General features: G+C 71.4%; 47 protein-coding genes (2 of these 47 cut by a window edge). 21 read left to right on the top strand and 26 right to left on the bottom strand.

The features are described 5' to 3' along the window. From ASF44_RS09025 to ASF44_RS30900, 3 genes are all read left to right on the top strand, one after another. Positions 1-580: the final stretch of an NAD(P)/FAD-dependent oxidoreductase gene (locus tag ASF44_RS09025; protein WP_056898884.1), read on the top strand. It extends 626 nt beyond the left edge of the window; 580 of the gene's 1,206 nt are visible here — the last part of the coding sequence; the start codon falls outside the window, past its left edge; it ends in the stop codon at positions 578-580. A 184-nt stretch (positions 581-764) separates the two neighbouring features. Then, positions 765-3,251, top strand: coding sequence for a TonB-dependent receptor (locus tag ASF44_RS09020; RefSeq protein ID WP_162243794.1), 2,487 nt, complete (start codon positions 765-767; stop codon positions 3,249-3,251). Positions 3,252-3,289: 38 nt separating this feature from the next. Continuing rightward, on the top strand, positions 3,290-4,237 hold the full coding sequence (locus ASF44_RS30900) for an alpha/beta fold hydrolase (RefSeq protein WP_162243793.1): 948 nt from the start codon (positions 3,290-3,292) through the stop codon (positions 4,235-4,237). A 54-nt stretch (positions 4,238-4,291) separates the two neighbouring features. On the opposite strand, the gene ASF44_RS09010 is transcribed toward ASF44_RS30900, so the two are convergent. The 3 genes from ASF44_RS09010 to ASF44_RS09000 all read right to left on the bottom strand — a co-directional run bounded on the left by ASF44_RS09010 (position 4,292) and on the right by ASF44_RS09000 (position 10,692). Continuing rightward, a complete protein-coding gene (locus ASF44_RS09010) occupies positions 4,292-5,989 on the bottom strand; it encodes a bifunctional diguanylate cyclase/phosphodiesterase (RefSeq protein WP_056898882.1) in 1,698 nt (565 codons plus the stop codon). 94 nt (positions 5,990-6,083) lie between these two features. Further along, entirely contained in the window at positions 6,084-10,439 is a 4,356-nt protein-coding gene (locus ASF44_RS09005) for a DEAD/DEAH box helicase (RefSeq protein WP_056898881.1), read from the bottom strand. 34 nt (positions 10,440-10,473) lie between these two features. Beyond that, positions 10,474-10,692, bottom strand: coding sequence for a hypothetical protein (locus ASF44_RS09000; protein ID WP_056898880.1), 219 nt, complete (start codon positions 10,690-10,692; stop codon positions 10,474-10,476). A gap of 156 nt (positions 10,693-10,848) precedes the next feature. Here ASF44_RS09000 and ASF44_RS08995 point away from each other — a divergent pair, with 156 nt between their 5' ends. Then, on the top strand, positions 10,849-12,930 hold the full coding sequence (locus tag ASF44_RS08995) for a spermidine synthase (protein ID WP_056898879.1): 2,082 nt from the start codon (positions 10,849-10,851) through the stop codon (positions 12,928-12,930). Between the two features lie 15 nt (positions 12,931-12,945). Here the strand turns inward: ASF44_RS08995 and ASF44_RS08990 are convergent, their stop codons facing one another. Together ASF44_RS08990 and ASF44_RS08985 are read right to left on the bottom strand one after the other, a co-directional pair. Continuing rightward, positions 12,946-14,460 carry a tripartite tricarboxylate transporter permease gene (locus ASF44_RS08990; protein ID WP_056898878.1) on the bottom strand — a complete coding sequence of 505 codons (1,515 nt, stop codon included), beginning with the start codon at positions 14,458-14,460 and terminating at the stop codon, positions 12,946-12,948. 11 nt (positions 14,461-14,471) lie between these two features. Then, the gene (locus tag ASF44_RS08985; RefSeq protein WP_056898877.1) at positions 14,472-14,960 is read right to left on the bottom strand and encodes a tripartite tricarboxylate transporter TctB family protein; all 489 of its coding nucleotides are present in this window, start codon (positions 14,958-14,960) and stop codon (positions 14,472-14,474) included. Between the two features lie 199 nt (positions 14,961-15,159). Between ASF44_RS08985 and ASF44_RS08980 the strand changes: the two genes are divergently transcribed. Genes ASF44_RS08980 through ASF44_RS08970 form a run of 3 tightly spaced genes read left to right on the top strand, consistent with a single transcriptional unit; the run spans position 15,160 to position 17,918 of the window. Continuing rightward, complete coding sequence (locus tag ASF44_RS08980; protein WP_056898876.1) at positions 15,160-15,576, top strand: MarR family winged helix-turn-helix transcriptional regulator; 417 nt, start codon at positions 15,160-15,162, stop codon at positions 15,574-15,576. 48 nt (positions 15,577-15,624) lie between these two features. Continuing rightward, on the top strand, positions 15,625-16,314 hold the full coding sequence (locus tag ASF44_RS08975) for a substrate-binding domain-containing protein (protein WP_082524620.1): 690 nt from the start codon (positions 15,625-15,627) through the stop codon (positions 16,312-16,314). After that, entirely contained in the window at positions 16,311-17,918 is a 1,608-nt protein-coding gene (locus ASF44_RS08970) for a serine hydrolase (protein WP_056898875.1), read from the top strand. Before ASF44_RS08975 ends, ASF44_RS08970 begins: the two co-directional genes overlap by 4 nt. Positions 17,919-18,158: 240 nt before the next feature. On the opposite strand, the gene ASF44_RS08965 is transcribed toward ASF44_RS08970, so the two are convergent. After that, entirely contained in the window at positions 18,159-19,106 is a 948-nt protein-coding gene (locus tag ASF44_RS08965) for a tripartite tricarboxylate transporter substrate binding protein (protein WP_056898874.1), read from the bottom strand. Further along, the gene (locus ASF44_RS08960) at positions 19,103-20,041 is read right to left on the bottom strand and encodes a LysR family transcriptional regulator (protein ID WP_056898873.1); all 939 of its coding nucleotides are present in this window, start codon (positions 20,039-20,041) and stop codon (positions 19,103-19,105) included. The genes ASF44_RS08965 and ASF44_RS08960 overlap by 4 nt, the downstream gene beginning before the upstream one ends. Positions 20,042-20,140: 99 nt before the next feature. Between ASF44_RS08960 and ASF44_RS08955 the strand changes: the two genes are divergently transcribed. Further along, positions 20,141-21,526 (top strand): hypothetical protein, encoded by a 1,386-nt coding sequence (locus ASF44_RS08955; protein ID WP_056898872.1) that lies wholly within the window; start codon positions 20,141-20,143, stop codon positions 21,524-21,526. A gap of 37 nt (positions 21,527-21,563) precedes the next feature. On the opposite strand, the gene ASF44_RS08950 is transcribed toward ASF44_RS08955, so the two are convergent. Beyond that, the gene (locus ASF44_RS08950) at positions 21,564-22,298 is read right to left on the bottom strand and encodes a response regulator (RefSeq protein ID WP_056898871.1); all 735 of its coding nucleotides are present in this window, start codon (positions 22,296-22,298) and stop codon (positions 21,564-21,566) included. 90 nt (positions 22,299-22,388) lie between these two features. Here ASF44_RS08950 and ASF44_RS08945 point away from each other — a divergent pair, with 90 nt between their 5' ends. The 3 genes from ASF44_RS08945 (at position 22,389) to ASF44_RS08935 (ending at position 28,628) form a co-directional block, all read left to right on the top strand. Then, positions 22,389-25,754: a PAS domain S-box protein gene (locus ASF44_RS08945; RefSeq protein WP_162243792.1), complete on the top strand. Its 3,366-nt coding sequence runs from the start codon at positions 22,389-22,391 to the stop codon at positions 25,752-25,754. After that, on the top strand, positions 25,751-26,146 hold the full coding sequence (locus ASF44_RS08940) for a response regulator (RefSeq protein WP_162243791.1): 396 nt from the start codon (positions 25,751-25,753) through the stop codon (positions 26,144-26,146). The genes ASF44_RS08945 and ASF44_RS08940 overlap by 4 nt, the downstream gene beginning before the upstream one ends. 334 nt (positions 26,147-26,480) lie before the next feature. After that, entirely contained in the window at positions 26,481-28,628 is a 2,148-nt protein-coding gene (locus tag ASF44_RS08935) for a CHASE2 domain-containing protein (RefSeq protein ID WP_056898868.1), read from the top strand. Between the two features lies 1 nt (position 28,629). Here the strand turns inward: ASF44_RS08935 and ASF44_RS08930 are convergent, their stop codons facing one another. The 3 genes from ASF44_RS08930 to ASF44_RS08920 form a co-directional block, all read right to left on the bottom strand. Then, a complete protein-coding gene (locus ASF44_RS08930) occupies positions 28,630-29,223 on the bottom strand; it encodes an OmpA family protein (RefSeq protein ID WP_156374411.1) in 594 nt (197 codons plus the stop codon). Beyond that, positions 29,223-29,660, bottom strand: a complete 438-nt coding sequence (locus ASF44_RS08925; RefSeq protein ID WP_056898866.1) for a FecR domain-containing protein — start codon at positions 29,658-29,660, stop codon at positions 29,223-29,225. The genes ASF44_RS08930 and ASF44_RS08925 overlap by 1 nt, the downstream gene beginning before the upstream one ends. 68 nt (positions 29,661-29,728) lie before the next feature. After that, entirely contained in the window at positions 29,729-30,469 is a 741-nt protein-coding gene (locus ASF44_RS08920) for a Crp/Fnr family transcriptional regulator (protein WP_082524617.1), read from the bottom strand. 101 nt (positions 30,470-30,570) lie between these two features. Between ASF44_RS08920 and ASF44_RS08915 the strand changes: the two genes are divergently transcribed. The 8 genes from ASF44_RS08915 to ASF44_RS08880 all read left to right on the top strand — a co-directional run bounded on the left by ASF44_RS08915 (position 30,571) and on the right by ASF44_RS08880 (position 40,065). Further along, positions 30,571-32,517 carry a long-chain fatty acid--CoA ligase gene (locus ASF44_RS08915; protein WP_056898865.1) on the top strand — a complete coding sequence of 649 codons (1,947 nt, stop codon included), beginning with the start codon at positions 30,571-30,573 and terminating at the stop codon, positions 32,515-32,517. Beyond that, positions 32,517-33,344 (top strand): ABC transporter ATP-binding protein, encoded by an 828-nt coding sequence (locus ASF44_RS08910; RefSeq protein ID WP_056898864.1) that lies wholly within the window; start codon positions 32,517-32,519, stop codon positions 33,342-33,344. The genes ASF44_RS08915 and ASF44_RS08910 overlap by 1 nt, the downstream gene beginning before the upstream one ends. A gap of 8 nt (positions 33,345-33,352) precedes the next feature. Continuing rightward, a complete protein-coding gene (locus tag ASF44_RS08905) occupies positions 33,353-34,282 on the top strand; it encodes a branched-chain amino acid ABC transporter permease (RefSeq protein WP_056898863.1) in 930 nt (309 codons plus the stop codon). A gap of 171 nt (positions 34,283-34,453) precedes the next feature. After that, a complete protein-coding gene (locus ASF44_RS08900; RefSeq protein ID WP_056898862.1) occupies positions 34,454-35,518 on the top strand; it encodes a branched-chain amino acid ABC transporter permease in 1,065 nt (354 codons plus the stop codon). Between the two features lie 40 nt (positions 35,519-35,558). Continuing rightward, a complete protein-coding gene (locus ASF44_RS08895) occupies positions 35,559-36,866 on the top strand; it encodes an ABC transporter substrate-binding protein (RefSeq protein WP_056898861.1) in 1,308 nt (435 codons plus the stop codon). A 4-nt stretch (positions 36,867-36,870) separates the two neighbouring features. After that, on the top strand, positions 36,871-37,710 hold the full coding sequence (locus ASF44_RS08890) for an ABC transporter ATP-binding protein (protein WP_056898860.1): 840 nt from the start codon (positions 36,871-36,873) through the stop codon (positions 37,708-37,710). A 24-nt stretch (positions 37,711-37,734) separates the two neighbouring features. After that, on the top strand, positions 37,735-38,994 hold the full coding sequence (locus ASF44_RS08885) for a phenylacetate--CoA ligase family protein (RefSeq protein ID WP_056898859.1): 1,260 nt from the start codon (positions 37,735-37,737) through the stop codon (positions 38,992-38,994). Positions 38,995-39,087: 93 nt separating this feature from the next. Further along, a complete protein-coding gene (locus ASF44_RS08880) occupies positions 39,088-40,065 on the top strand; it encodes a tripartite tricarboxylate transporter substrate-binding protein (RefSeq protein ID WP_056898858.1) in 978 nt (325 codons plus the stop codon). A 126-nt stretch (positions 40,066-40,191) separates the two neighbouring features. On the opposite strand, the gene ASF44_RS08875 is transcribed toward ASF44_RS08880, so the two are convergent. The 6 genes from ASF44_RS08875 to ASF44_RS08850 all read right to left on the bottom strand — a co-directional run bounded on the left by ASF44_RS08875 (position 40,192) and on the right by ASF44_RS08850 (position 48,490). Further along, positions 40,192-41,547 carry a DUF3526 domain-containing protein gene (locus ASF44_RS08875; RefSeq protein ID WP_056898857.1) on the bottom strand — a complete coding sequence of 452 codons (1,356 nt, stop codon included), beginning with the start codon at positions 41,545-41,547 and terminating at the stop codon, positions 40,192-40,194. Further along, positions 41,544-43,031 (bottom strand): DUF3526 domain-containing protein, encoded by a 1,488-nt coding sequence (locus ASF44_RS08870; protein ID WP_082524616.1) that lies wholly within the window; start codon positions 43,029-43,031, stop codon positions 41,544-41,546. The genes ASF44_RS08875 and ASF44_RS08870 overlap by 4 nt, the downstream gene beginning before the upstream one ends. Then, complete coding sequence (locus ASF44_RS08865; protein WP_056898856.1) at positions 43,028-43,753, bottom strand: ABC transporter ATP-binding protein; 726 nt, start codon at positions 43,751-43,753, stop codon at positions 43,028-43,030. The genes ASF44_RS08870 and ASF44_RS08865 overlap by 4 nt, the downstream gene beginning before the upstream one ends. Further along, positions 43,753-45,885 carry a TonB-dependent siderophore receptor gene (locus ASF44_RS08860; protein ID WP_056898855.1) on the bottom strand — a complete coding sequence of 711 codons (2,133 nt, stop codon included), beginning with the start codon at positions 45,883-45,885 and terminating at the stop codon, positions 43,753-43,755. The genes ASF44_RS08865 and ASF44_RS08860 overlap by 1 nt, the downstream gene beginning before the upstream one ends. Positions 45,886-45,989: 104 nt before the next feature. Continuing rightward, the gene (locus ASF44_RS08855; protein ID WP_056898854.1) at positions 45,990-46,328 is read right to left on the bottom strand and encodes a DUF2946 family protein; all 339 of its coding nucleotides are present in this window, start codon (positions 46,326-46,328) and stop codon (positions 45,990-45,992) included. Positions 46,329-46,399: 71 nt separating this feature from the next. Then, positions 46,400-48,490 carry a PQQ-dependent dehydrogenase, methanol/ethanol family gene (locus ASF44_RS08850; protein WP_056898853.1) on the bottom strand — a complete coding sequence of 697 codons (2,091 nt, stop codon included), beginning with the start codon at positions 48,488-48,490 and terminating at the stop codon, positions 46,400-46,402. A gap of 210 nt (positions 48,491-48,700) precedes the next feature. On the opposite strand from ASF44_RS08850, the gene ASF44_RS08845 reads away from it, so the two are divergent. Further along, the gene (locus ASF44_RS08845) at positions 48,701-49,711 is read left to right on the top strand and encodes a tripartite tricarboxylate transporter substrate binding protein (protein ID WP_056898852.1); all 1,011 of its coding nucleotides are present in this window, start codon (positions 48,701-48,703) and stop codon (positions 49,709-49,711) included. Positions 49,712-49,729: 18 nt separating this feature from the next. On the opposite strand, the gene ASF44_RS08840 is transcribed toward ASF44_RS08845, so the two are convergent. The 3 genes from ASF44_RS08840 to ASF44_RS08830 all read right to left on the bottom strand — a co-directional run bounded on the left by ASF44_RS08840 (position 49,730) and on the right by ASF44_RS08830 (position 52,946). After that, a complete protein-coding gene (locus tag ASF44_RS08840) occupies positions 49,730-50,056 on the bottom strand; it encodes a DUF1840 domain-containing protein (protein WP_056898851.1) in 327 nt (108 codons plus the stop codon). Positions 50,057-50,062: 6 nt separating this feature from the next. Further along, complete coding sequence (locus ASF44_RS08835) at positions 50,063-51,331, bottom strand: cyclopropane-fatty-acyl-phospholipid synthase family protein (protein ID WP_056898850.1); 1,269 nt, start codon at positions 51,329-51,331, stop codon at positions 50,063-50,065. Positions 51,332-51,407: 76 nt separating this feature from the next. Further along, positions 51,408-52,946 (bottom strand): gamma-glutamyltransferase family protein, encoded by a 1,539-nt coding sequence (locus ASF44_RS08830; protein ID WP_056898849.1) that lies wholly within the window; start codon positions 52,944-52,946, stop codon positions 51,408-51,410. Positions 52,947-53,085: 139 nt separating this feature from the next. On the opposite strand from ASF44_RS08830, the gene ASF44_RS08825 reads away from it, so the two are divergent. After that, complete coding sequence (locus tag ASF44_RS08825; RefSeq protein ID WP_235579172.1) at positions 53,086-54,144, top strand: aminopeptidase; 1,059 nt, start codon at positions 53,086-53,088, stop codon at positions 54,142-54,144. A gap of 4 nt (positions 54,145-54,148) precedes the next feature. Here ASF44_RS08825 and ASF44_RS08820 read toward each other — a convergent pair whose 3' ends face one another. From ASF44_RS08820 to ASF44_RS08795, 6 genes are all read right to left on the bottom strand, one after another. Then, positions 54,149-54,406, bottom strand: a complete 258-nt coding sequence (locus tag ASF44_RS08820; protein ID WP_056898847.1) for an acyl-CoA-binding protein — start codon at positions 54,404-54,406, stop codon at positions 54,149-54,151. Positions 54,407-54,462: 56 nt separating this feature from the next. Then, complete coding sequence (locus ASF44_RS08815; RefSeq protein ID WP_369820912.1) at positions 54,463-54,909, bottom strand: hemerythrin domain-containing protein; 447 nt, start codon at positions 54,907-54,909, stop codon at positions 54,463-54,465. A 104-nt stretch (positions 54,910-55,013) separates the two neighbouring features. Beyond that, complete coding sequence (locus tag ASF44_RS08810; RefSeq protein ID WP_056898846.1) at positions 55,014-55,787, bottom strand: hypothetical protein; 774 nt, start codon at positions 55,785-55,787, stop codon at positions 55,014-55,016. 40 nt (positions 55,788-55,827) lie between these two features. Beyond that, on the bottom strand, positions 55,828-56,505 hold the full coding sequence (locus ASF44_RS08805; protein ID WP_056898845.1) for a TetR/AcrR family transcriptional regulator: 678 nt from the start codon (positions 56,503-56,505) through the stop codon (positions 55,828-55,830). Positions 56,506-56,552: 47 nt separating this feature from the next. Next, entirely contained in the window at positions 56,553-56,969 is a 417-nt protein-coding gene (locus ASF44_RS08800; protein WP_056898844.1) for a hypothetical protein, read from the bottom strand. A 10-nt stretch (positions 56,970-56,979) separates the two neighbouring features. Then, positions 56,980-57,060: the end of a phasin family protein gene (locus tag ASF44_RS08795; protein WP_056898843.1), read on the bottom strand. It continues 444 nt past the right edge of the window; the window shows 81 of its 525 coding nt (coding positions 445-525); its start codon lies off the right edge, out of view; the stop codon is at positions 56,980-56,982.

Here is a 57,060-nt window from a genome sequence, read left to right as displayed (position 1 = left end):
CATCTCCGATCCGAAGGAGTGGATGGTGGTGCTGCGGGTGCCCGGGATGTGGCGCGTCCTGGTGCCTGCGCCGGCCGGGTTCAGCGACGCGCAGCTGGTCTCGGAGGACTACAAGAACGGCGTCTTCGGCCGCATGCTGGGCCGCGACTGCGACGTGGCCACCCGGCACCGCACGATCTACCGCGTGCACCAGCGCGTGTGCGAGCGCTTCGCGGTGGGCCGCATCCTGCTGGCCGGCGATGCCGTGCACCTGAACAGCCCGATGGGCGGCTTCGGGATGAACAGCGGCGTGCACGACGCCATCAACGCCTGCGACAAGCTGGTGCAGGTGCTGCGCCACGGCGCGGACGCCGCGCAGCAGACCGCGTTGTACGAGCGCCAGCGCCAGACCATCACACGCGACTTCGTGCAGGCCCAGACCATCGAGAGCACACGCCTGATGCGCGATGGCTGGGCCAGCGCCCGCGCCGAGCGTGCCGACGCGCTGGGCAGGCTCATGAAGGACCGCGCCGCGCGCCGCGCCTACCTGCTCAAGCAGGCCATGTTCACGAGCCTGGAGCAGGCCGCCGCCATCCAGTAGCCGCGCGCGCGGCTGTGACAAACGCCGCCCGCACCGCCCGCGTGTTCACCTGCCGACTTCGGCCCAACTGCGACCCGCGTGCCGGCGCATGTCTCGCAGATATTCGCACCAGACCCCGCCACGGCACCCCCGGATGCCGGCGATCACCTCGGCCCCACACCCACCACTGCCCGGAGTTTTCAGCATGAAGACCTCTCAACTTCCAGACGCTGTGCGTCGCCCGCACCGTCTGGTGCCCACCGCCGTCGCCATGGCCTGCGCGATGTTCGCGAGCTCGGCCATCGCACAGGTGCAAGCGCCTGTCCCCGTGGAAGCCAGCACCTCCCCGGCCGCTGCCGAAACGCCACCCGAGACGGCCACGTCCAACGCGCTGCCTACCGTCAGCGTGACGGCGCGCAAGCGCAACGAGAAGATGCTGGAGGTGCCGATCTCCATGCAGTCGCTGTCGGACAAGGAGCTGCGCGCCGGCGGCATCACCGAGGTGAAGGACCTGGCCGCGCAGACCGGCTTCAACTTCAGCTCGTCGCAGGGCTCCGGCGCGCAGGGCCGCTCCACCGGCGTGACCACCTTCCGCGGCCTGCAGGGCGAGCTGAACTTCCCTTGGGAGAACTCGGGCGGTGTCTTCATCGATGGCATCTTCATCTCCGGCGGCGTGGCCAGCATCGGCATGACCGACGTGGCGCGCGTGGAGGTGCTCAAGGGCCCGCAGAACGCCTTCTTCGGCCGCAGCACCTTCGGCGGCGCGGTGAACTTCATCACCCGCAATCCCTCGTCCGAACTGGGCGGAGCGGTCAACACCACCGTCGACAACCGGGGCTCCAAGGACCTGGATGCCACCATCGAAGGGCCGATCAAGACCGACGTGCTGAACGGCCGCCTGTCCTTCGGTAGCCGCAACAAGGCCGCGCAGTTCCGCGCCACCGACGGCGGTGCGCTGGGCGAGGAAGAGACCCGCTTCGTCAGCGGCACGCTGTACCTGACGCCGACCGACAAGTCGTGGGTGCGCCTGCGCGCGCACTACCAGCGCGACGAGGATTCCACCCCCGCCACCGGCCTGATCCCTGCCGCAGGCAACACCAGCTGCCAGGGCCGCACCTACACCGGCAACGACGCCGCCGGAAACCCGGTGAACTTCACGCCGAGCGTGGCGTACTTCTGCGGCGGACTGCCTTCTTACGGCACCGTGGGCTCGCGTGTGTTCGATGCCAACACCGCCATCCCCGCCAACGCGGTGGCCGCGATGGTCGACAACGCGCTGAACGAACCGTTCCTGGCCAAGGCGCCGAAGCTGGACCACACCGGCCTGCTGCGCGAGATCAAGCGCGTGTCGGCGCAGGGCGGCGTCGAGCTGCCCCACCAGATGGACCTGGCGCTGAACGCCGGCTTCAACGAGTCCTACTCCAGCAGCATCTACGACGTGGACCGCAGCAAGGCCTCCAACTTCCTCGCGCAGCAGTCGATGCTGAGCAAGGACCTGACGGTGGACGCACGCCTGTCGACCAACCCGCGCTCGCCGCTGCGCGGCACGCTGGGCGCCAGCTACTTCCGCTCCACCTTCCAGCTCCAGCAGATCGACATGAGCATGGCGCTGGGCCAGACCACGCCGGCCATCGGCACGGGCAACTACCAGAACGTGAGCTCGTCGGTGCCGGCGGTGTACGGTTCGGCCGAATACGACTTCAACGAGCGCTGGACGCTGACGGGCGAGGCACGCTACCAGAAGGACACGGTGGAGTTCACCTCTCCTGCAGGCCTGAAGACGGACAACACCGCCAAGAACCTGCTGCCGCGCCTGACGTTGCGCTTCAAGCCCATCGAGAGCATGTCGACCTACATCAGCGCGGCGCGCGGCGTTCAGCCGCTGTCGGCCAACAGCGGCTACATCAACGCCAGCGCGGCCGGCAAGGCCTACCTGCGCTCGTTGTACCCGAACATCTCGGAGTTCACGGAGCAGCCCAAGCTCGACTCGCTGGAGCTGGGCATCAAGCAGCGCGTGAACCCCAGCTGGCAGTATTCCGCGGCCATCTACACGCAGACGTGGAAGGACCGCATGTCCAGCACCTCGGTCTTCAACCCGACCAGCTGCGGCGTGACCGTCGGCACGGCGGCCTGCCCCTTCACCGCCTCCGGCTCGGGCGTGACCATCGGCAACGAGGCGCGCGTGACCGGCCTGGAACTGGCGGTGGATGCGCAGCTCTCGCGCCAGTGGGCCATGGGTGCCTACCTCGACGTGAAGCGCGCCAAGTGGAGCCGCGTGGACGCCACCAATGCCGTGCTGACGCGCCCGGCCGTGAACTTCGACGGCAACAGCCTGGCGCGCACGCCCAGCGTGACCGCAGCCGCCAACATCACCTACCGCTACACGCTCAGCGACGAATGGAAGGCCTTCACGCGCGGCGACGTGACCTTCGTGGGCAAGCGCTGGGACACCGACTACAACTTCTTCCAGGTCGGCTCGTACAACAGCTTCGACCTGCGCCAGGGTTTCGAGAAGGACAACTTCTCCATCGAGCTGTTCGTCAAGAATGTGTTCAACCACCGCGGCTGGACGTCGGCATCGCGCATCGTCGACCTGAGCATGACGCCGGTGACGAATTTCTCGCAGCAGGGCGTGCTGGTCAACGTGCAGGACGAGCGCAGCTTCGGCGCCCGCATGCGCTACACGTTCTGATCCGCCGAGCGATGTCCAACGGACCCGAGGACCAAGGCATGAACAACCGCAGGAGCTTTCTGGGCGCCAGCGCCTGTGTCGCTTCCGTCGCGGCCGGCGCGGCCAGTGCGGCAGATCTCGCAGGCTCTGGCCCGGCCGCCGCCCCGCGCCCCGTGCCGTTCGCCGGCATCATGGGCCGCGGCTATGCCCGCGGGCCGCATGGCCTAGTGCATTTCCACGACTCCGTCGGCCTGGTCAAGCCGCCGGCGGGCGAGCTGCCGCTGCTGCTGCTGCACCAGTCGCCCGCGTCGGCTCGCCAGTTCGAGCGCGCCTTCCAGCCGCTGGTGCAGCGCAACGTGCGCTTCATCGCGGTGGACACGCCGGGTTTCGGCTTCTCCGATCCCACGCCGAAGATGCCGCGCGTCGAAGAGTGGGCCAGCTCGTTCGTGGCGGTGCTGGACCACCTGGGCATCGAGCGCGTCGACGTGCTGGGCCACCACACCGGCTCGCTCAGCGCGACCGAGATCGCGCTGCAGTTTCCCAAGCGCGTGCGGCGGCTCATCCTCAACGGGCCGTTCCCGGTCAACGAGGAGGAGCGGCAGAAGTTCCTGGCCAACATCGGCCGCAGCCACGAGCGCGGCAAGCCCAAGCTGGACGGCTCGCACCTGCTGACCAGTTTCCAGATGCGCGTGCGCATGTACGGGCCGGACCCCGATCCGCAGACCATCACCCGCATCGTGGTGGAGAAGTACCAGGGCCTGGGGCCCTACACCTGGGGCCACGACAGCGCGTTCGTCTACGACCAGGCCGCGGCGCTGCCCCGCATCCAGCACCCGACCATGGTGCTGACCAACACGGGCGACGACATCTACCCGATGGCGCTGCGGGCCGCGGCCGCGCGGCCGGACTTCGCGTTCCACGCGCTGCAAGGCGGCACGCACGACATCGTCGACCAGCAGCCCGAGGCCTGGAGCGACGCCGTGGTCGACTACCTGCGGCGCGCGTAACGCTGCGACCGTGGCTGCGACCGTGATGCGACGCGCCCGGTGGCCCGCGGCCGCTCAGTGCAGCGGCCGCGGCAGGGGCGACTTCCCCGGTGCCGGGCCGGTCGGCATGGCCATGGCGTGCAACAGCGCGCCGGCCGGCACCGGCCGCGCGAAGTAGTAGCCCTGGAACAGCTGGCAGCCGCGGCCGGCGAGCTCGCGCACTTCCAGTTCGGTCTCCGCGCCTTCGGCCACCACCTGCAGGTCCAGGCCCTTGGCCAGCTCGATCAGGGCGCTGCAGATGGCCTGGTTCTGGCGCAGGCCCTGCACGCCGCTGACGAATTCGCGGTCGATCTTGAGCTTGTCGAAGGGCAGCGTGCGCAGTGCGCTCATGCTGGCGTAGCCGGTGCCGAAGTCGTCGATGGCGATGCGGATGCCGGCCTCGCGCAGCTTCGTGAAGACGCGCCGGGTGTGCGCATGGTCGGCGGTGGCGGCCGTCTCGGTCAGCTCGATCTCCAGCTGGTCCGGCGCGATGCGGTAGCCGGCGAGGGTGTCGATCACGAGCTGGTTCAGCGCCGGATTCTGGAACTGGCGGGCCGACACGTTGATGGCCAGTCGAAAGCCCGGCAGGCCGCCGGTGTTCCACGCCTGCAGCTGCGCGCAGGCCTGGCGCAGCACCCACAGGCCCAAGGGCTCCATGAGGCCCGCGGCTTCGGCGGCGCCGATGAAGGCGTGCGGCAGCACCATGCCGCGCTCCGGATGGTTCCAGCGCAGCAGGGCCTCGGCGCCGACGGTGCGCCCGGCCTGCACGTCCACCACGGGTTGGAAGTGCAGCTCGAACTCGTCGTGCTGGAGCGCGCGGCGCAGTTCGTGCTCCAGCCGCAGGCGCTGCTGCGCGTTCTCGCGGGCGTGCGGCGAATGCAGCGCCACGGGCGCCAGCGCACTGGCTTGGCTGGCGGCGGAGATGGCCGCATCGACGAGGGCCGCCGCCCCGGTGGCGTCCACGGGATGCGCGGCCAGGCCGGCGTGCAGCACCGGGTGCACCACGATGGCGCCGACCGGGCATTCCTGCGCGCAGCTGGCCAGGCCCGCGCGCACGCGCACGGCCACGCCTTCGCCGGCGCCGACCAGGCAGCCGAAGGCGCGCGCGCCGATGCGCGAGAGCTGGTCGCCAAACTCGGCGTGCTCGCGCAGCCGCGCGCCGATCTGCCGCATGGCCTCTTCGGCATGCCGCACGTCCAGGGTGTGGGCGATGCGCGGCAGGTTGTCGAACTGCAGTGCCGCCACCACCACCGGCTGCCCGCCGGCGATGCGCTGCGCCACCTGTTGCTCGAAGTGCCTGCGGTTGGGCAGGTCGGACGCCTCGTCGATGTACGACAGGCGGTGCAGGGCCGCGCCCAGTTCCTGCAGGGTCTGCTGGGTGTCGGCCATCAGGGTGCCGACCTCGTCGGTGAAGCCGTCCGGCAGCGCCGCGTGCCGGCGCCCTTCGCGGAAGGCGCGCAGCGCGCCCGAGGTCAGCGCCAGCGGGCGCAGCAGGTGGCCCAGCGCCAGCAGCGTCGCCGCGGTGCCCAGCAGCGTGGCCACGAGCGTGACGACCAGCGTCTCGGCCAGCAGGCGCCAGTCGCCCGAGCTGCGGAACACGTACCACAGCGCCAGCACGATCAGCGGCACGTGGATGCCGATGAAGGCCAGCAGCAGGATCTTGGCGCGGTAGTTCAGGCGCCGGAAGGCGGCGAGCTTGCGGTAGAGCCAGAGGCTGCCATCGGAGGTGTCCATGCGTGAACCCGTTGGATGCGCCGTCGGCGACCGCGCGCGCGGATTCTCGTGCCTCGGCCGGCGCGCGGAAAGCCGCGCGTGGCGGACCGGCCCTTCAGGCGGGCGGCAACCTGGCCAGGGCCGGCGCGCCAGGCACCTGGCTCTGCGGCATGCCGGGCAGCTGGCCCAGCACGCGCGCGGCCTCGGCCTGCTCGGCGGGCGACAGCGCCACCAGCGCCTCCATGCGCCCGGCGGTCCAGCTGGCGATCGCCACCCCGTCGCGGTAGAGCACGCGCGCACCGGCCTGGCGCGGCACGCGGCTGCCGGGCAGGATGCTGCCCAGCAGGTTGGCCGGGTCGGCCGCCGCCAGGCAGACCAGCTGCCCGTCGTGGGCTTGGCGCCGCGTCTGCCGCAGCGCGGCGATGGCCTCGGGCAGCGCGAACTGCTCGCCCGCCACGCCGGCGATGAAGCGGCCACCGCGCAGCTCGCCGCGCGCCTCCAGCCGCCGGTACACGCGCACGAGGTCGCGCCAGCGCGGCAGCCAGGGCGCCTCGCGCTCCAGCAGGTTCCAGCAGACCACGCCGTAGCGGCGCAGCAGCGCCTGCGCGACGTGCTCCAGCGCCTCGGCCTGGGCGGCGGGCGCGGCCGGTTCCGCGGGGCGCCGCACCAGGGTCCAGCGGCCGGCATCCTGCACGCCGAACAGCGCCACGCCACGGCGCCGGCGCGCCTGGGCACTGTGGCGCTTGGCCGCCGGCAGCATCAGCGCGCGCAGGCCGGCCGTGCTGTCGCAGTGCACCTGGCCGTGCGCCACCAGTTCGGCCAGCGCGTCCTCGAGTTCGGCGGGCAGCAGGCGGGCGCCGGCCTCGATCTCGTCGAAGAACGAGGCCCCGTGCGCGCCCAGCCAGTCCAGCACGCGGCGCGCGCGGCCGCTGGCCTGGGCGTCGCCGGCCGGGGCGGGCGCCAGCCGGGTCCAGACGCCGGCATGGCGGCGCGGCAGCAGCACGATGGGCGCGGCGCGCAGGGCCACGGCGCCGCCGCTGCGGCCGCCCGCGTCGGCCGGCCGCAGCCGAGCCCACAGGCTGCGGCCGGCGGTGGTGAGTTCGTCGAGCCAGCCGCTGGCGTAGTCGGCCAGCCGCGCGGGCAGCAGGTCGGCCTCCCAGGCGGCCGCGGGCGCTTCGTAGCCTTCGAGCTGGGCCAGCAGGCCGGCCAGCGCCTCGGGGCCGCGCATGCGGCTGGCCGCGCCCACGTGCTGCCAGTCGAACAGGAAGCGCATGAAGTCGCGCGGCTCCACCGGCTCGATCTCGCGCCGCAGCTGGTGCAGCGTGTAGCGGTGGATGCGCGCGAGCAGGTGGCGTTCGCACCATTGGGGTCCGGGCGCGCCGGGCGTGAACACGCCCTGCATGGCCGAGCCCTCGCGCTGCAGCGCGGCCAGGCCGGCCTGCACCGTGGCCGGCGGCAGGTGCAGCTCGGCCGCCAGCCGGGCCGGCGTGACGGGCCCCAGGCCGGACAGGCGCATGCGCAGCAGCGCGGTGGCGGCCTCGTCCGGGTCGGCGGCTTCGCTGGCCGGCACCAGCGCCAGCGGCGGTTCGGGCCGGCCCTGCGGATGCACCTGCTGCAGCAGCGCCAGCCGCTCGGCCGCGACCCACAGCGCGGCCCCGTCGCCCGGCAGCAGCCGCGTGGCACGTCCGGCGGCCACCAGCCTGGCCAGCAGGCCGGGCCAGTGCGCAGCCTGCGCAGCCTCGGCCTCGGTCAACGCGCCCAGGCCGCAGAGCGCCTCGTGCAGTTCGTCGGGCGTGCGGGCCTGCGGCCAGGCCTGCTCGCGCACGCTGGCGATGGCGCCGGGGTCGAGCTGGCCCAGCGCGTCGCCGCTCTCGGGGTCGGCGTAGCGCCGGTTCTGCACGGCCTGGGTGCGGCGTTCCTCCAGCGGCGCGTCGTCCAGGAAGGCGTAGGGCCGCGCGTTGAGGGCCTCGGCGGCCAGTGGCGAGGGGGCGGGCAGGTCGCGCGCGACCACGGCCACCGTGCCGTCGGCCAGGCCCTGCAGCACGCGCAGCCAGCCGGCACTGTCCATGGCCTCGTGCAGGCAGTCGCGCAGCGTCTGCGCCACCAGCGGGTGCGCGGGCACCTCGCGCGGGCCCTGCAGGTTCTCGGCGCAGGCCACCTGGTCGGGGAACACGGCGGCCAGCAGGTCTTCGGACTTCATGCGCTGCAGCTGCGGCGCCACCCGGCGCCCGCCCGCGAAGCGCGGCAGCGCCAACGCGGTGGTGGCGTTCCAGCGCCAGCGCACGCCGAACAGCGGCGCGTCCAGCACGGCCTGCACCAGCACGTCCAGCGCGGTGGCCGGGTGCAGGTAGTGCGCCACCTCCTCCAGCGGGAAGCTGTGGCTGGTCGACAGCGAGAGCACGATGGCGTCGTCGGTGGCCGCGGCCTGCAGTTCGAAGTTGAAGCTGCGGCAAAAGCGCTTGCGCAGCGCCAGCCCCCAGGCGCGGTTGAGCCGGCTGCCGAAGGGCGCGTGCAGCACCAGCTGCATGCCGCCGGAGGCATCGAAGAAGCGCTCCAGCACCACGCACTGCTGCGTGGGCAAGGCGCCGAGCACGCCCAGCGCGCGGCCGAGCAGGTCGACGATCTGCTGCGCGGCGTCCGCGTCCAGCGCCAGCTGCTGCTGGAGCCAGTCGCGCGCCGCGGCCGGGTCGGGCCGCAGCCGTCCGGCCAGTTCGGCGCGCAAGCGCGAGACGCCCAGCGAGAGCGCATCGCTGCGCCCCGGCGCCTCGCCCAGCCAGAACGGGATGTTGGGCGCCGCGCCCTGCGCGTCCTCCACCCGCACGCGGCCGGGTTCGATCTTGAGGATGCGGTAGCTCGTGTTGCCGAGCTGGAACACGTCGCCGGCCAGGCTTTCGACGGCGAAGTCCTCGTGCACGCTGCCCACCGTCTGGGCCTGCGGCTCCAGCAGCACGGCGTAATCGCCGGTGTCGGGGATGGTGCCGCCCGAGGTCAGCGCGGTCATGCGCGCGCCCTTGCGCTCGCGCAGCAGCTGGTGCACGGCATCGCGGTGCACGTAGCTGCCGCGCTGGCCCTGGCGCGTGGCCGTGCCCTCGGCCAGCATGCGCACGACGGCGTCGAAGTCGGCGCGCGCAAGCCGGGCATAGGGCCAGGCCCGGCGCACCAGCGCGTAGAGCGCGTCCTCGTGCCACTCCTGGCAGGCGGTCTCGGCCACGATCTGCTGCGCCAGCACGTCCAGCGGCTGCGGCACGATGGCCAGGGTGTCCAGCTCGCCGCGGCGCACGCAGTCCAGCAGCGCCGCGCACTCCAGCAGCTCGCCCTGCGACTGCGGGAACAGCCGCGCCTTGGGCACGCCGCCGACCGCGTGGCCCGAGCGGCCCGCGCGCTGCAGGAAGGTGGAGATGGCGCGCGGCGAGCCGAGCTGGCAGACCAGGTCGACCTCGCCGATGTCCAGGCCCAGTTCCAGCGAGGCCGTGGCCACCAGCAGCTTGAGTTCGCCGCGCTTGAGGCGCTGTTCGGCGTCCAGCCGCAGGTCGCGCGCCAGGCTGCCGTGGTGGGCGGCCACGGCCTCCTTGCCGAGCCGGTCGGCCAGGTGGCGCGCGGCGCGCTCGGCCATGCGCCGCGTGTTCACGAACACCAGCGTGGTGCGGTGCGCCAGCGCGAGTTCGGCCACGCGGCCGTAGACCTGCTCCCACTGCGCGTTGGACATCACGGCGGCCAGCGGCGTGGGCGGCAGCTCCAGCGCGAGGTCGCGGCGCTTGGCGTAGCCGATGTCGACGATGGCGCAGTCCGCCCGGCCCTGGGCATCGATGGCCCCGGCGCCGACCAGGAAGCGCGCCACCTCCTCGATGGGCTTTTGCGTGGCCGACAGCCCGATGCGCGTGAACGGTGCGCCCGTCAACGCCAGCAGCCGCTCCAGCGAGAGCGCCAGGTGGCTGCCGCGTTTGTTGGCGGCCAGCGCGTGGATCTCGTCGACGATGACCGTGCGCACGCCGCCCAGCATGCGCCGCCCCGAAGCCGAACCCAGCAGCACGTAGAGCGACTCGGGCGTGGTGACCAGGATGTGCGGCGGTTTGCGGATGCTCAGCGCGCGCTCGCGTGCCGGCGTGTCGCCCGTGCGCACGGCCACGCGGATGGCCGGCTCGGGCAGGCCGCGTGCCGCCAGTTCGGCGCGGATGCCGTCCAGCGGCGCGATCAGGTTCAGCGCGATGTCGTTGGACAGCGCCTTGAGCGGCGAGACGTAGACCACCTGCACGCCGTCGGCGAGCCCTGCGGGCCCCAGGCCCTGGCGCACCAGGTCGTCCAGCGCCGCGAGGAAGGCCGTCAGCGTCTTGCCCGAGCCCGTCGGCGCGGCCACCAGCGTGTGCCGGCCCGCGCGGATGCTGGGCCAGGCCGCGCGCTGGGCCGGCGTGGCGCGCTGGAACGCTGTGCGGAACCAGGCCGCGACGGCAGGGTGGAAGGCGCGCAGGGACATGGGCCGGCCATTGTGGCCGGGGCGCGCCGTGGTGTCAGGCGGCGAGCCGGATCGCCCCTTCGGCGACGTAGCGCTGGAAATCCGCGATCGGCATCGAGGTGCTGCTGTGCACCTCGCCGCCTTCTTCCTCCCAGCTCAGCGTGGCATCCTGGGGGGTGGTGCTCACCTCCACCGGCCCCTGGCGGATGACGAGCGACGGGCCATCGCCATCGCGGTATTCGACATTGCCGACGATCTGTGCGCTTTGTGCCATTGACCTTCTCCCGGGACACCGTGTCCGTGCGGGCAGTTTCCCCGGCGCCGCCACCGCCCACCAGCGGTCGACAAGCGTTTCGGCCGTGGGTGTTCTCCTACGGTCGTTCGGCGGCAGCCTGTGCAGAATGCGCCGACCTTGCAGCCAGGACCCCCGATGCTCATCACTCTCGCCAGCGGCGCCACCATCGTCCTTTCCAGCTTCCTGCTGTTCCTCGTGCAGCCCATCCTGGCCAAGCAGATCCTGCCCTGGTTCGGCGGCAGTTCCGCGGTGTGGACGGTCAGCATGGTGTTCTTCCAGTGCGCACTTCTGGCCGGCTACCTGTATGCGCACTGGCTGCAGGCGCGGCCACCGCGCGTGCAGCGCGTCGTGCACCTGGGGCTGCTGGCGGCCGCGCTGCTGACCCTGCCCATCGTGCCCGACGCGGTGTTCAAACCGGCCGGCGAGGCCGATGCCGCGCGCGGCATCCTCGCGCTGCTGGTGGTCACCGTGGGCCTGCCCTACATGTCGCTGGCGGCCACCTCGCCCCTGCTGCAGCGCTGGCTCAGCCAGGCCGTGGCGCCGGCGCAGCAGCGCCAGGTCTACCGGCTGTTCGCATGGTCCAACGCGGGCTCGCTGGCGGCCCTGCTGGCCTATCCCTTCCTCGTGGAGCCGTGGTTCGACAGTGGTGTCCAGTCGCGCGCCTGGAGCGTGGCCTACGTGGTGTTCGCGCTGGGCTGCGCCGGCGTGGCCTGGCGCGCCACCGCGGTGGCGGCCCCGGCCGGCGCGGCACCGGCCACGCTGGGCCGCGCGGTGCAGGCGGCCGAGCCCGTGCCCGGCCTGGGCCTGCATGCGGTGTGGACGGGGCTGGCCATGCTGCCCTCGGCGCTGCTGCTGGCCGTGACCACCCACATGACGCAGAACGTCGCGTCCATCCCGTTCCTGTGGATCGTGCCGCTGGCGCTGTACCTGCTGTCGTTCATGCTGGTGTTCGAGGGCCGCGGCGGGCGCGGCTGGTATCTCGGGCCGGTGGCGCGCCGGCTGTGGCTGCTGCCCACGCTGGCCGTGACCGTGGCCATGGCCTGGGCGCTGTCGGCCAGCGGCGGCGTGCTGCACATCCGCATCGCGATCCCCCTGTTCGCCTGCGGACTGTTCCTGGTCTGCATGGTCTGCCACGGCGAGATGGCCGCGCTGCGGCCGGCGCCGCAGCACCTCACGCGCTTTTACCTGTGCATGGCGCTGGGCGGCGCCATCGGCGGGCTGGGCGTGGGGCTGCTGGCGCCGCGCGTGCTGACGGCCTACTGGGAACTGCCGGGCCTGCTGCTGGCCGTGACGCTGGTCGGCCTGATGGCGGGCTGGCGCGCCGGGCTGGGCCGCTGGACGCTGCGTGCGCTGCCGCTGGCCGCCGCGCTGGCCGCCGTGGGCGGCGTCGGCTGGTACGGGCTGGAGTACGTGCGGGCCCAGCACGCCGGCAGCATCGCCAGCGCACGCAACACCTACGGCCTGCTGCGCGTGACCCAGGCCGGCAGCGGCGAGGAGGAGGTGCGGCGCCTCCTGCACGGCACCATCATGCACGGCGAGCAGTACACGGCCGAAGACCGCCGCCGCCTGCCCACCAGCTACTACGGCGAGACCAGCGGCATCGGCCGCCTGCTGGCCTACAAGGGCGAGTCCGGCCCGCTGCGCGTGGGTTCGGTGGGCCTGGGCACCGGCACGCTGCTGAGCTATGCGCGCAGCGGCGACGACTACGTGGTCTACGAACTCGACGCCCAGGTGGTGGAGACGGCCAGGCGCTGGTTCCGCTACATCGCCGACGCGCCCGCCACGCCGCAGATGCGCCTGGGTGATGCACGCCTGTCGATGGAGCGCGAACTGGCCGAGGGCAGGCCGGGCAATTACGACGTGATCGCGGTCGACGCGTTCTCCAGCGACTCGATCCCGGTGCACCTGCTCACGCGCGAGGCACTGGGCGTGTACACGGCCCACCTCAAGGAGGGCGGGCTGGTGGCCTTCCACATCTCCAACCGCTACCTGGACCTCTCGCCCGTGGTGGCGCAGCTGGCCCAGGCCCACGGCCTGCAGGCCTGGCAGGTGGACGACAGCCCGGTGGAGGACCACCTGAGCTTCACGAGCTGGGTGCTGGTCGGCCGCAGCATCCCCGACCGGCTGCAGGAGGCCGGCTGGCTGCTGCCTGCCACGCCCGACGCGCCGCTGTGGACAGACCAGTACAACAACCTGTTCAAGACGCTCAAGTTCTGACCGTCTCCTGGCCCGTCAGCCTTCCTCGACGAAGGCCTCCTCGCGCTTGTTGCGCACGGAGGGCAGCAGCACGATGGCCAGCAGCACCACGGCGCCGATCAGCAGGCAAGCCGAGATCGGGCGGGTGACGAACACGCTCCAGTCGCCGCGCGAGAGCAGCAGCGCGCGGCGCAGGTTCTCTTCCATCATCGGCCCCAGGATCAGCCCCAGCAGCAGCGGCGCGGGCTCGCACTCGAGCTTGTGGAAGATGTAGCCGATGATGCCGAACCAGCCCAGCATCCACACGTCGAAGGTGTTGTTGTTGGTCGAGTACACGCCGATGGCGCAGAACAGCACGATGGCAGGGAACAGCCAGTGGTAGGGCACCGACAGCAGCTTGATCCAGATGCCGATCAGCGGCAGGTTCAGGATGATCAGCATGGCGTTGCCGATCCACATCGAGGCGATCAGGCCCCAGAACAGTTCGGGGTTGCTGGTCATCACCTGCGGGCCGGGCTGGATGTTGTGGATGGTCATCGCGCCCACCATCAGCGCCATCACCGCGTTGCCCGGGATGCCCAGCGTCAGCAGCGGGATGAACGAGGTCTGCGCACCGGCGTTGTTGGCCGATTCGGGGCCGGCCACGCCGCGGATGTTGCCCTGGCCGAACGGCACCTCGCCCTCGCGCAGCTTGAGCTTCTTCTCCAGCGTGTACGAGGCGAACGCCGACAGCAGCGAGCCGCCGCCCGGCAGGATGCCCATGGAGCTGCCCAGCACGGTGCCGCGCAGGATCGCGGGCGTCATGTTCTTGAAGTCCTGCGCCGTCGGCCAGATGCCGCTGAGCTTGGTGGTGAACACCTGGCGCTCCTCCTCGGGCTTGGCCAGGTTGGCGATGATCTCGCCGTAGCCGAAGATGCCCATGGCGATCGCGATGAAGCTGATGCCGTCGGTCAGCTCGGGGATGTCGAAGCTGTAGCGCGCCACGCCCGAGTTCACGTCGGTGCCGACCAGGCCGAACAAGAGGCCCAGCACGATCATGCAGATGGCCTTGAGCAGCGAGCCCGAGGCCAGCACCACCGCGCCGATCAGGCCCAGCACCATCAGCGAGAAGTACTCGGCCGGGCCGAACTTGAAGGCGATCTCGGTCAGCGGCGGCGCGAACGCGGCGAGCACCAGCGTGGCCACGCTGCCGGCGAAGAACGAGCCCAGGCCGGCGGCCGCCAGCGCGGCGCCGGCGCGGCCCTTCTTGGCCATCTGGTGGCCGTCGATCACGGTCACCACCGACGACGATTCTCCCGGCAGGTTGACCAGAATGGCCGTGGTCGAGCCGCCGTACTGCGAGCCATAGTAGATGCCGGCCAGCATGATCAGCGCGGCCACGGGCGGCAGCGCGTAGGTGGCCGGCAGCAGCATGGCGATGGTGGCCACGGGGCCGACGCCCGGCAGCACGCCGATCAGCGTGCCCAGCAGGCAGCCGATGAAGGCGTACATCAGGTTCTGCAGCGTGAAGGCCGCGCCGAAGCCGAGCGAGAGGTGTTCGAGCAGTTCCATGGGCAGCCTCCTCAGCCGGTGATGAACGAAGGCCAGACCTGGAACTGCAGGCTCAGGCCCACCACGAAGGTCAGGTAGCTGCCGATGGCCAGGATCACGGCCAGCACCAGCGAGCCGCGGAACACGAAGCGGCTGCCGGCCATGCTGGACAGGATCACCACCGCGAAGATGGCCGCGATCAGGCCCATGGCCGGCACGCCCAGCGAGGGCACGCCGCCCAACAGCACGCCGAACACCAGGTTGGCGCCGACGATGTAGAGCAAGGGCTTCCAGGCGATCTTGCCGATGGCCCCGCCGTCGGTGCGCTGCGAGCGCAACGACCCCAGCAGCACGAAGGCGCCCATGATGGCCAGCATCGCGCCCAGCAGCATCGGGAAGTAGCCCGGGCCCATGCGCGCGGCATTGCCCACGGTGTAGTTGAAGGCGCCGAGCGAGAAGGCGGCGCCCACGCCCATGAACATCAAACCGGACACGAAGTCCTTGCGACTCTTGATCTGCATGCGGAGGAAGGGTGAGGTGAAGGGATGGGCGCAACCGGCGCGGGTTGCGGCACCACGGCGTGGAGCCGGGTGACCGGGTGGGGTCAGGCTCCAGTCAGATACATCATGATATGAGTCTAATTGCATCATGTCATGAGTAATTTCACCAATTTCCGCACGGCTTGCACTGCTAATATTTCCGGACAGAACAAGGAATGCCATGGCCGACCGCAAGGGGGCAACCGACAAGCAGCGCTACGAGGCGCTCTCCGATTTCCGCTATCAGCTGCGCTGCTTCCTGCGCTTCAGCGAAGACGCGGCGCGCGCGGAGGGCATCACCGCGCTGCAGTACCAGCTGCTGCTGCACACCCAGGGCTTTGCGGACCGGGAGTGGGCCACCATCGGCGAGCTGGCCGACTGCCTGCAGGCCCAGCCGCACGGCGTGGTGGCGCTGGTCACGCGCTGCGAGGAGGCCGGACTGGTGCAGCGCCAGGCCAGTGCGACGGACCGGCGCCAGGTCGAGGTGCACCTGCTGCCGGCCGGCCGGCGCAAGCTGGCCCTGCTGGCGGCCCAGCATGCCGCGCAGTTGGCCGCGCTCAACGAGGCGGTGCGCATCGCGGCCAAGATCCGGGATTGACGCTCCGATAATCCGGCCCGTCGCAATCCATCCCGCAGGAGACGGCCCATGGCCTCCACGCTCAAGATCATTTCCTCGATGGCCACCAAGCAGGTGCTGGCCGAACTCATCGCGCTGTACCGCAAGGACCACGCGGTGGACATCGCGCTCGAATCCGTGGGCGGCGTGGATGCCGCCAAGCGCGTGCAGGCCGGCGAGGCCTTCGACCTCGTGATGCTGGCGCAGGACGCCATCGACAAGCTCATCGCCGGCGGTGCCGTCGAGACCGGCAGCCGTGTGGACATCGTGCGCTCGGGCGTGGCGGTGGCCGTGCGCGCGGGCGCGCCGCGCCCCGACATCGGCAGCGAAGAGGCGCTCAAGGCCGCGGTGCTGGCCGCGCCGACGCTGAGCTACTCCACCGGCCCGAGCGGCGTGCAGCTGCTCAAGCTGTTCGAGCGCTGGGGCATCGCCGAGGCGCTCAAGAGCCGCATCGTGCAGGCGCCGCCCGGCGTGCCCGTGGGCTCGCTGGTGGCCAAGGGCGAGGCGGCGCTGGGCTTCCAGCAGCTGGCCGAGCTGATCCACCTGCAAGGCATCGACCTGCTGGGCCCGCTGCCGCCGGCGGTGCAGATCACCACCGTGTTCTCGGGCGGCATCGCGCGCACGGCCAGCCAGCCGGACGCCGCGCGCGCGCTGCTGGCCTTCCTCGCCGCGCCCGCCGCGGCACAGGCCAAGCAGCGCCAGGGCATGGAGCCGGCTTGAGGTTCGGGGCCTGGTGGGTCGCGCTGTGCACGGGTGCGGCGCTGGCCCAGCCGCTGCCGGCCCTGCCCGACCCGGACCGGCTGGCCGAGCAGTTGCTGGGCGGCGAGCGCGGTGCCGCCGTCGTCGCCATCGCGCGCGGCACGCAGACCCTGCGCGGCAGCGCCAGCCGGCCCGAGCGCGTCATCGACGCCGACACCGCGCTGTTCGAGATCGGCTCGGTCAGCAAGGTGTTCACGGGCCTGCTGCTGGCCCAGGCCGTGGAGCGGGGCGAGCTGTCGCTGGACGACACGCTGGGCCAGCGCCTGCCGCGCCAGACCCGGGACACACCCGTCGCGGCGCTGACGCTGCGCCAGCTGGTCACGCACAGCGCCTGCCTGCCGCGCACGCTGGCGGCCGGCGGGGCCGACGCCGCGGCCGAGATCCGCACGCTGACGCCCGCGCAGCTCTGGGACGCGCTGCCGCAGCTGGCGCTGGCCGGCCAGCCGCCCTGCGCGCCGCGCTACAGCAACCTGGGCATGGCCTTGCTCGGCAATGTGCTCGCCCAGCGCTATGGCCAGCCCTGGGAGACCCTGGTGCGCGAGCGCATCGCCGCGCCGCTGGCCCTGCAAGACACCGTGCAGGCGCTGGACGCCGACCGCCGCGCGCGCATGCTGCCGGCCTTCGAGGGCGAGACCGTGGCGCCGCTGTGGGACATGGACGCCTATGCCGGTGCCGGCGCGCTGCGCTCGAGCACGGCCGACCTGCTGCGCTTCGGCCAGGCCATCCTGGCCGGGCGCGACGGGCCGCTCGGCCCCGCGGCCGAGCGGCTGGTGACGCCGCTCGGCCCCTATGCGGGCGGCGAGATCGGCTATGGCATCTTCATCCTCGGCCCACCCGGGCGCCGCGTGTACCTGCACGACGGCCTGACCGGCGGCTACCGCACGCTGTGGATGCTGATGCCCGAAGGCCGCCAGGTGCTGGCGGCCAGCGCGAGCAATGCGCGTGCCGCGCTGCCCACGCTGCGCGGCCGCGTGCTGGCGGCGTTGTTCCCGGTGCCTTCCGAGCCCATCCCCGTGGCGCCGGCCCAGCTCGCGCCCTTGAGCGGCGAATACCGCAGCGGCGACGGCACGCTGTTCCGCGTGCTGCTGCACGAGGGCCAGCTCTATGCGCGCGGCGGCGCGCTGGGCTTCGCGCCGCTGGTGCCGGTGGGGCCGGGCCGCTTCGCGCGGCCCGAGCGCGGCCTGCTGTTCCAGTTCGACGCCACGGCCGAGCCGGCGCATCTCACCGTGCAACAGGGCGGCGCCGAGCAGCGCGCCCAGCGCACCGCGCGCTCCGTGGGCATGGCGATTCCCGCGCGCGCCGACGTGGCCGACGCCGTGGGCCGCTACCGCCTGGGCAACGGCGCGGAGTTCAGCATCCGCGAGGAGATGGGCCAGCTGGTCGCGCGGCTGGCGCAGCAGCCGGCCTTCCCGGTGTTCGCGCGGCCGGGCCAGCGCGACCGCTATTTCTACGAGGTGGTGCCGGCCGAACTGCAGTTCGAGCGCGGTGCCGATGGCCGCGTGAACGCGCTGGTGCTGCACCAGAACGGCGAACACCGCGCCGAGCGCATCGACGCCATTCCCTAGTTCAACCTAGATTCGGCGGTTGACCGCTCGCAGTCCTTTGAAAAGCCGCATGAACACTGGACTTGACGTCTCCGATAGCGCTCAACTGCTGGGTGAGGCCGCTATGCACCCGCCGGCACCGCGCTCGCCGCGCCATGCGGCGTTGCTCCTCCTTGCGCACAGGAGTGCGCCGCGTCGTCGCGCCTTGCCTGACACGCCGATCACGGCACCGTCAGGCGCATCCAACTGCCGAATCTAGGTTCAGCGCTGCTGCAGGAGGTCGCGGTGCACCGCGCCCTCCTGCGCGATGCGCTGCGCGAACCCGCGCGGGCTGTCCAGCAGCGGCAGGTTGTTCACGGCCATGAGCCGCTCCTGCAGCTCCGGCTCCGACAGCACGGCGTTGACCTCGCTGTTGATCTGCTCGCGCAGGTCGGTCGGCGTGTCGCCCGGCGCGAACAGGCCGAACAGCGACCACAGGTTGGCGCTGGCGAAGCCGGCCTCGGCCAATGTCTGCACGGCGGGCAGCACGGGCACGCGCGCCGGCGCGCCGACCGCGAGCGCCTGCAGCCGGCCGCGGCGCACGTGGCCCAGCTGCACCGTGCCCACGTTGGTGGACAGCAGCTCGAACTGGCCGCCCAGGGCGTCGCTGATCTGCTGGCTGCCGCCCTTGTACGGCACGTGCGTGATGGCCACGCCGCTGGCGCGGCGCACCTGTTCCATGACCAGGTGGCCGGTGGTGCCCAGGCCCGAACTGGCCCAGCGCAGGCCGCTGGTGCCGGCGCGCGCAAGGGCTTCGGGCAGGTTGCGCGCGGCCAGTGCCGGCGTGGCGACCACCAGCACCGGGGTGGACATCACGCCGGCCACGGGCGCGATGTCGCGCAGCGGGTCGTAGCGCACCGGGCCCAGCAGCGGCGCCACCGTCAGCGGCGTGATGGCCGAGAAGCACAGCGTGTGGCCGTCGGCCGGCGCGCGCGCCAGCGCGGCCATGGCCAGCGTGCCGCCGGCGCCGGCGCGGTTCTCCACCACCACCGGCACGCCGATGCGCTGGGCCAGGCGCTCGGCCAGCAGCCGCGTGATGTCGTCGCTGACGCCGCCGGTCGCGTAGGCCACCAGCAGGCGCAGCGGGCGGCTGGGCCAGGGCGTGCTGGCGATGGCCGGCGCGCACAGGGCCGCGGCCGTGCCCAGCAGCAGCGTGCGCCGCGCGGTCATGCCGGCTCCCGGTCGAGCGCGCGCTGGGCCCGGCGCCGGTGCGCGGTGGCCAGGCGTTGCACCAGCGCGACGAAGGTGGCCGTGGGCCCGCTGCGGTCGCCTTCGCGCCAGGCCAGCGTGAGCGGCGCGTCCAGCGCCGCCGCCGGCTCCAGCGGGCGGTAGACGATGGCATGCGGGTGCACGCCGCGCATGGACGCCGGCACCACCGAGATGCCGGCCCCGGCCGCGACGAGGTTCAGGTTGGTCATCATGCGGTCGACTTCGGCCGCCACGCGCACGCGCACGCCCTGCTGCGCGCACAGCGCGAGCAGGTTGGCGTACAGCCCCGGCGCGCCGGGGCGCCGCACCAGCAGCAGCGGCTGGTCCTGCAGCGCGCCCAGCGGCACGCAGGCGCCCTGGCGCGCCAGCGCGTGGCCGCGCGGCAAGGCCAGCACGGCGGGTTCGCTCAGCAGCGTCTGCAGCACCACGCCGGGCGGCGCGGACACCGGCACGCGCAGGAAGCCGCAGTGCAGCCGCGCGGCCGCCACGGCCTCGGTGATCTCGGCGGCGTTGTTCTCGCGCACCGTCAGCTCGATGCCGGGGTAGCGGCTGCGGCAGGCCCGCAATGTCTCCGGGGTGAAGGCATGGGCGGCGGCCGAACTCGTGAAGCCGACCGACAAGGGGCCGTGCCGCCCGTCGCTGAGCGAGAGCATGCGTGCGCGCATGGCGTCGAAGTCGGCCAGCAGGCGGCCGGCTTCGTCCTGCAGGCGCTGGCCGGCGTCGGTGAGGCGCACGCCGCGCGGGTGGCGCTGGAACAGCGGCATGCCGAGCTCGGTCTCCAGCGCCTTGATCTGCTGGCTCAGCGGCGGCTGCTGCATGCCCAGTTCTTCCGCGGCGCGCGTGATGTGGCCGGCCCGGGCCACGGCCAGGAAGTAGCGGAGCTGGCGCAGGTCCATATCTTCATCATATCGAGCGCAGACGAACCCGGTCTTTGCCATCTGCGCAGGCGATGCCTACGATCGCGCCGGCTTTCGACAACACACCGGAGACGACCCATGCCGCTGCCTGCGCACCCTTCCATCGCCCTCGTTCCCTTCGCTCCGCTCGGCCGCCTGGCCGCCCTGCTGGCCAGTGCGCTGCTGCTCGGCGCCTGCGGCGGCGGCGACGACAGTCCCCGGGAGGCGGCCCCGCAGGCCGCCACCTGCCCGGAGGCCGTGCCGGCCACGGCGCGTTGCCTGCAGGGCCAGGACTCGGCCGGCGCCTACTACCTGATCGCCATGCCGCGGGACTGGAACGGCCACCTCGTGCTGCACGCGCACGGCGGCCCGAGCCTGGACGCGCCCACCATGGAGCGCGCCACCGAAGACCTCACGCGCTGGGCCATCATGGTCAAGGCCGGCTACGCCTGGGCCGGCTCGACCTTCCGCCAGGGCGGGGTGGAGGTGCGCGCCGCGGCCGAGGACACCGAGCGGCTGCGCCGCATCTTCCGCGAGCATGTGGCAAAGCCGCAGCGCACCATCCTGCACGGCCAGTCGTGGGGCGCGGGCGTGGCGGCCAAGGCGGCCGAGATGTTCACCGCCGAGACCGTGGGCACGCAGCCCTACGACGCCGTGCTGCTGACCAGCGGCGTGCTGGCCGGCGGCACCCGCTCGTACGACTTCCGCACCGACCTGCGCGTGGTCTACCAGTACCTGTGCAACAACCACCCGCGGCCGGGCGAGACGCAGTACCCGCTCAACATCGGCCTGCCGGCCGGGGCCACGATGACGTCGGCCGACCTCAACGCGCGCACCGCCGAATGCCTGGGCCTGAACCGCACGGCGGCGCAGCGCACGCCCGAGCAGCAGGCCAAGGTGGAGACCATCGCGCGCGTGATCCGCATCCCGGCCAGTTCGATCCAGTCGCACCTGAACTGGGGCACCTTCCACTTCCAGGACGTGGTGGCCAGACGCACCGGCGGCGCCAGCCCGTTCGGCAACACCGGCGCGGTCTACAGCGGTTCGGCGGACGATGCCGCGCTCAATGCCGGCGTGCTGCGCTACCGGGCCGACCCCGGGGCCGTGCAGCGCTTCGGCGCCGACACCGACCCGACGGGCCGCATCCCGGTGCCGGTGCTGAGCACCAAGTGGATCAGCGACCCGACCGCCTTCGTCGAGCTCGATGCCTATTTCAGACAGACCATGGAGAACGGCGGCAGCGGTGCACGGCTGGTGCAGACCTTCACGCGCGAGGGCACGCACAGCTACATCAGCGACCCGACCTACCCGGCGCTGCTGGCCGCGCTGCTGCGCTGGGTGGAGACCGGCAGCAAGCCCACGGCGCAGGAGATCGCGCAGCAGTGCCCGGGTTTCGAGGCGCAGTTCGGTGCGGGCTGCACCTTCCAGCCGGACTACCAGCCGGCGTCGCTCGACACGCGCGTGGTGCCGCGCGAGCGGCCCTGACACCGGCCTTGCTGCTGGCGCTGCCGCATGACCCGGGTCACTCGCCGTCCGGCACGTACATGTAGCCCACGCTGCGCACGGTCTTCAGCACCCGGGGCTTGTCCGGGTTCGGCTCGATCTTGCGGCGCAGCCGCATCACGCGCAGGTCGATCGAGCGGTCCAGTGCATCCCAGCTGCGGTTGTGGCCGTGGCTCATGATCTGGTCGCGGTTCAGCGGCCGGTTCGGGTGGCGTGCGAACAGCGCCAGCAGGTCGAACTCGGTGGCCGACACCGGCACCTCGCTGCCGTCGTCGCAGCGCAGCAGCCGGCGCGCATCGAGGTCGAGCTCGCACAGCCCGAAGCGCGCGCGCCGGGGGTTGGCCGGTGGCGGCGTGGCGGGGCCGGGCGACAGCCGGCGCAGCAGATTGCGCAGCCGCGCCAGCAGCTCGCGGGTCTCGAAAGGCTTGGTCACGTAGTCGTCGGCGCCGACCTCCAGGCCGACGATGCGGTCCACCGCATCGGCCGCGCCGGTCAGCATGACCAGGCCCACGCGGGGATGGGTCTCGCGCAGCCAGCGCGCCAGCGACAGGCCGCTCTCGCCGGGCATGTTGACGTCCACCAGCACCAGGTCCGGCACGGCCGTGGCGATCAGTGCACGGGCCTGGCCCGCGTCGGCCGCCGCGCGCACGTCGAAATTGTTGTGGACGAAGTAGCGCGCCAGCACATCGCGCAGCGCGGCTTCGTCATCGACCACCAGCAGCCGCGGCCGGTTGGCACTGTCCAACGGCTCCATCTGCACTTTCCTTGACGGGGATGGGACGCGCGGATTGTAGGTGCGGCATGCGCTATGCTGGGCCGCCCCAGCACGGCTCCTGTGTCCCCCATGCGCGCCGATTCCGCCGACCCATCCGCCGCAGCCGGCTTTGCCGCCCAGCTCATCGCGCATGCGCGGGATGGCGTTCTCGCCACCGATGCGGCAGGCTGCGTGGTCGAGTGCAATCCCGCCGCCGAGCGCCTGCTCGGCTGGCCGCGCAGCGAGGCGCTGGGCCGCCCTCTTTCCGCGCTGCTGGTGCCCGTGCATGCCGACGAGCTGCACGCCAGCGGCCTGCAGACCTACCTGCGCTCGGGCGCCACGCGCGGCCTGGACGGCCTGCTCGAACTCGACGTGCTGCGCCGCGACGGCCAGCCCGTCACGCTGGAGCTGTCGGTGTTCTCGCTGCCCGGTGGCGGCATGGCGGGCCTGTTCCTGCGCGACGTGTCCGAGCGCCAGTCCACCCAGCGCGCGCTGCGCCAGTCCGAGGAGCGCTACCGCGCGCTGGTGGAGCACCTGGTGCAGGGCATGGCCGTGATCCAGCACGGCCGCGTGGCGTTCTGGAACGCGCGCGCACTGGCCATCATGCGGCTGCAGGCCGGCGATGTGGACGGCGCCGACTACCTGCAGTGGCTGCACCCGGAAGACCGCGGCCTGGCCGCCGTGCGCCAGCAGGCACGCCAGCGCGGCGACAAGGCCGCGCACCGCTACGAGCTGCGCCGCCTGCTGCCTGGCGGCGATTTGCGCTGGCTGGACGTGCACGCCACCGTCGTGCCCTGGGGCGGCGAGCCCGCGACCATGGTGTTCTTCTCCGACATCACCGAGGCCAAGGCCACGCGCGCGGCGCTGCATGCGTCGGAGGAGCGCTTTCGCGCCGTGATCGAGCGGCTGACCGAAGGCATGGTCGTTGTGCAGGACGAGAAGGTGGTCTATGCCAACCCGCGCGCCGCGGAGATCGCCGCCATGCCGCTGGCGCAGATGCTGCAGGTCGGCTTTCTCACGCGCGTCCACCCGGACGACCAGGCGCTGGTGCTGGAGCGCCAGCGCACCCGCCTGGCCGGCGGCCACCCGCCCGACCGCTACGAGCTGCGCCTGCTGCTGCCGGGCGACGTGGTGCGCTGGATCGCCATCGGCGTGGCCGTCGTGCCCTGGGGCGGCGCGCCGGCGGCATTGATCTTCTTTTCCGACGTCACCGCGCACAAGGCCATGACGGAGGAGATCCGCGTGTCCGAGCAGCGCATGCGCGCCGTGGTCGAGCACGCCGGCGAGGGCACCATGGTGGTGATCGAGGCCGACAAGCCGGCGTTCGTGAACCAGCGCGCGCTGGAGATCATGCGCATGACGCGCGAGGAGCTCGACCGCCGCGGCTACCTGCAGCTGCTGCACCCGGACGACCGCGCCATGGTGGTGGACCGGCGCCAGCGCCGGCTGGCCGGCGAGCCCGTGGAAAGCCGCTACGAGGTGCGGCTGCTGGGCGGCGACGGCGCGCAGCGCTGGATCGAGATGGGCACCACCATCGTGCCCTGGTCGGGCCAGCGCGCCACGCTGACCTTCTTCTCCGACATCACCGAACGCAAGCTGATGCTGGAGGCGCTGCACCGCTCCGAGGAGCGCTACCGCGCCGTGGTCGAGCACGTGGGCGAGGGCATGGTCGTGGTGCAGGACGGCCGCTTCGTGTTCGTCAACGAGCGCGCGCTGCAGATCGCGCGGCGCCCGCGCGGCGCCATGCTGGGCCAGACCTTCGTCGACCCCGTGCACCCGGACGACCGTCCCCTGGTCGCCGAACGCCAGCGCCAGCGCGTGGCCGGCCAGCGCGTGCCGGACCGCTACGAGCTGCGCCTGCTGCATGCGGACGGCAGCACCACCTGGATCGAGATCGGCGTGACCCAGGTGCCCTGGGAGGGCAAGAGCGCCTCGCTGGGCTTCTTCTCCGACGTGAGCCGGCGCAAGGCGCTGGAGGCGCGGCTGCGCGACACGCTGGCCGAGCGCGAGACCATCCTGGAGAACTCGCTGGTCGGCATCGCCTTCCTCACGCAGGACCAGGTCCTGCGCTGGGCCAACCGGGCCATGGGCCGCATCTTCCGCACCGACCGCGCGCTGCGCAGCGTGCCGAACTGGTCCGAGGTGGCGTTCGACACGCTGTTCCCCACGCCCGAGGACCATGCCCGCGCCAGCGCCGAGATCGCCGCGCGCATGGCCGCGCAGCTGCCCTACGAGGCCGAGCTGCAGCTGCGCCGGCGTGACGGCGCGTTGTTCTGGGCGTCCGTCACCGGCACGGCCGTGAGTTCCAGCGACATCACGCGCGGCACGGTCTGGACCGTGATGGACGTGACCGAGCGCAAGGAGCTGGAGGTCGCGCTCAAGCGCACCTCGTCCGAGCGCGAGGCCATCTTCGCCAGCGTGCTGGTCGGCATCGCCTTCAACGTGAACCGGCGGATCCGCTGGGTCAACGACAAGTTCGTCGAGATCATGGGCTACAGCCGCGAGGAGCTGACCGGCCAGCCTTCGCGCATGCTGTACCCCGACGAGGAGAGCTACCTGCGCGAGGGCCTGCTCACGGCCGAGCACCTGCGCCGCGACGGCCACTACACCAGCGAGCGCCAGATGGTGCGCAAGAACGGCGAGCGCATCTGGGTGCAACTGGCCGGGCGCTGCGTGTTCGGCAAGAACCCCGAGGCCGGCGCCATCTGGACCTTCCTGGACATCACCGACCGCAAGCGCGCCGAGGACGACATCCGCGCCGCGCTCGCGCGCCAGCAGGAGCTCAACGTGCTGCGCTCGCGCTTCGTCGCCATGACCAGCCACGAGTTCCGCACGCCGCTGGCCACCATCATGTCGTCGGCCGAGCTGATCGCGCACTACGGCGAGCGCATGGCGGGCGAGGAGCGCCAGGAGGTGCTGGAGGGCATCGTCAACGGCGTGCAGCGCATGACCGGCATGCTGGACCGCATGCTGCTGATCGGCCGGGCCGATGCCCAGATGCTCGACTGCCGGCCGCAGCCGCTGGACCTGGCCGCGCTGTGCCGCCACTGCGCCGAGGAAGCGCGCAGCCAGTACCCGGAGCGCGCCGCCGACATCGTCGTCGAGTACCGCAGCGCCAGCCCCGAGGGCCAGTTCGACGAGCGGCTGCTGCGCCATGTGCTGGGCAACCTGCTGTCCAACGCCGTCAAGTACTCGCCGAACGGGGGCCAGGTGTGCCTGCAGGTGCGCGACGAGGACGCGCGCCGCGTGTTCGAGGTCAGCGACCACGGCATCGGCATTCCGCAGGCCGAGCAGGCGCACCTGTTCGAGACCTTCCACCGCGCCAGCAACGTGGGCGCCATCCCGGGCACCGGCCTGGGCCTGGCGATCGCCAAGAAGGCGGTGGAGGCCCACGGCGGCAGCATCGAGGTGCTGAGCACGGCGGGGCGGGGCAGTTGCTTCCGGGTGCTGCTGTGAGCTTGGCGCCGCCGAGTGGCCGCCACATCCTGGTGGCCGAGGACGATCCCGAGATCCGCGCCAACCTGCAGCGCCTGCTTCGACTGGAGGGCTTCCGCGTCACCGCCGTGGCCGACGGCCGGGCCGCGCTGGCCGCACTCCATGCGCAGGCGCCCGACCTGCTGCTGACCGACGCGATGATGCCCGAGCTCGATGGCGAGTCCCTGCTGCGCCTGCTGCGCGCCGACCCGCGCCATGCGCAGCTGCCGGTGCTGCTGCTGACGGCCCGCGCCGACACCGAGGACCATGCGCGCGCGCTGCAGGCCGGCGCCAGCGCCGTCGTCACCAAACCCTTCCAGCGGGCGGTTCTGCTGGACAGCATCCGCAGGCTCCTGGCCGGCGGTGTGGGATGAGCGCAGTGCCGGGCCGCCCCAAGCAAGCGGGCACCCCCTCGGGGGGCCGCGAACCACGCGCAGCGGGGAGCGTGGGGGCCACACGCACCGCGCCGGGCCGCCCCAAGCAAGCGGGCACCCCCTCGGGGGGCAGCAAACCACGCGCAGCGGGGAGCGTGGGGGCCACACGCGCCGCGCCGGGCCGCCCCAAGCAAGCGGGCACCCCCTCGGGGGGCAGCGAACCACGCGCAGCGGGAAGCGTGGGGGCCACATCCGCCGCGCCAGGCCGCCCCAAGCAAGCGGGCACCCCCTCGGGGGGCAGCGAACCACGCGCAGCGGGGAGCGTGGGGGCGACATGACCAGGCGCTGGCGCATGGCGGGCCAGGCGGGCGTGCTGGGCGCGACGCTGGCGCTGGCCTTGGCCGTGCTGCTGGCCGATCCGGCCTGGCTGCGCGCCCTGCGCCACGGTGTGTTCGACCAGTACCAGCGCTGGCAGCCGCGCAGCGGGCCGGACATGGGCGTGCGCATCGTCGATGTGGACGAGGACAGCCTGGCGCGGCTGGGCCAGTGGCCCTGGCCGCGTACGCGCCTGGCCGAGCTGGTCGAGCGCGCCCGCGCCGGCGGCGCCGCGGCGATCGGCTTCGACGCCGTATTCGCCGAACCCGACCGCAGCGCGCCCCGCGCCCTGCCGCAGCTGGCGGCGCTGCCGGCCGCCGCGCGTGCCGCGGTGCTGGCCCTGCCCGATCCCGATGCGCGCTTCGCCGCCAGCCTGGCCGATGTGCCGGCCGTGCTCGGCTTCTCGCTGCGGCCCGACGGCGCGGAAGTTGCGAACGGCGCCCCTGCCTCCTTGCCCGAGCGCGCGCGCTTCGTGCAGCTGGGCGCCTCGGCGCTGGCGCACGTGCCCGAGGGCGGCAGCGTGGTGGCGCCGTTGCCGCTGCTGGCGCAGGCGGCGGCCGGCCATGGCGCGCTGTCCTTCCTGCCCGATGGCGACGGCGTGCTGCGCCGCGTGCCGCTGGTGCTGCGCACGGGCGAGCGGCTGCTGCCCTCGCTGTCGGCGGAGATGCTGCGCGTGGCCCAGGGCCAGACCAACTACCTGCTGCGTGCAGACGACGGGCCGGCCGGCGGCCTGACCGAACTGCGTGTGGGCCGCTACGCGCTGCCGGTCACGGCCGAGGGCGAGCTCTGGCTGCACTACGGCGCCAGCGTGCCGGCGCGCCGCATCCCGGCATGGCAGCTGCTGCAGGGCCAGGTCGATCCCGCGTCGCTGCGCGGCCGGCTGCTGCTGGTGGGCAGTTCGGCCCAGGGCCTGCAGGACCTGCGCTTCACGCCGCTGGGCAGCGTGGTGCCTGGCGTGGAAGTGCATGCGCAGGCGCTGGAGCAGATGCTGTCCGGCGCGCTGCTGCGCCGCCCGGCGGGGCTCGATGCGCTGGAGGCGCTCGCGCTGCTGCTGGGCGGGCTGCTGGTCGGCACGCTGGCCTTCACGCGCGGGCCGCTGCCCTCGGCGGCGGCCTTGCTGGCGGTCGTCGGTGCCTTCGCCGGGGCCAGCTGGTGGGCCTTCTCGGCCCAGCGCCTGCTGGTCGACCCGCTGGCGCCCGCGCTCGGCGTGCTGGCCGCCTTCGGGGTGCCCAGCGTGCTGCGCCACCATGCCAGCGAGCAGCGCCGGCGCTGGCTGGCGCGGGCGTTCTCGCGCTATGTGTCGCCCAACCTGGTCTCGCACATCGTGCGGCATCCGGAGCAGCTCGCGCTGTCGGGCGAACGGCGCCACTGCAGCTTCATCTTCACCGACCTGGCCGGCTTCACGGGCCTCATGGAACGCATCGACCCGGCCGATGCCGTGGGCCTGGTGAACGGCTACCTGGACGGCATGATCGCCATCGTGTTCCGCCACCAGGGCACGCTGGACCGCTTCATCGGCGATGCGCTGGCCATCATGTTCTCTGCCCCGCTCGCCCAGCGCGACCACCGCCAGCGCGCCTACGACTGCGCGCTGGAGATGCAGCGCTTCGCCGACGGCTACGCCCGCGGCCGCGGCCGCCCGCTCGGGCACACGCGCATCGGCGTGCACAGCGGCGAGGTCATCGTCGGCAACTTCGGCGGCCACACCATGTTCGACTACCGCGCGCTCGGCGACGCGGTCAACACCGCGGCGCGGCTCGAGGGGGCCAACAAGTACCTGGGCACGCGGGTCTGCGTGTCCGAGGCGCTGCTGGCGGGCTGCGCCGGTGCGCGCGCGCGTCCGGTGGCGCGGCTGCTGCCCCAGGGCAAGACGCAGCCGCTGCAGGTGTACCAGCCGTTGCACGACGGACTGCCCGGGCCGGTGGACGAGGCCGCCATCGCGGCGTACGCAGCGGCCTACCGGCAGCTCGCCGGCGAGGCGCCGCAGGCGCTCGCGGCCTTCGAGGCGCTGGCGCAGCAGCAGCCCGGCGATCCGCTGGTGCGGCTGCACCTGGAGCGCCTGCGCCGCGGCGAGCGCGGCGACCTCATCGTGCTGGCGGGAAAGTAGTTCAGCGGACCGTGACTTCGACGCGCCGGTTGCGCGGCTCGGGCGTCTCGTCGGGCGTGGGCACCAGCAGGTTGGTCTCCCCGTGCGAGGTGATCTCCACCTGCTGGGCGGCGGCGATGGCTTCCTTGAGCATCTGGCCGACCTGCTCGGCCCGGCGCAGCGCCAGCGCGGCGTTCTGCTCGGCGCCGCCCACGGTGTCGGTGTGGCCGATGATGGACATGTCGGCCGTCGCACGGCTCTTCACGTCGGCCAGGATGTCGGCCAGCAGCGCCTGCGAGGACGCCGTCATCTGCGCATTGCCCGCGTCGAAGTACAGCACGAACACCCGCGGCGGGCGCGGCTGCGCCGCCATGGCCGCGCCGGCGTCGCGCTGCAGCTGCGCAGGGCTCAAGGTGAACGGCGTGGCCGGCCCGTCGAGCGCCACGGCCTCGCGCGGCTGGCGCAGTTCGGCCGTGCCTGAGGGGCCGCGGTAGACCACGCGGCCGGTGCTGCCGTCGGCGTTCTCCAGCAGCGCGACGTAGGCCCGCGGCGGTGCCGGCGGCGTGGCGCAGCCGGCGAGCACGGCGGCCGCCAGCAGTGCGGAGCAGCGCCGCATCATGGCTGCACCACCGCGACGAAGCGCGTGCCGCGCACGCCGATGATGCCGGTGGGCGTCTTGATCTTCACCGCCTCGGGCTTGAGCCTGGCGATGGCGCCCGACACGTACTGCAGGCTGCCGGTGCCGATGTTGCCGCCCAGCTGCAGGCGGCCCTGCGCCGGCGCGAACAGGAAGTCCTCCAGCGTGAAGGTGGTCGACGGGCCGAACGACAGCATGGTGTTGTCCTTGAGCGTGATGCCCAGGCTGCCGTCCGCGCCCGTGCGCACCACGTCGCCGACGGAGACGGGCGTGCCGGGTTGGGCGGCCACGGCCTTGCCCGCCGAGACGATGCTGGCCTGGCCGCCGGTGGTCTTCACATAGCCGGCCACCTGCGCCGAGGCGCCAGCGGTGGTCAGCGCCAGGCATGCGCCGAGGACGAGGGAAAGCTGCTTCATGGGGGTCTCGTGCCAAGCGCACGGTGGTTCGCGAACGCCAGGACGATACACCGTGGCGCCGGCCGGTTTCAGGCGGCGGCCTGGCCCGGCACCTCGGTGCGCAGCCGCTCCAGGTCCAGCACGCGCAGGCCGCCGTACTCGGTGCGGATCAGCCCGCCCTTCTGCAGCGTGGCCAGCGCCTCGTTCACGCGCTGGCGCGACAGACCCACCAGGTAGGCCAGCTCCTGCTGGGTGATGCGCAGCACCTGGCCCACGCCGGGGTACAGCACCGGGTTGAACAGGGCGGCCAGGTTGCGCGCCACGCGCACGTCGGGGTCGGCCAGGCGGTCGATCTCGCGCGCGGCGATGAACTGGCCGAGCCGCTCGTTGAGCTGGTTCATGACGAAGCGGTTGAAGCCGATCGAGTGGTCCAGCAGCCAGTGGAAGCTGTCCACCGGGATGCCGGCCACCACGCTGGCGCGCAGCGCCTGCACGTTGTAGCGGTAGGGCTCGCGCTTGAGCGCCGTGCCCTCGCCGAACCAGCCGCCAGAGGGCAGGCCGGCGAAGGTCATGGTCTGGCCCTGCGCGGTCTCCGAACTCATCTTGAGCAGTCCTTCGATCACGCCGAACCAGTAGGTCACGGGCCGGCCGATGCGGCAGACATGGTCGCCGGGCCGTGCGTTGACGGCCGTGATCTCGGGCAGCACGCCGGCACGCTCGTGCGGCGTGAGCTCGGCCAGCCAGGGGATGGCGTCGAGTTCGCGCACAGTGGGGGGACGGCGGCGCTGGTGCAGCGGCGGGGCTTCGGGTAATTCCGGGGGAGGGGTCACCCTTAAATTGTCGTTGAGCCGACATGATGGCGTCAAAGTCCCGCCTACGATGCGGCCACTTCTGCATGGCTGTGCTTGCTGGAGCCGAATTTAGGAGCGTCATGGACACCACCTTTCCCCAACTGCTGCTCAGGCATGCCGCCGAACGGCCGGATGCGCCGGCCATGCGCGAGAAGGAGTTCGGCATCTGGCAGACGCTGAGCTGGCGCGCGCTGGCCACCATGGTCGAGCACGCCGCCTGCGGGCTGCAGCAGGCCGGCCTGCAGCGCGGCGAACACCTCGCGGTGGTGGGGGCCAACCGGCCGCGGCTGTACGCCTGCATGCTGGCCGCGCAGGCACTGGGCGCAATCCCCGTGCCGCTGTACCAGGACGCCGTGGCCGCCGAATGCGTGTTCCCCATGTCCAACGCCGAAGTGCGCATGTGCGTGGTGGAAGACCAGGAGCAGGTCGACAAGATGCTGGAGGTGCGCAGCCAGTACCCGGCGTTGACGCACATCTGGTACGACGATCCGCGCGGCCTGCGCAACTACGGCGACAGTGGCCTCGCGGGCCTCACGGAACTGCTGGACCTCGGCAAGGCCCGCGCCGCGCAGGACAGCGGCTTCCTCCAGGCCCAGGTGGCGCAGGGCAGGCCCGACGACGTGGGCGCCATGTTCTTCACCTCGGGCACCACGGGCAACCCCAAGGGCGTGGTCCACACCCACCGCAGCCTGCTCAACCGCGCCCGCGCAGGTGCCGACTTCGACAAGCTCACCGCCGACGAGGACGTGCTGGCCTACCTGCCGCCCGCCTGGATCGGCCAGAACATCTTCAGCTATGCGCAGTGGCTGGCCTGCGGCTACGTGGTCAACTGCCCCGAGTCGGCGGCCACGGTCGGCATCGACCTGAAGGAGATCGGCCCGACCTACTACTTCGCGCCGCCGCGTGTGTTCGAGGGCCTGCTGACCAGCGTCATGATCCGCATGGAGGACGCCGGCCGCATCAAGCGCGCGATGTTCCACCGCTTCATGGACGTGGCGCGCCGCGTCGGCCCCGCGCGCATGGACGGCAAGCCGCTCTCGCTGGGCGACCGCGTGCTCTATGCGCTCGGCGACCTGTGCGTCTACGGCCCGCTGCGCAACACGCTGGGCTTCTCGCGCGTGCGGGTGGCCTACACCGCGGGCGAGGCCATCGGCCCGGACCTGTTCACCTTCTACCGCGCCATCGGCATCAACCTCAAGCAGCTCTACGGCTCCACCGAGACCGCGGTGTTCGTGTGCCTGCAGCCCGACAACGCCGTGCGTGCCGACACCGTGGGCGTGCCCATCGAGGGCGTGGAGATCAAGGTGGCCGACAACGGCGAGATCCTGGTGCGCTCGGCCGGCCTGCTCAAGGGCTACTACAAGAACCAGAAGGCCACCGACGAGGTGCTGACGGCCGACGGCTGGTACCACACCAGCGATGCCGGCTTCCTCGACGCCAGCGGCCAACTCAAGATCATCGACCGCGTGAAGGACGTCGGCCGGATCAAGGGCGGCGCCAACGACGGGGCCATGTTCGCCCCCAAGTACGTGGAGAACAAGCTCAAGTTCTTCCCCTACATCAAGGAGGTCGTGGCCTATGGCGACGGCCGCGCCAGCGTCGCCGTGATGCTCAACATCGACTTCGAGGCCGTGGGCAACTGGGCCGAGCGGCGCAACCTGCCCTACGCCGGCTACACCGACCTGGCGCAGAAGCCCGAGGTCTACGAACTCATGCGCGAGTGCGTGGAGAAGGTCAACGCCGACCTTGCGCAGGACGGCATGCTGGCCGGCAGCCAGGCCAGCCGCTTCCTCGTGCTGCACAAGGAGCTGGACGCCGACGACAACGAGCTCACGCGCACCAACAAGGTCCGGCGCGGCTTCATCGCCGAGAAGTATGCGGTGCTGATCGACGCGCTGTACGGTGCCAAGGCCGAGCAGTTCATCGAGACCCAGGTCAAGTTCGAGGACGGCCGCACCGGCAGCGTGAGCGCCACGCTGCGCATGGGCGATGCGAAGACCTTCGCGCCCGTGCGGAAGGCCGCATGATGAACGCGTCGACCATGAACGAGACCACCGCCCTGACGTCTTCCACCGGCCGCCGCATCGGCGACGTGATCCTGGAGGTCAAGAACATCAGCCTGCGCTTCGGCGGCGTGAAGGCGCTGACCGACATCAGCTTCGACGTGCGCGAGCACGAGGTGCGCGCCATCATCGGCCCCAATGGCGCGGGCAAGAGTTCCATGCTCAACTGCATCAACGGCGTCTATGCGCCGCAGGAAGGCGCCATCACCTTCCGGGGCAAGACCTTCAGGCACATGAATTCGCGCCAGGTGGCCGAGATGGGCGTGGCGCGCACCTTCCAGAACCTGGCCCTGTTCAAGGGCATGAGCGTACTGGACAACATCATGACCGGCCGCAACCTGCGCATGAAGAGCAACCTGCTCTGGCAGGCACTGCGCTGGGGCCCGGCCGAGCGCGAGGAGATCGCGCACCGCGAGAAGGTCGAACGCATCATCGATTTCCTGGAGATCCAGCCCTTCCGCAAGACGCCCGTGGGCCGGCTGCCCTACGGCCTGCAGAAGCGCGTGGACCTGGGCCGCGCGCTGGCGATGGAGCCGCAGGTGCTGCTGCTGGACGAGCCCATGGCCGGCATGAACGTGGAGGAGAAGCAGGACATGTGCCGCTTCATCCTCGACGTGAACGACGAGTTCGGCACCACCGTCGTGCTGATCGAGCACGACATGGGCGTGGTGATGGACATCTCGGACCGCGTGGTCGTGCTCGACTACGGCAAGAAGATCGGCGATGGCGCGCCCGACGAGGTGCGTGCCAACGAAGACGTGATCCGCGCCTACCTCGGCACCACGCACTAGAGAAAGCCATGGGATTCTTCCTCGAAACACTGTTCGGCGGCCTCATGGCCGGCATGCTCTACGCGCTGGTCGCGCTGGGCTTCGTGCTGATCTTCAAGGCCTCGGGCGTCTTCAACTTCGCGCAGGGCGCGATGGTGCTGTTCGCGGCGCTGGCCATGGCGCGGTTCTCGGAGTGGTTCCCCAAGTGGCTGGGCTTCGAAAGCCTGCTGCTGGCCAACGTGCTGGCGCTGATCGTGGCGATCGCGGTGATGGGCGTGCTGGCCTGGCTGATCGAGCGCCTGGCGCTGCGCCAGCTGGTCGGCCAGGAGCCCATCGCGCTGCTGATGGCCACGCTGGGCATCGCCTACTTCATCGACGGCGCGGGCCAGCTGCTGTTCGGCAGCGCCACCTACAAGATCGACGTGGGCATGCCCAAGGACCCGATGATGGTGCTGGAGAACACCTTCGAGGGCGGCCTGCTGCTGAGCAAGGAAGACCTCTACGCGGCGCTGATCTCGGCCCTGCTGGTGATCGGCCTCACGCTGTTCTTCCAGAAGACGCCGACCGGCCGCGCGCTGCGCGCCGTGGCCGACGACCACCAGGCCGCCCAGTCCATCGGCATCCCGCTGTCGCGCATCTGGGTCATCGTCTGGACCATCGGCGGCATCGTGGCGCTGGTGGCCGGGATCATCTGGGGTTCCAAGCTCGGCGTGCAGTTCTCGATCTCGCTGGTGGCGCTCAAGGCGCTGCCGGTGGTGATCCTGGGCGGGCTCACCTCGGTGCCGGGCGCCATCGTCGGCGGGCTCATCATCGGCGCGGGCGAGAAGCTGTCGGAGATCTACATCGGCCCCATGCTGGGCGGCGGCATCGAGAACTGGTTCGCCTACGTACTGGCGCTGGGCTTCCTGCTGGTGCGCCCGCAGGGCCTCTTCGGCGACAAGATCATCGACAGAGTATGACCACCCCCGTCGCTTGCTCACTTCGTGTAGCCGCATCCCCCCTCAAGGGGGCGCACCCAGCGGCCTGGCAGAGCCAGTTCCGCGGGTGCACTCGCATGGCCTGCTCCGCGGCCATCGGTTCAATGGCCTGTTTTGCGACGCCTCGTTCGCGGCACGCGGTGGAGTTCTGAGATGTTGTACAGAGAAAACGGCCAGTTCAAGCAGACCTACCGCAGCGACCTGCAGATCTTCCCGGTCCTGCAGGACCGCATCGCCATCTGCGCGCTGCTGCTGGTGGCCTTCGTCGCCGTGCCCATGCTGGCCAGCGACTACTTCTTCCGCGCCGTGCTGATCCCGTTCCTGATCCTGTCGCTGGCCGCGCTGGGGCTGAACATCCTGGTCGGCTACTGCGGGCAGATCTCGCTGGGCACGGGCGCCTTCATGGCCATCGGCGCCTACGCGGCCTACAACCTTCAGGTGCGCTTCGACGGCATGCCGCTGATCCTGTCGCTCATCGGCGGCGGGCTCGCGGCCACGGTGTTCGGCGTGCTGTTCGGCATCCCCAGCCTGCGCATCCGCGGGCTGTACCTGGCGGTGGCCACGCTGGCGGCGCAGTTCTTCACCGACTGGTTCACCAACCGCGTGAAGTGGGTCACCAACGACTCGCCCTCGGGCTCGGTCAGCGTGGGCGCGCTGTCGTTCTTCGGGGCGCCTGTCGAGACGCCGGCGCAGAAGTACCTGCTGTGCCTGGCCATCGTCTGCGTGTTCGCGCTGCTGGCCAAGAACCTGGTGCGCGGCGCCATCGGCCGCCAATGGATGGCGATCCGCGACATGGACGTGGCCGCCGCCGTCATCGGCATCCGCCCGGTCTACGCCAAGCTGTCGGCGTTCGCGGTCAGCTCGTTCATCGTCGGCGTGGCCGGCGCGCTGTGGGCCTTCGTGCACCTGGGCTCGTGGGAGCCGGCGGCCTTCAGCATCGACCGCTCGTTCCAGCTGCTGTTCATGGTCATCATCGGCGGCCTGGGCTCCATCTCGGGCGCCTTCTTCGGCGCGGCCTTCATGGTGCTGCTGCCGCTGCTGCTCAACTATGTGCCGCACTGGCTGGGCCTGCCGCTGTCCACGGCCACGGCCTCGCACCTGGAGCACATGATCTTCGGCGCGCTGATCGTGTTCTTCCTGATCGTCGAGCCGCATGGCCTGGCGCGCCTGTGGCTCACGGCGCGCGAGAAGCTGCGCCTGTGGCCCTTCCCGCACTGACCTCTGTCCGAGCTTTCCCACCCACCCCCAGGAGACAACCATGAAACTGAAATCCCTCGCTGCCGTTGCCGCGGCCTGCCTGTCCATGCTGGCTGCGCCTGGCGCCCACGCCCAGTCCGAGCAGTTCGTGCCGCTGCTGGTCTACCGCACGGGCCAGTTCGCGCCGCTGGGCATCCCATGGGCCGACGGCAAGCAGGACTACCTCAAGCTCGTCAACGCGCGCGATGGCGGTGTCAACGGCGTCAAGCTCACGTACGAGGAATGCGAGACCGCCTACGACGCGGCCAAGGGCGTGGAGTGCTATGAGCGCCTGAAGGGCAAGGGCGGCGGTGCCGCCGGCTTCGACACGCAGTCCACCGGCATCACCTTCGCGGTGACCGACAAGGCCTTCGCCGACAAGATGACGGTGGTGACCATGGGCTACGGCCTGTCGCAGTCGGTCGATGGCACGGTGTTCGAGTGGAACTTCCCGCTGCTGGGCACCTACTGGACCGCCGCCGACGTGATGGTGCAGGACATCCTCAAGAAGGAGAAGGGCAGCCTGAAGGGCAAGAAGATCGCGCTGGTCTACCACGACTCGCCCTACGGCAAGGAGCCGATCGCGCTGCTGCAAAAGCGCGCCGCCAAGGACGGCTTCGAGCTGTCGCTGTTCCCGGTCACGCCGCCCGGCGTGGAGCAGAAGTCCACCTGGCTGCAGATCCGCCAGCAAAAGCCCGACTACGTGCTGCTGTGGTCGGCCGGCGTGATGACGCCAGCCGCCGTGCGCGAAGCCCAGGCCACCGGCTATGCGCGCGACAAGATCTACGCCATCTGGTGGGCCGGCTCGGACCACGACGTGAAGGACATCGGCGCCGGCGCCAAGGGCTACAACGCCATCACCATCCACAACAGCGCGGCCAAGGACAAGGTGCACGACGACCTGCGCAAGTTCGTCTACGACAAGGGCCAGGGCACGGCCAGCGACGCGGGCGAGGTCGGCGTGATGGCGCACACGCGCGGCATGATGATCTCCATGCTGCAGGTGGAGGCGATCCGCGCCGCGCAGGAGAAGTTCGGCAAGGGCAAGGTCATGACGCCCGAGCAGGTCAAGTGGGGCATGGAGAACCTGGACCTCACGGCCGACAAGCTCAAGGCGCTGGGCTTCGGCGAGGTCATGCGGCCGGTCAAGACCTCGTGCAGCAACCACATGGGCACCGACTGGGCGCGCATCGTGCAGTGGGACGGCGGCAAGTGGAACATCACGTCCGACTGGTACCAGGCCGACAAGAGCCTGATCGACCCGCTGGTCAAGGAGCTGTCGGCCAAGTACGCCAGCGACAAGAAGATCACGCCGCGCAGCTGCTCGTAACGCCATGTCCGACCTGCCTTCGGCCGCGCGCCGCGATGCGCCCGACGCGTTCCTCGATGTGAACGGCATCGAGGTCATCTACAACCACGTGATCCTGGTGCTCAAGGGCGTCTCGCTGCGCGTGGACGAGGGCAGCATCGTGGCCCTGCTGGGCGCCAACGGCGCCGGCAAGACCACCACCCTGCGGGCGGTGTCCAACCTGCTGCACGCCGAGCGCGGCGCCGTGACCAAGGGCTCGATCGCGCTGCGCGGCGAGCGCATCGAGAACCTGACGCCGGCCGAGCTGGTGGACCGCGGCGTGATCCAGGTCATGGAGGGCCGGCATTGCTTCGCCCACCTGACCATCGAGGACAACCTCATGACCGGCGCCTACACGCGCAAGGACGGCAGGGCCGCGGTGGAGCAGACGCTGGAGAAGGTCTACAACTACTTCCCGCGGCTCAAGACCCGGCGCACCAGCCAGGCCGCCTACACCTCGGGCGGCGAGCAGCAGATGTGCGCCATCGGCCGTGCGCTGATGGCCAACCCGAAGATGGTGCTGCTCGACGAGCCCTCCATGGGCCTGGCGCCGCAGATCGTCGAGGAGGTGTTCGAGATCGTGAAGGATCTCAACACCAAGGAGGGCGTGACCTTCCTGCTGGCCGAGCAGAACACCAACATGGCGCTGCGCTACGCCGACTTCGGCTACATCCTGGAGAGCGGGCGCGTGGTCATGGATGGCGCGGCCAGCGCGCTGCGCGAGAACGAGGACGTCAAGGAGTTCTACCTCGGCACCGGTGGCGAGGGCCGCAAGAGCTTTCGCGACGTCAAGAGCTACAAGCGCCGCAAGCGCTGGCTGGCATGAACCCCTTCTGAGATCGACAGCAGCATGAATGCAGCCACCCTCGATGCGCGCGAGACGCGTGACCCCGCCGAGCGCGAAGCCGCGCTGCTGTCCGCCCTGCCGGGCCTGATCGCGCACGCCAAGGCGCGCAGCGCGGCCCAGGCCGAGCGGCTGGCGCAGGTGGACCCGGCGGCCATCGACAGCCGCGCCGCGCTGGCCGGCCTGCCCGTGCTGCGCAAGCACGACCTGCTGGCGCGCCAGCAGGCCGCGCGTGCGGCCGGCGGCGACCCGTTCGGCGGTTTCGCGGCCAGCGGCTGGAGCGGCCTGCACCTGGCGCGTCGCGCCAAGCGCGTATTCCAGTCGCCTGGCCCGCTGTACGAGCCGCAGGGGGTGGACGAAGACAGCTGGCGCATGTCGCGCGCGATGTACGCGGCCGGGTTTCGGGGTGGCGAGCTCGTGCACAACAGCTTCAGCTACCACCTGACCCCGGCCGGCGCGATGATGGAAGAAGGCGCGCTGGCGCTGGGCTGCACGGTGTTCCCGGGCGGCGTGGGCAACACCGAGATGCAGCTGCAGGCGATGGCCGACCTGCGCCCGCACGGCTACTGCGGCACGCCCAGCTTCCTCAAGATCGCGCTCGAGAAGGCCGCGGGCCGGCCGCTGTCGATCTCCAAGGCGCTGGTCAGTGGCGAGGCCTGCCCGCCCTCGCTGCGCGACTGGTTCCAGGCCCAGGGCATCGCGGCCTACCAGTGCTACGCCACGGCCGACATCGGGCTGATCGCCTACGAGACGCCCGCCCGCGAGGGCCTGGTGCTGGACGAGCAGGTCATCGTGGAGATCGTCGGGCCCGACGGCGTGCCGCTGGCCGAGGGCGAGGTCGGCGAGGTCGTGGTCACGAGCTTCGATCCCGACTACCCGCTGATCCGCTTCGGCACCGGCGACCTCTCGGCCGTGCTGCCGGGCCACTGCCCCACGGGCCGCACCAACACGCGCATCAAGGGCTGGATGGGGCGCGCCGACCAGACCACCAAGGTGCGCGGCATGTTCGTGCACCCCAGCCAGGTGCAGGAGATCGTGCGGCGCTTTCCCGCGCTGGGCCGCGTGCGCCTGGTGGTCAGCGGCGAGATGGCCAGCGATGCGATGGCGTTGCACGCCGAATGCGCCGCGCCCGACGAGGCCTTGCGCGCCCGCGTGGCCGAGGCCATCCGCGAGCTGACCAAGCTGCGCGGCGACGTGCAATGGTGCGCCGCGGGCAGCCTTCCCGACGACGGCAAGGTCATCGACGACCAGCGCAGCTACCGGTAGGCGGGCTGCACTGGTAGTTCTCAGAATTTCCCTACAGGGAGTACGGGGCTACCATCCGCGCCGTTATTTCACTTCGGTTGCAGAGGAGTCAAGATGAACAAGCTGCTGACGGCCGCCGCTCTGGCGGTTGCCGCGATGGGTGTGCAGGCCCAGGATTTCCCGGGCGGCAAGCCCATCACCATGGTCGTGCCGTTCGCGGCCGGCGGGCCGACCGACCGCGTCGCGCGCGACCTGGCAGAGGCCATGCAGCGCCAGTTGGGCAACAACCCGGTGATCATCGAGAACCTGGGCGGCGCCGGCAGCACCATCGGCACGACCAAGGTGGCACGCGCCAAGAACGACGGCTACACGCTGCTCGTCACGCACGTGGGCATGGCCACCACGCCCGTGCTGTACCGCAAGCTCTCGTACAACTACGAGACCGATTTCGAGTACCTGGGCATCGTCAACGACGTTCCCATGACGCTGATCGGCAAGCCGGGCCTGGCGGCCAACAACTTCGCCGAGCTGCGCACCTGGATCGGCCAGAACGGCGGCAAGGTCAACTTGGGCAATGCCGGCATCGGCTCGGCCTCGCACCTGTGCGGCCTGATCTTCCAGAGCGAGCTGAAGGCCGAGATGACCACCGTGCCGTACAAGGGCACGGCGCCGGCAATCGCCGACCTGCTGGGCGGGCAGATCGACCTGCTGTGCGACCAGACCACCAACACCACCTCACAGATCGAGGCCAAGAAGGTCAAGGCCTACGCCGTGACCACGGGCAAGCGCCTGAGCACCCCGGCGTTGAAGGACCTGCCCACGCTGGACGAGGCCGGCCTGAAGGGCTTCCAGGTCACGATCTGGCACGGCCTGTATGCGCCCAAGGGCACGCCGCCTGCAGTGCTGACCAAGCTCAACACCGCGCTGAAGGCCGCCCTGAAGGACCCCGAGTTCATCAAGAAGCAGGAAGGCCTGGGCGCCGTGGTGGCCAACGACAAGCGCGTGGAGCCGGCCGAGCACAAGAAGTTCGTGCAGGCCGAGGTGGCCCGCTTCGGCCCGGTCATCAAGGCCGCCGGGCAGTACGCGGACTGAGCCGACCACTGGAGCCGGCCCGGCTCCGACGAGAACCGCCGCGCGCAAGCCCGGCGGTTTTTTCATGGCCGGGCCGCCCCGACATGAAAGCGCCGTTCTCGCAGCGGGGGAGCGTGGGGGCCGCTTTCATGCCCGCAGCCGCCGCGTGGCGAGGCCGCCGGCCAGCAGCGCCAGCGCCGCGACCACGGCCAGCGCGAGCAGCGGCGTGGCGGTGCCGTGCGTGTGCAGCGGCGGTGGCGTGAAACGCGGCACGCTGGCGAAGTCGTCCGCGCCGAGCGGCCGCTCGCCGAACAGGTAGGGATAGAAGAAGCCGCGCAGCCGGGTGTGGAAGTCGACCACCGCGTCCTGCTGGGCCAACTGGGCCGACAGGTCGGTGGCGGCCGCCCGGTGCAGCACGGTCTGCACGCCCACGCCGGGCAGCAGCCAGCCCAGCCGCTCGGTCCAGCGCTGGCGCGCCTGCAGCGCCGCGCGCCAGGCCTGCACGTCCGCGGCCACGTCCTCGTCGCCCAGCTGCTGGAAGGCGAAGTACCACTTCCAGTGGAAGCCCGAGGGCAGCGGGGCCGTGCCCTGCCATGCGGGGTGGCCCTGGAAGAAGCGCGCCATGGTTTCCTCGCGCGGTAGATCCCAGGCGCCGTGCACGCGTTCGCGCTGCGCCAGCGCCGCCTCCACCCCCTGGTGGGCGGGCAGTGCGCGGGCCATCGCGGTGTGCGCCAGCGTGGGCAGCACCAGCGTGAGCAGCACCCAGCAGCCCATGAGCGCCATGGCATGCGCGGCCGGGCTGCGGCCCCGGGCGCCGATGGCCAGGGACAGGCCGCTCCAGAACGCCACGTAGGCGAGTGTGGCCAGCACCGGTGCGACCAGCATGGACGGCGGCACGCGCAACCACAGGGCCGCGGCCAGCACGGGCAGCAGCAAGCACAGCGCCACCAGCGCGGCGCGCAGCGCGGCCCGCCGCAGCCACAGCCGCGGCCCCGCACACGGCAGTGCGAGCAGCGTGGCCAGGCGGCCGGCGCGGCGCTCGCCGCTGACCAGGTCGTACAGCAGTGCGACGAGGAACAACGGTGCCAGGTAGACCAGCACGAAGGCGTGGTCGAAGCGCCCCGCCAAGGCCAGTTCGGGGTTGAAGTGCTCGCCCTCGTGCAGCTGCGACTGCAGTGCGAGCGCACGCACGCGCAACACCAGCGGCGTGGCGTCGCGCAGGCCCAGCGCCAGGAAGGCCGTGGGCGAGGGCGGGCTCCAGGCGGCGTGCTGGCCGTAGTAGGCGGCCGAACCGGCGTCGCCGCGCGCCAGTGGCTTGCGGGTCTGCGCGGCCAGGTCCTGCTGCTGCAGCGGGGCCAGGCGTTGCAGCGTGTGCTGCTGGCGCGCGGTCTCGCGCGCGCCGGACAGCACGGCCAGGCTGGACAGCAGCAACAGCAACGCGAGCGCCGCCAGGGCGAAGGGCGTGCGCGCCAGCAATCGCCATTCGTGCGTCCAGGCCCTCATGGCATCACCTTGCCGATGCGGCGCGTGGCCAGCGCCAGCGCGCTGCCCAGGCCTGCCAGCCACAGCAGCAGCACCGCTGCGGCCGGTGCCGCCGTGCGCAGCGCCTGCGCGGGCGGCGTGGCCTCGAAGCGGAACACCGCCAGGTCGTGCCAATGCGCGGCGCCGATGCGGTCGTCGCGGCTGGAGCGGTCGCCCGCCAGCGTGAGCTTCTCGGCCTGCAGGCGGTTGAGCGATTGCACCAGCGCGTAGCGGTGGCGCTCGCCTTGTTCCAGGAAGCTGCGGTAGGCCGCGAGGTCGGTGCCGGCGGTGGCCATCGAGAGCCGGCGCAGCGCGAGCAGCGGGCTCAGCAGCGCCGCGCGGTCGACCCAGTCCAGCTGGGCCTGCTGCCGTGCGAAGCCGGCATCGGCATGGCGCACGAACAGCCCGGAGGTCAACCGTTCGCCCTCCATCGCCACCAGGCCCTTGTAGTTCAGCGGCAGGTCCTGCACGCGCGCCACGCCGTGCTGCGCCAGCAGCCGGGCGCGGAAGGCGGCAAAGTGCGGATCGTCCGGGTTGTGGCTGTCGCCCAGCGCCGCGAGTTCGCGCGCGATCGCGATGTCGGTCTCCACGCGCGTGGGCAAGGGCAGCGCGGCGCTGGCCAGCTCGGCGGCCAGGCGCGGCAGCAGCACCACGCCGACGGCCCACGCGGCCAGCAGCACCACGAGCGCGCTGCGCGCCTGCTTCAGCCAGGCGGAGACGCAGACGGTGCCCAGCACCCACAGGGCCAGCCACAGTGCGTAGCCGCCGGCCAGCGTGGCGGCCAGTGCGGCCGGGGCCGGCGTCGTGCCCGCGATCCAGGCCAGGGCCAGCAGCGCCGGCAGCAGCACCACGGCGGCCAGGCCGGCCAGTGCGAGCAGCTTGCCGGCCACGATCTGCCGTGGCCGCACGCCCTGGGCCAGCAGCACGCGCAAGGTGCCGGCCTCGCGCTCGCGCGCGAGCGTGGCGTGCCCCGCGAATACCAGCAGCAGCGGCGCCAGCACCTGCAGCACGAAGGCCGGCGTGAGCTGGCCGAAGCGCAACAGCAAGGAGGACTGGCGCACCTCGCTGAAATTGGCGCTGTTCTGCCGGTGGCCTTCGAGGAACAGCGTGTGGCCGGTCTGTGCATCGACACCGGGGTCGAACGCGGCCAGCGGGTTCAGCGGCCGGAACACGAAGTGGCCGTAGTGCACCATGCGGTGCGGGTGGCGGTCGGGCGAGGCTTCGAAGGCCTGGTCCACCTGGCCCTGGCGGCGTGCGCGCTCGGCGGCCAGCGCGTCGCGCTGCGCGGCGGCGTGCACGATGGCCACGGCCGCCAGCAGCAGCAACAGCACCAGGCCCAGCACGGCCACGCGGTCGCGCCGCAGCCAGCGCCATTCCTCGCGTGCGATGCGCAGCACGGGGTGGGCCGGCGGGCCCAGGGCTTCGCCTGCGGGGCGGGCCTGTCCGGAGGGCTGGGCGAGGCTCATGCCGACTCTCCTGCGGTGGCATAGCGCCGGTGCAGCGCGCGCACGTCGAAGCGCTCGGCGCCGCTGGCCGCCACCTCTTCGCGCAGCCGGCCCTGGTCGAGGAAGCCGATGCGGTCGGCCACGTCGGCCGCGCCCAGCAGGTCGTGCGTGACCATGAGGATGGCCACGCCTTCGCCGCGCAGCCAGCCCAGCAGGCGGCTGAACTCGGCCGTGGCCTGCGGATCCAGGCCCGAGGTCGGCTCGTCCAGCAGCAGCACGGGCACGCGGCGCGCGAGCGCCAGGCCGATGGCGACCTTCTGCCGCATGCCCTTGGAGAAGCCGGCCACGCGCCGGCCATGCGCGGCGGCGTCCAGCCCGGCACGCGCCAGCGCGGCGTCGATGGCGTCCCGGCCCAGGCCCTGGCCCGCGAGATCCAGCAGGTAGGCCAGGTTCTCGCGGGCGCTCAGGTGCTCGTACAGGGCCACGTTCTCGGGGATGTAGGCCAGCTGGCGCCGTGCCGCGGCGGCGTCGACCACGGGGTCGGCGCCCAGCACGCGCACCTGGCCGCGCGTGGGTTGCACGAAGCCCAGGAACAGGCTCAGCGTGGTGGTCTTGCCGGCGCCGTTGGCGCCGAGCAGGGCGTAGGTCTCGCCGGGGGCGACGGCGAGGTCCAGGCCGCGCAGGATGCTGCGGCCGGCGTAGCCGGCTTCGACGGCCTGGGCGTGCAATGCGGGTTGGGCCATCAGAACTTCGCCTGCAGGCCGACCGTGATGGCGCGCTCCATGCCGGGCGCGACCCACAGGCGGCTGAACGAACTCGTGTAGTAGGTGGCGTCGAACAGGTTGTCCACGTCCAGCGTGAGGCGCAGCGTGGGCGTCACGCGCCAGTAGGCGACCAGCTTGGCCGTGGTGTAGCTCGGCAGGTCGAAGGCGGCCGTGCCGGCGTTGGCCTCGGCCTGCGTGCGGGCCTGGCCCAGGCGCTGGCCCATGTGCGTGACGCCGCCGCCGATGCCGTAGCGCTGGCCGTTGGCCAGCGCGTCCTCGTAGACGGCCAGCAGGCTGCCGTTCACGCGCGGCACGTTGAGCAGGCGGCCACCCACTTGGAGGTTGTTGTCGCGCGTGATCTCCACGTCGTTGAACACCAGGCTGGCGTTGACGCGCCAGTGCGTGCTGAGCTGGCCGGCCAGGTCCAGCTCCAGGCCGCGCGAGCGGACCTCGCCGGCGGCAATGGAGTAGCCCGCGTTGGCCGGGTCGGAGGTCAGCACATTGCGCTTGCGGATCTCGAACAGCGCTGCTGTGGCGCCGATGCGCTGGTCTGCGCTCTCCCACTTGGTGCCGAGCTCCAGCGCGCGGCCGGTCTCGGGCGAGAAGGCGTTGCCGGCTGCGCTGCTGCCGGTGTTGGGGCGGAACGAGCGACCGGCGCTGGCGTAGACCGTCCACTGCGACGTGGGCAGCCAGCTCAGGCCCAGGCGCGGCGAGGTCGATGAAGGCTCCTGCGGTGTCGTGACGCCGGTGCGGCGGTTCAGCAGCGACTGGTCGTAGTTGTCCACGCGCACGCCGGCCAGCAGGCGCCACGCGGGCGCGAGCGTGATCGCGTCCTGCATGTAGAAGGCGGTGTTGCGCTGGCGCTCGAAGGTGTCGGTGTTCGCCACGGGCGTCGGCTGGGCCTGGCCATAGACGGGGTCGTAGATGTCGATGGCGTAGGGCTGGCTGGTGGTGGGGCTTGCGCGCAGCATCCGCGTGTCCATCTCGAAGCGGAAGCGCTCCACGCCGAACAGCAGTTCGTGCTGGATGCCGCCGGTGTCCACCTTGCCCTGCAGTTCGGCCTGCAGCGCAAGGTCGTCGGAGTCGTAGTCGCGCAGGCGGCGCTGGCGCGTGAGCAGGCCGTCGGCCTGCAGGTTCGTGGCCTCGGTGGAGTAGCCGTGGATGCCCGTGGTGCGCTGCGACAGGCCGAGACGGCCGGTCCAGCCGCTGGCCCAGATGTGCGAGAGGATCAGCTGGTGCGTGCGGTTGTCCACGCGCACGTCGCCGTCGGCCGGCTCGCCCAGGAAGCGCGTGCGCGGGATGGCGCCGAGCCGGCCGTTCGCAAGGGCCACCACGCCGCGGTCCAGCGGCGTCTCGTGGCGCAGGATCTCGCCCGTGTAGTCGAGCACCGTGTCCCGCGTGAGCTTCCAGGTGAAGGCCGGCGCCAGCACCTGGCGCTGTGAGCCCACATGGTCGCGCCAGCCGTCGCGGTCTTCCACGGCCACGTTGAGCCGGTAGGCGAAGTTCTCGCCGAGGGGGCCGGTGCTGTCGAGCGCGCCACGCTTCAGGCCATGGCTGCCGCCATAGGCCTCGACCGCATGCGCAGGCTTCCACAGCGGCCGCTTGGACACCACGTTCAGCGTGCCGCCCGGCTCGCTGCTGCCGTATAGCGCGGCGGCCGGGCCCTTCAAGAACTCGATGCGCTCCACGCCGGCCAGGTCGCGCGGCGCGTTGAAGCCGCGGCCCGACGAGAAGCCGTTGAACAGCGTGGCCATGCCCACGTTCTGGTCGCCCGGCATGCCGCGGATGGCGATGTTGTCCCACAGCCCGCCGAAGTTGTTCTGGCGCGAGACGCCGCCCACGTAGTCGAGCACGTCGTCCAGCCTGGTGGCGCCCAGGTCGTCGATGGCCTGGCGCGTGACGACGCGCACGGACTGCGGCAGCTCGCGCAGCGGCAGCTCGGTCTTGGCGCCTGCCGCTTCTTCGGCGTGGTAGGCGCCCGAGGCGGTGCGGCCGACCACCTCGACGGTGGAGAGCTGGGTGTCCTGGGCGAGGGCGGGCATCGCCACAAGCAGGGCGGCGCTGGACAGGGCGAACGGCAGCGGCCGCCGCGTGAAAGAAGCAGGGGTCATGGATGAAGGGCAGCAAGACGCCGCCCGGCCGCATGCCGGGCAGGCTGAGACGAAGGCCCATCGGGGGGCCGATGGGTCGGTGGCGCCGCGGTGGCGGCGGGGTCTCAGGCTTGCGGTGGGTCGCGCGAGCGGAACGGCCAGCGCTCCGCGCTGGCGGGCGCGTCAACGCCGCGCCAGACGATGGCCTGGCCCGCCGCCCTGGCCGGAAGTCGGATCAGCGGCGGCCCTGCCTCCAGCGCATGCTCCAGCTGCGCGTGGCTGCTGCACCAGGCGCAGGCGGCGTGCGCCTCGGCGCGCTCGTCGGCCGGCCCGTCTGCACCGAGCGCGTTGGCCTGGGCCTCGCGCAGGTGCTCGATGGCGTGCGCCGGCACGCCGATGGCCGTGTTGAAGAACACGGCCACCAGCAGCAGGCGCAGCAGCAGGAGGCGGATCGGTAGGCGCAAGTAAAACGGGCCGCAGAAGATGCGACCCGCGATTCTACTGAGAATGCAATCTCAGTTTCATGGAGGCGTGGCTACTTGGGCCGCACCGCGTCCACCGTGCCCTGGATGAAGGCCTTGATCGCCTCCACGTCGGCCATCGACAGCTTGCCCGTGAAGTCCGGCATGCCGCGCGCCATGGCCGGGCCCTTGAACAGGAACTTGTCCAGGTTCTCGATGTAGGCCGCGTCCATGTAGCCCAGGTTGGGGATGTTGCCGCCGCGGTCCACGCCCGGCACGCCGTGGCACAGCACGCAGTTGCTGACGTACAGGCCGGTGCCGGCCTCGACCTTGGACGTGTCGTACTTCACGCCCTGCAGCAGCTTGCCGGCGCGGTACTCGACGAAGGCCGGCATCCTGGCCGTGCCGCCGACCGCGAAGGTGTAGACCGTGCCCGGGCCCTGGCGCTCGGTGGCGCGCGTGGCCTGGCCGTACACGCCACCCCAGCCGACCGCGATCGACACGTACTGCTTGCCGTCCACGAGGTAGGTGGCCGGCGCGGCCACCACGCCAGTGCCGGTCGGCGTCTCCCACAGCTTGGCACCGGTCTTGGCGTCGTAGGCCACCATGCGGCCGTCGGCCGTGCCCTGGAACACCAGGTTGCCGGCGGTGGTCAGCGTGCCGCCGTTCCAGGGCGAGGCATGCTCCACGCCCCAGGCTTCCTTCTGCGCCACCGGGTCCCAGGCCACCAGCCGGCCCATGGGCTTGCTGGTGGGCGGCGCGGCGTTGAGGAACTTGGCGGTGTTCCAGCCCTGGTTGGAGTGCGGGCGCAGCGGCACGTCCTTGTTGAACTGCCAGTCCTTGTCGTCCATGAGGTTCACCGGCACGTGCTGGGCCGGCAGGTAGACCAGGCCGGTGGCCGGGTTGAACGACATCGGGTGCCAGTTGTGCGCGCCGTAGGGGCCGGGGATGCTGTCGCCGGGCTTGTCGTTCTGGCGCGCGGCGGCGATCTCGATCGGCCGGCCCTTGGCGTCGTAGCCCGTGGCCCAGTTCACGTCGACGAAGTTCCTGGCCGAGATGAACTGGCCGTTGCTGCGGTCGATGACGAAGAAGAAGCCGTTCTTGGGCGCATGCAGGATCACCTTGCGCGGCTTGCCGTCCACCGTGAGGTCGGCCAGGATCATCGGCTGCGTGGCGGTGTAGTCCCAGTTGTCGCCAGGGGTCTCCTGGTAGTGCCACTTGTAGGCGCCGGTGTCGGGGTCGAGCGCGACGATGGACGAGAGGTACAGGTTGTCGCCGCCCTTGGGGCTGCGCTTGCTGTGCGCCCAGGGCGAGCCGTTGCCGGTGCCGATGTACATCAGGTTGAGCGCGGGGTCGAAGGCCATGGTGTCCCACACCGTGCCGCCGCCGCCGGCCTCCCAGTACTTGCCGGCGGGGTCCCAGGTCTTGGCGGCGCGTTCCATCGCCGCGTCCTCGAAGGGCTTGGACGGGTCGCCCGGCACGGTGAACCAGCGCCACTTCTGCTCGCCGGTCTCGGCGTCGTAGGCCGTGACGTAGCCGCGCACGCCGTACTCGGCGCCGCCGTTGCCGATGATGACCTTGCCCTTGAACACGCGCGGCGCGCCGGTGATCGTGTAGCTGCGCGCATGGTCGATCAGCGTGTCCTTGTGCCACAGCACGCGGCCACTGGCGGCGTCCAGCGCGATCAACCGGCCGTCGTAGGCGCCCACGTAGACCTTGCCCTGCCACAGCGCCACGCCGCGGTTGACCACGTCGCAGCACCCGCGAAAGCCCTTGGACTTGTCGACCTGCGGGTCGTAGCTCCAGATGCGCTGGCCGGTGCGCGCGTCGATGGCGTGCACCACGCTCCACGAGGCCGTCACGTACATCACGCCATCGACCACCAGCGGCGTGGCCTCCACGCCGCGCGTGCTCTCCAGGTCGTAGGACCAGACCAGGCCGAGCTGCTTGACGTTGCCGGCGTTGATCTGGTCGAGCTTGCTGTGGCGGGTCTCGGCGTAGTCCAGCCCGTAGCTGGGCCAGTCGGGCGTCTTGGCCACGTTGGCCTGGATGAAGGTGCCGTCGACTTTCTTCACGGCAGTGGCGGCGCGCTCGGCCGGCGTCTGCGCCGCGACCGAGAGCGCCAGCGCGGCCAGGGCCAGCGCGGCAAGGGAACGAACGGCCATCGCGGTGTCTCCTTATTTGTCTTGGTGGCGTCAAGCATCTGCGCGCTTTTCAGACGAGTGCTCCGTACTTTCCCTAGCCGCTGTCGCCCGGGTTACCACTGGCGCAGTGCAGCATGGCGCTCGCCTAGCATCGCTGCCACGCGCGCAGGCGCAGCCACATCCCACACACCGCCGCGCGTGCGCGGCAACTGCCGAACCGAGGACTCCGTGATGACATCCTTCCTGTCGATGCGCCGCCTGCTGCTGGGTGCCGCCGCCCTGGCCGCCTGCGCGACGGCGCTGCCGGTGCTGGCCCAGCCGGGCTGGCCGAACAAGCCCATCCGCATGGTGGTGCCGTTCGCGCCCGGCGGCACCACCGACATCCTGGCCCGCGCGGTCGCGGTCGAGCTGACCAAGTCGCTGGGCCAGCCCGTGGTGGTGGACAACAAGGCCGGCGCCGGCGGCAACATCGGCGCCGACATCGTGGCCAAGGCAGCGCCGGACGGCTACACCATCCTGATGGGCACGGTGGGCACGCACGCCATCAACAAGTGGCTCTACGACAAGATGCCCTACGACCCGGTGAAGGACTTCTCGCCCATCAGCCTGGTGGCCGGCGTGCCCAACGTGATGGTCGTCAATGCCGAGAAGGCGCGTGCGCTGAAGATCCACAACGTGCGCGACTTCATCGCCTACGCCAAGGCCAACCCGGGCAAGCTCAACATGGCCTCCAGCGGCAACGGCACCTCGATCCACATGGCGGGCGAACTGTTCAAGACCATGACGGGCGCCTACATGGTGCACTTCCCGTACCGGGGCTCGGGCCCGGCGCTCATGGACATGGTGGGCGGCAACATGGACGTGATGTTCGACAACCTGCCCTCGGCCATGCAGCAGATCAAGGCCGGCAAGCTGACCGCGCTGGCCGTGACCAGCGCGCAGCGCTCGGCCGCGCTGCCCGACGTGCCCACGGTGGAGCAGGCCGGCGGCCCGGCGCTCAAGGGCTTCGAGGCCAGCTCCTGGTTCGGCCTGCTGGCGCCAGCGGGCACGCCGCCGGAGATCGTCAACCGCATCCAGCAGGACGTGGCCAAGGCCATCAAGACCCAGGAGGTCAACGAGCGGCTGCTGGCCCAGGGCGCGATCCCGAGCGGCAACACGCCGCAGCAGTTCGCCGCGCTGATCGATGCGGAATTGAAGAAGTGGCAGCCCGTGGTCAAGGCCTCGGGCGCGAAGGTGGATTGAAGAGGAGGGGCGGGGGCGTCAGACGCCCCAGACCACTTCCTTGCCCGCAGCCTGGGCACGCCGCAGCATCTCGATGAAGGGCACCGCGCGCTGGCGCAGCGAGACGGCCTCGGGCCTGAGCTTGGGCTGCTCGCCCTTGGCGTGGGCCTCGTCCTCGGCCGCCTTCTGCGCCGCGTCTTCTTCGGCGATCGCCTTCTCGAGCGCGGCAACGGCGGCCGTCATCTGCTCGGGCAGGATGATGCCGCTGGGCCCCGGCTCCTTGCCGATCAGCTGCAACACGCGGCGCCCGTTGGGCTCCAGCATGATGAGGTCGCCGGTGGCCTTGGATTTGAACTTGAAGAGCATGCGGGGTCAGCGGTACATGTAGCCGCGGTTGAACGGGTAGGCCGATTGTGCGCCCGTCATCGGGCCCGTCTTGGTGCTGCCGCTGGGCCGGCTGGCCAGCATCTGGTGCAGCGAGATCCAGTCGTGCTCGAAGCTCATCGCGCTGCCGGCCAGGTACAGCCGGTAGGCGCGCAGCACGCGCTCGGCCGTGCCGGCATCCCTGGCCGTGGACGCGAGCACCTGCCGGGCTTCGTCCAGCCGCGCCTCCAGCGCATCGGACCAGGCCCACAGCGTGCGCGCGTAGTGCGGGCGCAGGTTCTCGGTGTCCACCATCTCCAGGCCGGCGCCGGCCAGCTCGCGCAGCACATGCGAGACATGCAGCAGCTCGCCGCCCGGGAAGATGTACTTCTCGATGAAGTCGCCCATGCCGGCACCCAGCTGGTCGTGGTGGACCGAGGAGCCCGTGATGCCGTGGTTGAGCACGAGGCCGCCGGGCCGCAGCAGTTCGTGGATGCGCCGGAAGTAGGTCGGCATGTTGGCCCGGCCCACGTGCTCGAACATGCCGACCGAGGCGATCTTGTCGAAGGGTTCGGCCTGCAGGTCGCGGTAGTCGCACAGCAGCATGCGCACGCGGCCCGACAGGCCGCGCCGCTCGATCTCGCGGTTCACGTGCGCATGCTGGTTGCGCGACAGCGTGATGCCGGTGGCGTCCACGCCGTAGTTTTCGGCGGCCCACAGCAGCAGGCCGCCCCAGCCCGCGCCGATGTCCAGGAAGCGCTCGCCGCCGTGCAGCATGAGCTTTTTGCAGATGTGGTCGAGCTTGGCCTCCTGCGCCTGGGACAGGCCCATGCCGGCGTCGCGGAAGTAGGCGCAGGAATAGACGCGCTTGTCGTCCAGCCACAGCGCGTAGAAGTCGTCCGACACGTCGTAGTGGAACTGGATCTGCTCTGCGTCCCTGGCCGGCGAGTGGGCGGCCAGCGACTTGGCCCGCCGCAGCACGCCGGCCCACCAGCCCGAAGACGCCTGCTCGCCCGGATGGCCCGGCAGCAGCCGCGCCGCCACCTCCATCAAGTCGCGCATGCGGCCCTGCAGCTGCACGCGGCTCTCGACGAAGTCCTCGGCCAGCCGGCCGATCTGGCCAGCGGCCATGGTGGCAAGGCTGGACCAGTCCTGGAACGACAGCGTGACCTTGGCGCCGTTGGCGCCCACGCGTTCACCGGCCGGCAGCTGCAGCGCGACGGGAACCGGCAGTCCCTGCAGCTGGGCCTCGATCTTGGGGATGAGGGGGTTGCGCATGCAACAAATTCTTCCCAAACGGGAAAGCCCCAGTCAAGGCGTGGTCTGTAGGACGGTGCCGCTTGCGCCCCGGCCTCTACCAGGCCACCGCATGCGCCTGCCGGCGCAGGTCGGCCACGGCCTCCAGGCCGCCATGCGCATGGGCGCGCACGGCCTTGACCGAGCCGAAGTGCAGCTGCTGGCCGGCGCCTTCCTGCACCGTGAGCCCGTGCGCGCGCAGTGCGGGCGCCACGGCCTGGTCCATGCCCGCCTCCAGCAGCACCTCGCCCGCGTCGTCCAGGCTCCAGCGCGGCCGTCCCGCCAGTTCGCCCAGCGTGGCCTCGGTCTCCAGGGCGCCGCTGGCCAACTGCAGGCCGCCGGTGGTCTGGCCGATGCCGCCGGGCGAGATGGCGGCCAGCTCGGCCCGGTTGCCGTGCACCACGATCCAGGGCGACAGCGTGTGCGCAGGGCGTGCGCGCGGCTGCACGCTGTTGGGCAGGCCCGGTTCGGCGCGGAACTCGGCCATGCGGTTGTTCAGCAGCACGCCCGTGCCGGGGTCCACCGCGCCGCTGCCCAGCGGCTGGAACACGCTTTGCAGCAAGGCCACGGCGTTGCCGGCCACGTCCATGGCCACGAAGCCGGTGGCATCGGCAGGCGTCAGCCGCGTCGCTGCCGCATCGATGGGGCCGCTGCCGATGTGGCGCTCGCCCAGCTCGAAGTCGGCCGGCATCAGGCGGCGGCGCGCCGGGTCGCCCAGGCGGGCGCGGTAGCGCTGCAGCACCGCCACGGCACGCAGCACATCGTGCGCCGGATCGTTCTGGGACGGCCCGGCGGCGGCGCGCAGGTTCAGCTGGCGCAGCATCAGCACACCGGCCGAGTTGGGCGGTGCCACGTGCACCTGGCGGCCCGCGTAGTGCGTGCTCCAGCTCTCCCACCAGTCGGCCTGCGCCTGGGCCAGGTCGTCCTGGCCCATCCAGCCCCCGTGTTCGGCGCAGAAGGCGGCCAGGCTGCGTGCCGCCCAGCCGCTGTAGAAGCCTGCCTCGCCCTGGCGCGCGATGGCCTGCAGCACCTCGGCCAACTGCGGCTGGCGCATGGGCTGGCCGGCCGCGAGCGGCTGGCCGTTGCGGTGGAAGGCGTCGGTGAAGCCCGGTTGCACGGCGACGGCCGGATCGGCCTGCGCGAGGTTGCGCGCCAGCTCTTCGGATGTGCCGATGCCGGCGGAGGCCGCAGCGATGCCGGGCGCCAGCAGCTGCGCCCACGGCAGCCGGCCGAAGCGTTCGTGGGCCCGCGCCCACAGGCGCACCAGCGTGGGCGTGACGGCGGCGCGCACACCGCGCCGCGGCACGCCGCTGGCGGCGATCTCGTCGACCGGCGTGGCGGCCGGCGCGCGGCCGGTGCCGTTGAGCACCTGCACCTGGTGCGAAGCCGCGTCGTAGACCAGCAGCACGCCGCAGCCGCCCAACGATCCGGCGTGCGGCAGGGTCACTGTCAACATCGCCGACGCCGCCACCATGGCGTCCACCAGCGAGCCGCCCTGCTCGACGACACGTTGGGCGGTCAGGGTGGCGAGGTGGTGGCCGCTGGCCAGCGCGGTGAGGCGGCCGTATTGGCTCTTGGGGCGAGGGGGCTGTGGCATGTCAGCTGTTCGACGCTGGCGGGGCGTCTTGGTTCACGGCCGTTGCACGGAACACGGAGGGCGTGCCGAGCCGCGAGCAACCTGCGTGCCAGCGTGCGGATGGCCTGCCCGTAAACTGCCCGATGTGTTGAATCGTGCATTGCTCAAGCGCCTCGGCGCCGCCCTGGCCCTGGCGGCCCTCGCGGGGTGCGCCGATACGTCCTACTACCTGCAGTCGGCCCGCGGACACCTGGCGCTGATGCAGGCGGCCCGGCCGATCCAGGGCTGGCTGGACGACCCCGCCACACCGGCGGACGTGCGCCAGCAGCTGGAGTTGGCGCAGCGCATGCGCCGGTTTGCGGTGGAGCGTCTGCATCTTCCCGACAACGCGAGCTACCACCGTTACGCCGACCTGCAGCGGCCCGCGGCCGTCTGGAATGCCGTGGCGGCGCCGCCGTACTCGCTGACCCTCAAGACCTGGTGCTTCCCGTTCACGGGCTGCATCGGCTACCGCGGCTACTTCGACGAGGCGCAGGCACGCGCGCTGGCCGAGCAGTTGCGGGCCGAGGGCCTGGAAAGCAATGTCTACGGCGTGCCGGCCTACTCCACCTTGGGCTGGATGAACTGGCTGGGCGGCGACCCGCTGCTCAACACCTTCATCCGCTCCACCGAAGGCGAACTGGCCCGCCTGCTGTTCCACGAACTGGCCCACCAGGTGGTCTACGTGAAGGACGACACGACGTTCAACGAGTCCTATGCCACGGCTGTCGAACGTCTTGGCGGCGCCGAATGGCTGGCCAGCCAGGCCAGCGATGCGGCACGCGAGGCCTACCTGCGTTTCGACGGCCGCCGCCGCGAACTGCGGGCGCTGATGCTGCAGACGCGCCAGGCCCTGGCCGCGGTGTACGCCGATGCGGACAACCCCGAGCCGGTGGAGCAACGCAAGGCCCGCGCCATGGCGGACTTCCACGAGGCCTATGCAAGGCTCAAGCGCGACCACTGGCAGGGCTTTGCGGGCTACGACGCCTACATCGCCCGTGCCAACAACGCGGTGTTCGGCGTGCAGGCAGCCTACGACGGACAGGTTCCGGCGTTCGAGGCTTTGTTCGAGCGTGAAGGCCGCGACTGGGCGCGCTTCCATGCGGCCGTGGCCGCCTTGGCCGCGCAGCCCAAGGCTGCGCGCGACGCCGCGCTGGCCCGGCTGGCGCCGGTGCGCTGAGCCCTCAGTCGTCGAGCGCCGCGATGGCGTCGATGTACTGCTGCATGGCGTCTTCGGCCGGCATGCCCTGCAGCTTGTTCCAGGCGTCCCACTTGGCGCGGCCGACCATGTCGGAGAAGCCGGGCTTCGGGACCTTGTTGTCGCCGGTGCTGGCCTGCTTGTAGAGGCCGTACAGGCGCAGCAGTGTGGAGTTGTCGGGGCGCTGGCTGCGCTGCTGGGATGCAACGACGGCAGCCTGGAAGGCGGTCTGCAGTTCGGACATGGCGATCTCCTCTGGGGGGGCTGCGGCGTGCACACGGCGTTGCGGCCCGCGAGGGCTCAGGCCTGTATGCGCTGGGTGGTGAATTCTGCCTCGTACTCCTTGGCGAGCGCGGTCTTTTGTGCTGCGCTGAGCACCTTGCCGGCCAGCTGGAAGAACTTCTGTTCTTCCTCGTCCAGGTGGTGGTGCAGCTTGTGGTGCAGCGCGCGCGCCTTGGTCAGCCAGGCGGGCGAGGACATGTCCATGTCCATGAGTTCCTCGACCATCTCGTCCATCTCGTGGTGCTCGGCGATGCCATGGCGCGAGGTGTCGACGGCGGCATCGTGTTCCATCAGCGGGACGTAGAAGCAGCGTTCCTCCGCGGTCTCGTGCGCGGCCAGCTCGCGGCGCAGATCAAGGAACAGCCGCTGGCGCTCGCTGCTGTCGCCGCTGGTGGCGACCAGTTGGTCGGCCAATGCACGTTGCAGCGTGTGGCTGATGCGCAGGGCTTCGAAGATGTTCATCATGGGCGGGACCTCCGGTTGGGTGCCCCTGCATGCTCGGCAAGACGCGCCGGGCGCGCCACCGACGCCCGCCGGCTCGCGCTGTAGGACTGGCGCGCGTTCGCGGCTCAGTCGGCCAGTGCGGCCTGGGCGAGGTCCACGTCCAGCCGTTCCGTGGCGTCCGCCGGCTCGGCCGTCGCCGCGCGTTCGTAGAGACGGTTGGCCTCGTCCATCTGGCCGTCGCCCTCGAGCATCAGCAGGGCATGCGCGTACTCCACCATCCCGATGACCGAGGCCGGATGCAGTTCCAGGCCCTGGCGGAACATGCGCAGCCCGACCTCCTTCTTGGCACCGTAGGTCATGGAGCCGATCAGTGCGCCCACCTTGTCGATGACTTCGGCATGGAAGGTGCCCAGCGCGATGTGGGCATCGGCATGGCGCGGCGCCAGCGCGATGACCTTCTCCAGCGATTCCTTGACCTTGTTGCCCAGGCCCTGGGCCAGCGCCTTGGCGATGCTGATGCCCTGGCTGTAGCGCCCCAGCGCGTAGGCGTGCCAGTACCAGGCGTTCGGATCGTCCGGCGTGGCCTGGGCCTGCTGCTCGGCGCGCGTGGCGACCATGCGGAACAGGTCCAGCCGCTCCCTCTCGCTCGGCTCCAGGTAGTTGGCGTAGATGGCGGTGGCCTTGTTGGCCACGGTCAGGCCGGTGCCGCCCGCCGCCAGGCCCGCCGCGCAGGCCTGCGCGAAGTCGCCGTTGTGGAACAGCACCCAGGCGTGCAGCACGGCCGGATCGGTTGGAGGCGGCTCGCCGTCGCCGGCGTGCAGCCTGGCCCAGCGCTGGAGCACGCCGGCTGCATCGAGATGGAATGCGCCCGCATGCGGGAATGCGCTCCAGTCGCCCATCGTGGTCTCCTCTTTTTTGTGGCGGGTGTCGGGGCCAAGTCTAGGTGGTTTGCGTGACAGGCGCTTCCTTCGCATAGGCCGCGACCAGGGCGAGCAGGTGTTCGCGCTGTGCGGGTACGAGGTAGGGTGCCAGCAGCATCAGCACGTGGTGGGCGCCGCGCAGCAGTGCGGCCTGCGCCGCGGCCGGCTCCAGGGCGTCGCGCGGCGCACGTGCGTACTCGTAGCTGAGCCACCAGCTCAGCACCACCACCATGCTGGTGGCCGTAGGCTCGGCCGTGCGCGGGTCGATCTGCAGCGCGCCGTTGGCCGCCAAGCCGGCCAGCATGTCGCGCACCGCGCGGGTCTTGCCCTGCAGCACCTGCTGCACCTGCTGCTCGAGCCGGCGGTGGTTGCTGAGCAGGTCGTTCAGGTCGCGGTAGAGGAAGCGGTATTCCCAGATGCGCTCGAACAGGCTGTGCAGGAAGAACCAGGCGTCTTCCACATCGCGCACCTCGGCGCCGGCGTCCAGCAGCTCGTGCATGTGCTGGGCATAGCGGTCGAACAGCGCGCCCAGCAGTTCGTCCTTGGCCGGGTAGTGGTAGTAGAGGTTGCCGGGGCTGATGCCCAGCTCCGCGGCGATCAGCGTGGTGGAGACGTTGGGCGCGCCGAAGCGGTTGAACAGCGCCAGCGTCACTTCCAGAATGCGTTCGGCCGTCCTGCGTGGGGCTTTCTTCGGCATCGTTCCTCCCTGCGGCGCAGCATGCCGCAGCCCGATGCCGCCGGACGCTAGGTGTTTCCCGGTGGCGGTGCCGCGCTGTCGACCAGCGCCGGCACGACGCGGCGGATGCGCTCTTCCTCGAAGTAGCCGCCATGCTCTGCGTAGCGCAGGAACACGGTGGCGCAGGCCCGGCACTGCCAGACGCCGCAGCGGTTGTAGGGAAACCAGCCCGGCGCGATGGGCGCGTCTGCCGACCAGTAGCGCGTGCGCTGCGGGTGGTACTCCTCCAGCGTGGATTCCAGCGGGTTGCCGGCCAGCGGGTCGTACAGCATGCCCAGCACCTGCAGGCGCTGGCGGTCCAGTGAGACGGGGACGGTTTCCCAACCGGTGGATGGCAGCGTGGCGCAGGAGTCGCAGGGCCGGGCATTGGCCTGCCCTGCGAGATCGCGCAGCGCCGATGCTGTCCAGATGGTGTCTTGGGCCATGGCGCCTTGCTCAGTCGCCACGCGGCGAGGCGCGCTTGCGCGCAGCCCGCTTTGCCGGTGCGGACTGGGGTGCCGCCGCGGCCGCCGCGTG

Origin of the sequence: Pseudorhodoferax sp. Leaf274 (assembly GCF_001422445.1) — a bacterium.
In the GTDB taxonomy this organism is placed as follows: Bacteria; Pseudomonadota; Gammaproteobacteria; order Burkholderiales; family Burkholderiaceae_C; genus Pseudorhodoferax.
This window is presented reverse-complemented; position numbering and strand designations above follow the sequence as displayed.

Coding starts and splice junctions, on each gene's coding strand:
- ASF44_RS08955 (WP_056898872.1), top strand. CDS start 20,141: ATGCCGCTGCCTGCGCACCCTTCCATCGCCCTCGTTCCCTTCGCTCCG.
- ASF44_RS08935 (WP_056898868.1), top strand. CDS start 26,481: ATGACCAGGCGCTGGCGCATGGCGGGCCAGGCGGGCGTGCTGGGCGCG.
- ASF44_RS08860 (WP_056898855.1), bottom strand. CDS start 45,885: ATGACCCCTGCTTCTTTCACGCGGCGGCCGCTGCCGTTCGCCCTGTCC.
- ASF44_RS30900 (WP_162243793.1), top strand. CDS start 3,290: ATGAACAACCGCAGGAGCTTTCTGGGCGCCAGCGCCTGTGTCGCTTCC.
- ASF44_RS08980 (WP_056898876.1), top strand. CDS start 15,160: ATGGCCGACCGCAAGGGGGCAACCGACAAGCAGCGCTACGAGGCGCTC.
- ASF44_RS08885 (WP_056898859.1), top strand. CDS start 37,735: ATGAATGCAGCCACCCTCGATGCGCGCGAGACGCGTGACCCCGCCGAG.
- ASF44_RS08960 (WP_056898873.1), bottom strand. CDS start 20,041: ATGGACCTGCGCCAGCTCCGCTACTTCCTGGCCGTGGCCCGGGCCGGC.
- ASF44_RS08800 (WP_056898844.1), bottom strand. CDS start 56,969: ATGGCCCAAGACACCATCTGGACAGCATCGGCGCTGCGCGATCTCGCA.
- ASF44_RS08895 (WP_056898861.1), top strand. CDS start 35,559: ATGAAACTGAAATCCCTCGCTGCCGTTGCCGCGGCCTGCCTGTCCATG.
- ASF44_RS08880 (WP_056898858.1), top strand. CDS start 39,088: ATGAACAAGCTGCTGACGGCCGCCGCTCTGGCGGTTGCCGCGATGGGT.
- ASF44_RS08995 (WP_056898879.1), top strand. CDS start 10,849: ATGCTCATCACTCTCGCCAGCGGCGCCACCATCGTCCTTTCCAGCTTC.
- ASF44_RS08835 (WP_056898850.1), bottom strand. CDS start 51,331: ATGCGCAACCCCCTCATCCCCAAGATCGAGGCCCAGCTGCAGGGACTG.
- ASF44_RS08930 (WP_156374411.1), bottom strand. CDS start 29,223: ATGCGGCGCTGCTCCGCACTGCTGGCGGCCGCCGTGCTCGCCGGCTGC.
- ASF44_RS08900 (WP_056898862.1), top strand. CDS start 34,454: ATGTTGTACAGAGAAAACGGCCAGTTCAAGCAGACCTACCGCAGCGAC.
- ASF44_RS08870 (WP_082524616.1), bottom strand. CDS start 43,031: ATGAGCCTCGCCCAGCCCTCCGGACAGGCCCGCCCCGCAGGCGAAGCC.
- ASF44_RS08975 (WP_082524620.1), top strand. CDS start 15,625: ATGGCCTCCACGCTCAAGATCATTTCCTCGATGGCCACCAAGCAGGTG.
- ASF44_RS08810 (WP_056898846.1), bottom strand. CDS start 55,787: ATGGGCGACTGGAGCGCATTCCCGCATGCGGGCGCATTCCATCTCGAT.
- ASF44_RS08990 (WP_056898878.1), bottom strand. CDS start 14,460: ATGGAACTGCTCGAACACCTCTCGCTCGGCTTCGGCGCGGCCTTCACG.
- ASF44_RS08950 (WP_056898871.1), bottom strand. CDS start 22,298: ATGGAGCCGTTGGACAGTGCCAACCGGCCGCGGCTGCTGGTGGTCGAT.
- ASF44_RS08910 (WP_056898864.1), top strand. CDS start 32,517: ATGAACGCGTCGACCATGAACGAGACCACCGCCCTGACGTCTTCCACC.
- ASF44_RS08815 (WP_369820912.1), bottom strand. CDS start 54,909: ATGATGAACATCTTCGAAGCCCTGCGCATCAGCCACACGCTGCAACGT.
- ASF44_RS08915 (WP_056898865.1), top strand. CDS start 30,571: ATGGACACCACCTTTCCCCAACTGCTGCTCAGGCATGCCGCCGAACGG.
- ASF44_RS08890 (WP_056898860.1), top strand. CDS start 36,871: ATGTCCGACCTGCCTTCGGCCGCGCGCCGCGATGCGCCCGACGCGTTC.
- ASF44_RS08840 (WP_056898851.1), bottom strand. CDS start 50,056: ATGCTCTTCAAGTTCAAATCCAAGGCCACCGGCGACCTCATCATGCTG.
- ASF44_RS08965 (WP_056898874.1), bottom strand. CDS start 19,106: ATGACCGCGCGGCGCACGCTGCTGCTGGGCACGGCCGCGGCCCTGTGC.
- ASF44_RS08985 (WP_056898877.1), bottom strand. CDS start 14,960: ATGCAGATCAAGAGTCGCAAGGACTTCGTGTCCGGTTTGATGTTCATG.
- ASF44_RS09020 (WP_162243794.1), top strand. CDS start 765: ATGAAGACCTCTCAACTTCCAGACGCTGTGCGTCGCCCGCACCGTCTG.
- ASF44_RS08850 (WP_056898853.1), bottom strand. CDS start 48,490: ATGGCCGTTCGTTCCCTTGCCGCGCTGGCCCTGGCCGCGCTGGCGCTC.
- ASF44_RS08945 (WP_162243792.1), top strand. CDS start 22,389: ATGCGCGCCGATTCCGCCGACCCATCCGCCGCAGCCGGCTTTGCCGCC.
- ASF44_RS08925 (WP_056898866.1), bottom strand. CDS start 29,660: ATGAAGCAGCTTTCCCTCGTCCTCGGCGCATGCCTGGCGCTGACCACC.
- ASF44_RS08805 (WP_056898845.1), bottom strand. CDS start 56,505: ATGCCGAAGAAAGCCCCACGCAGGACGGCCGAACGCATTCTGGAAGTG.
- ASF44_RS08830 (WP_056898849.1), bottom strand. CDS start 52,946: ATGCCACAGCCCCCTCGCCCCAAGAGCCAATACGGCCGCCTCACCGCG.
- ASF44_RS09005 (WP_056898881.1), bottom strand. CDS start 10,439: ATGTCCCTGCGCGCCTTCCACCCTGCCGTCGCGGCCTGGTTCCGCACA.
- ASF44_RS08865 (WP_056898856.1), bottom strand. CDS start 43,753: ATGGCCCAACCCGCATTGCACGCCCAGGCCGTCGAAGCCGGCTACGCC.
- ASF44_RS08905 (WP_056898863.1), top strand. CDS start 33,353: ATGGGATTCTTCCTCGAAACACTGTTCGGCGGCCTCATGGCCGGCATG.
- ASF44_RS08820 (WP_056898847.1), bottom strand. CDS start 54,406: ATGTCCGAACTGCAGACCGCCTTCCAGGCTGCCGTCGTTGCATCCCAG.
- ASF44_RS09010 (WP_056898882.1), bottom strand. CDS start 5,989: ATGGACACCTCCGATGGCAGCCTCTGGCTCTACCGCAAGCTCGCCGCC.
- ASF44_RS09000 (WP_056898880.1), bottom strand. CDS start 10,692: ATGGCACAAAGCGCACAGATCGTCGGCAATGTCGAATACCGCGATGGC.
- ASF44_RS08875 (WP_056898857.1), bottom strand. CDS start 41,547: ATGAGGGCCTGGACGCACGAATGGCGATTGCTGGCGCGCACGCCCTTC.
- ASF44_RS08845 (WP_056898852.1), top strand. CDS start 48,701: ATGACATCCTTCCTGTCGATGCGCCGCCTGCTGCTGGGTGCCGCCGCC.